Source organism: Streptomyces sp. NPDC037203, assembly GCF_055605065.1.
The window spans coordinates 233,291-289,395 of the sequence record NZ_JBVJUC010000009.1 but is presented as its reverse complement, the minus strand read 5'-3'; the positions used below and the strand labels follow the sequence as shown (position 1 = coordinate 289,395).

Below are 56,105 nucleotides of genomic sequence, written 5' to 3'. Positions count from 1 at the left end.
CTCACCCACACCCCCGTACCCACGCCGTGACCGGCCCGGAGGCCCCCGTGACGCAACCGACTGCCGTTCCCTCTCTGCTCGGCGTCTTCGCACACCCGGACGACGAATCCCTCGTCGCCGGAGGCGTCCTCGCCCAGCACGCCGCCACCAGCGCCCGCACCGCGGTCGTCACCGCCACATGGACATCCGGCAGCCACCGCGCTCCCGAACTCGCAGAGGCGCTGAGCCTCTTGGGTGCCGGAAGCCCGCGGCTGCTCGGCTACGCCGATGCCCGCAACCCCGCCTCGGCACCCGACGGCGCCGTGCGCCTCGTCGACGCGCCCCTCGACGAGGCGGTCGGCCGGCTGGTCGCACACATCCGTGAGGTCCGGCCCGACATCGTGATCGGCCACGACGCGCTGGGGCAACTCACTGGGCACCCGGATCACCGGCGCGCCCACCAGATCACCCTCCTCGCCGTCGAGGCCGCGGGCCTGTCGCACCTGTACCCCGACGCCGGTGAGCCCTGGCAGCCGACCGCCCTGTACGCGGCCACGCACTCGGAATCCGGGATGGGCCGGCTTGGCCCGCTCCTTCAGAGCGTGGGCAAGACGCTCCTTGCGGTGCCGGACTCGTACGTGACCACGAGTGTCGACGTCTCGCCGTGGGCCGCGGTGAAGTGGGCCGCGATCTGCGCCCACCGCAGCGAGGTCGCTCGCCCGCGGCCCCTGCCCGGCTTGCTCGCCCGCCTGCCCGAACCGGAGCGCAATCAGATCATCAGCACCGAGCAGTTCACCCGGCTCTCCCCCGGCCCCGCGCCGGGGGACCCGCACCAGCTCGTCGCCTGACCGGTCCACCGCCCACAGAGTTCCGCCCGCACGATCGGAGACGAGATGACCGCCACGCCCTGCCCTGACGCGCCGCCCAGCACGTCGATGACCGACGCTGAGTACGGGGCCTTACGCGCCTCAACAGCCCTGTGGGCCGGAACATCCGTGTTGATCACCGACCGGCACGGCCGAATCCTGATCCAGCGCGTCGACTACCGCACGACCTGCCTCCTGCCCGGCGGCGCCGTCGACGCGGACGAGTCCCCGGCCCAGTGCGCCGCGCGGGAACTGCAGGAGGAACTCGGCGTCACCACGACCGTCGACCGCGGGCTCGCCGTGGACTGGGTCAGTGCCGACTGCCTGAACGCGCCCGCCAGCATGCGCTTCCCCGGCGAGATTCTGCACGTCTACGACGGTGGGACGTGGGACGACGAGCAGATCGCCGCCATCCGGCTGCCCGACCGAGAGATCACGTCCGTCGAGTTCGTCGAACCCGCCCGGCTACCGGGCCTGATGGCGCCGGGCGACGCCCGCCGGGCCTTGTCCGCCCTACGCGCCCGCATCAACACCGCCGGGCCTGCTCTGCTGGAGAACGGCCTCCCGATCGCCCCCACCATCCTGGACCGGGCCGGCGCCCTTCGCACCGCCCGCGCCCGGCACCACCTGCCCTTCCACGTCGGCCCCGCCGTCCCAGAGCAGCTCTCGGTGGTCCAGGTCTGGGGCTGGCTCCTCGCTCCCGACGGCCGCGTCTTGGTGCTGCTGGAACCGGACACCGGCGCGGCCCTCCTGCCGGGCGGCACCCCCGAACCGCCCGACCGCGGCGACCCGTTCATCACACTGCGCCGGGAGGTATGCGAGGAAGCCGCGGCCGAGTTCGGCGAACCGCTGTTCCTCGGCCACCTCTGCGAACCCGACAACCCGTACGCCCGCCTCCGCTACGCTGCGCCCCTCACCCGTCTCGGCCCGCCGCCCGTCGACCCGGCCACTGGCCGCACCCACATCCGGATCCTGGCCACACCCGAACAGGCCCTGGAACTCTTCGACTGGGGACTCCCGGCAGCCGAGCAGCTCACCGCCGTCCACCAGGCCCGAGCGCGGCTCGGGATCCCCCGTGCCGCGCGGCAGCCCCTCACCGAACTGCCGGACGCCACCGACCTCACCACCTTGTAGCCAGCCCGCCCGTACCGCCCGCCACCAGGGTGTGGACTTGCGGCTGCGTGCCGTCCCGCGCTACCTCGCCCTGATCATGCCCCTGTCCGGCACCCACGGCCGCTCGGCCCGCATGGTCAGGATGGGGTGCGACGCGGGGCTCCGCCCCGGGAGCGGAACGTGGCCCCGGCGTCTTCGAGGAGGCGGTGCACACCGCCGTAGGAACGGCCCGTCTCCTCCGCCAGCGCCCGGATGCTCGCGCCGGCGTCGTACTTCTTCTTCAGGTCCTGGGCGAGCTTGTCGCGGTCCGGGCCGGGCGTGAGCCGGCGAGCCGGAGTCTTGTTCGGCATGATCGGATTCCTCCCTGACATGCGACGGATGCTGCCATGATCGCGCGAGGCGGTGGCGGGGGCTATCGGTTCGTCTGAGGTCCGAACGAGGAGATGACCGCTTACGCGCGCCCGGGGAGGCGTTTGCGCTATCCAGTCCGTTGTCACAACAGTGTCCCCGCACACCAGGCGCCAGCGGTCCGGCTGGGTGCACATGGTGTGGTCGATGCCCGCCGGTTCGGGAAACTGCGCCCCTTTCGAGATGGCGGGTCGGCACACTGGCCCGGTGACTTCCTGGCTGCACCGCTGCTGGTTCGGGCTCTGGGCCCGCCTGCACCGCGATTCCGACGGCACCGAGCCCACCGCGAAATGGACTGCCCGCGCCATCTGGGCCCTGCTGACCGGGGCAACCCTCGTGGTGCTGGGCCACGCAGCCACCTGGGCATCCCGGGCCCTGGGCGCATCCCCCGCCCTGACCGCATGGCTCGGCGTGTGGCTCCTGCTCTCCGTGTGCACCGTCGCGGTGATCGCGATCGGTGCCGGACCAGGCCGCACCCGCCGGCCGGCACTGACCGCGCTCATCCTCGTGGCCGGCGTCGTCCTGCTGGCGGCGTTGTCCTGGCCGTCCTGACACCCGCCCAGTACAACGCTGGCAGACTCACCACTCCAGGAGACCGGCCGACGCTCCTCAGGACAGCGGTGCCCAACTCGGGACTCACCGCGTTCTCCGTGGCGCGTAAGACGGCGGGACCGCCAACCGGACAGCTCGCCATCGGCGCAACCGAAGCGGCGGGTGGCTTCGCACTCGGCGCGCACCGTCTATCACGCGCACGAGGCGGGGAGCCGCGAGGGCTTCACGAAGACTATGGTCGAATGCAGCTGCCGCCGCGTCGGCGCCGGCCCGGCGAGCCGCGATGGTGTCGCACCCCAGTTCCTGCCGCCAGCGCAACGCCACCCCCACCACGCCGAGGGCGGCGACGACCAGCAGGGCGGGAAGCAACGGCAGTAGCCCGATGCTCAAGATCAGCAGCGCCGCCGACACGGACGAGGTGACAATTCGGATCAGGGTGTCCCGGCGTACAACGTGGCCAAGTTCGTGTTCCACAACGAACGGGAGCCCCGCCGCGCCCAGCGGCTCCAGCCAATACGCACCCAGAAAAACGTGTGCCTGACGGCCGCCGTGCACAGTGCGGGCATCGTCCCAGACCCCGAAGACGAGGTTGTCGCTCACGGTGACGGATACCCTGCAGTCGACTTCGTCGGCGAACTCCTCGAGCCGGCGTGTCACCGCGTCCATCTGCCGGGCGACGAACGCTGCCTCCTCATCTTCTGCACCAAGCTGACCGAAGTGATCCCTGACTCGGTGCCACCGCCAGCCCTGGGACATGGCCCCCTCCCAGAGGGCGTACCTCCGGGCGGATACCCGAACCAGAGCCCAGACGGCTCCGGACCCGATGGCGAAGGCGATCACTCCGGTGGGGCTCGCCACGCGCGTCACGTACCGGGCGACCAGTACGCCGCCCGCCACCGTCGTCAGCGCAATCTCGGCGAGCCATGACCGCACCCACATTCCCCCGCTCCCCATGACCATGACCGTGACCCTACCGATCACGTCACCGGCTCATCTCCGGCCTGGAGCCGCTCGCGGCTGGGGGCTGCCGTCACCCGGGTATGGCGGTCAGGCAGAGGGGCGCCGCCTGGTGCCGCCGCCGCTTCCGTTCAGCGGGACCAAGGTTTCCAGATGAGCGCCCTTGACCCAGGATCCCAGTAGGTCGCGGTGCATGGCCACGATGTCCTGGCGCAGGGCCAGGCCCAACGCGTCCCTCGTGAACGCGCGGCAGGTGGTGACGAACAACGCGACGTCGGCTCCGTGTTCGAGACGGGCGGTGCCGACGAATTTCTGCATGTCCTGCGAGGGCACGCTTCGGTGCGGCGCGTATTTTTTGCACTGGACGACGAGTTTCCTGCCGTCGGCCAGGTAGCCGACCACATCCGCGCCCAGATCGCCGCTCTTGCCGCTGACGACGACCTTCGTGCAGCCGTCCCGTCGACACAGCTCCGCGATGTACGTCTCGAACTCCTGCCACGACAAGGCGTCGACCTGAGCCATCGACAACTCGCGTGCCCGGGCCTCCTCCTGCGCCCGCCACGCGCGGTCCTGGCCGACCGCGCGGCGGTGAGCGCGCAGCAGCGTCCATCCGGCACCGCCCACCACGGCCGCGGCGAGCACGGCTACCAGGACGGGCCACACCACAGCCCAGTGCCGGGCCACCCACACCGCAGCGGCCAGCGCCGCCACCGCGCCCCAGCCCTGCAGTTGCCTGCGCGTCCGCTTCCTCAAACGCCGGCGCCGTTGACGTGCCGCCATCACTCCCCCTCTCCCCAGTCCTGTTCACCGCGGTGGTCGCCGGCGGGCGCCGTCCGGCCCGTGCATGTGCGGGGCCTCATCGGCCGGCCTGGGTGACGCCGCTCGCAAGCTGTCCCAGGATGTTCAAGATCCACTGGCCCGCGGGGGTGGGTGCGAGCAGGACGCCCAGCGCCAGGACGATGACGACGGTCAGCTTCTCGTCGAAGCGGCTGCGGGCCTCCGTACGCCGCCGCAGCCGGAAGAACACGATGACTGCGAGCAGCAGCGTCACGTTGATGGTCAGCAACCGTCCCGACCTCCCCCAATACGACCGGCCATCACCAGGCGGGACGGCAGTACGCCGCCCCAGCCTCTTTATGTAGCGGGGCCTTGGTGATGTTGGGGCTGGGTTGCCGACGAATGGCACAAAGCCATCGGACCTGGCCGAATACCGCACGGTGGATCACCGTGGACGGTCGCGGCGACGTAGGCGACGTTCATGGGCCGCCGGAGAGATCGTCGACCCGTGAGACGCCCAGTTCGACCGGCTCAAGAAACAGGTCGACGAGCCGCAAGGAGCGGGTCGCCACCCGAGATGAGCAACTGGCCGAGCTGACCGAGTTCAAGATCCTGGCGATCTCCCGGCTGGCTGCCCAGTACGACGAGATCGAGCGCCTGCGCACGCAGGTCGCCGAGAACTCACCACTGCGAGCCGTACCGAATGTGCGGGACAGCACCTGAAGGCCGCGAGCTGCTACGCAAGGGCGCCGGCGCGAGCGGCGAGGGCGCGGAGTTCGGGTGTGGTGCGGCCTGACAGCAGGAGTCCGGAGATGAGGGACTTCACCGCGGGGCGGGAGTGCGTCTCCTGGGGCGCTTGGTGCTCGGCCGCCAGAAGGGAGCGAACGCATTCGTCCCGGCGTCCGCGTTGGGCCAGGGCGGCTGCTACGTCGGTGTAGTAGCGCGCCCGGCGTTCCACGCTGGGCAGGCTCTGCGGCGGCAGTGCACGGGCGGCGGCCAGGGCCGCGGAGGGGTCGCCGGTGGAGAACTCGGCCGAGATGCGATGGAGCTGAACGGTGGCCGGGCTGAAGCCGCTGCCGTGGTCACGCAGCGCAGTGGTGCCGCCGAGGCCGGCGGCGATGGCGGCGGCCTCGTCCGTCAGCTCCCGCATCCCCTCCCGGTCGCCGCGCCGTGCGGCGCTGTATGCAGCTGACTGGATCAACAAGCCGCGTTCAGCGGCGCCGCTGCGGGACGCGCGAAGGGCTGGGTCGTCGGCGGCGTTGAGCGCGATCGACAGTGCCTGGTCCTCCCAACCGGCGCGGCGGGCGAGGACGGCCAGGTTCCGGGCGGCCTCAGCCACGGCGAGGGGGTGTCCGGCGGCTTCAGCCACCTGGCGTGCGCGGTCGGCAGCCATCCAGCCGAGCTGCTGCTCGTCCAGTTTGACGAGCATGCGGGTTGCGAGGAGGTAGCTCTGCCCAAGGATGTCGAGGTGGTCTCCCTCGTCGGCGGGGCCGAGTGTGTGCCCGACACGGATCAGGCGGGGCAGACGGACGGCGAGACTGGCGTAGTTGCAGGTGTGGAAGTCGGCGTGCACGCGGGCGAGTTCGACGGGCATCTGCTCCGGGGCCGAAAGGTCGTGGTCCTGGCCGATACCGAGCATCGCGTCCCGCAGACGACCGACGAGGCGCTGTCCCACCGGGACGTCCTGGGCTGCTTCTGCCCCCGGTGCCGGGAGCGAGACGCCAGCGGTCGCCGCGGCCGAGAGAGCCAGGAATTTCCGTCGCCGCACTGAGTCGTCACCCTCCTCCCGCTGAGTTCGTCCCAGCCTAGGGCCGGGAAGGCGCGGGTAGGCGAGATCAGGGGCGACAGGGTATCCGTGTTGGGTCTCCACTGGGGGCGAAGTCGCGGTGAGCCCGAACTCCTTGAGCGGAATGTCGAGGACATCAGCGAAACGTCTGAGCACGGCGATGTCCGACAGCGACGAGTGGCCCCGCTCGTACCGGGAGATCTGAGAGGCGGAGTAGCCGGTTCGGTCACCGAGATCAGCGAGCGTCCAGCCCCGAGCCTGGCGCCTGCTGCGAATCAACTCGCCGGGTGTTCTTGGCCGTTCGGATCGATCTCGCGCTGTGCTGAATGGCATCCACGCCCCCGTCGATAGCCGAGGTGGCCCCCGCCCACCGTAGACCGGGCTGCCGGGCAGCAACAGCGGTTTTGCACCAGATGCAAACGGCCTTGCAAGCCACGGCAGCGCCCCTGCCGCTGGCGGACCAGGTGCGGTGCTCTGGAACTTGCCAAGGCCCGCAGGAGGCGGACCGACGTGCTTTCACCGAGGGATGTGAACGCGGATGAGCGTACGCAAGAAGGCAGCCGTCATCGGGCTCGGCCACCAGGCCCTGGAGGACCACCTGCCGGGGCTGGCCGACTCCCAGTTCGCCCAGCTCGCCACGGTGTGCGACACCGACTCCAGCAAGGTCGCCGCCCAGGCCCAGCAGCACAACGTGCCCGGCTTCACCGACGTCCGCTCCCTGCTGGACGAGGTGCGCCCGGACTTTGCCATCGTCGCGGTGCCCCACCACGCCGGCCGTGAGGTCATCGAGGCCTGCGCGGCGGCCGGGGTGCACGTGATGAAGGAGAAGCCGTTCGCGACCAGCCCGGCCGAGGCCGCCGGGCTGGTGGCGCTGTGCGACAAGGCCGGCATCGAGCTGATGGTCACCGTCCAGCGCCGCTTCCACCCCGTCTACACCGCGGCGGTGCAGCTGCTGGAGCAGATCGGGCAGCCGTACCTGGTCGAGGGCCGCTACACCTTCCACTGCGCCGACCCGGCCGCCGGCTGGCGCGGCCGGGCCGCCCTGGCCGGCGGCGGTGCCCTGATGGACATGGGCTACCACGTCATCGACCTGCTCATCTGGTACCTCGGCCTGCCCGACCGGATCCTGGCCGACACCTCCACCGCCGCCCTCCCCGAGGCGGACTACGACGCCGAGGACACCGCGCTGGTCCATCTGGCCTACGACTGGGGCCTGTACGGCTCCCTGCTCATCTCCCGCTCCGCCGGGCCGAAGACCGAACAGATGACGGTGACCGGTCCCCGCGGCGCCGTCGTGATCGAGCGCGGACGGGTGCGGCGCCTCGCCCCGGACGGGCAGCTGATCGAGTCCCTGACCCGTGAGCCGGCCTGGCCCTCCGCCGCGACCGCGCAGATCGACTGCTTCTGCCGCGTACTCGACGGCGAGCGGACCAACCCTTCCGGCCCGAGCACCCACGTGGCGCACGCCGCGTTCCTGGCCGCCGCCTACACCTCCCAGAGCTCTCTCACGCCCGCCGACCCGAAGGAGTACCTGCTGTGACCACCTCGCCCCTCGCTCTCCTCGGCGGCCCGCCCCTCCTCGAACTTCCCGGGCCGCACTTCGCCTGGCCCCCGATCGAGGACCGCGACGTCGAGGCGGTCACCGCCCAGCTGCTGTCCGCGGTGTCCATCCCCGACCGCTCCGGCATCGTCGCCGACCTGGAGGACGCCTTGGCTTCCTTCCTCGGCGTCCGCCACATCGTCACCACGTGCACGGGGACAGCCGCCCTGCACTCGATGTACGCGGCTGCCGGCATCGGCCCGGGTGACGAGGTGATCGTTCCGGCGCTCACATTCCATGCCACGGCCACCCCGCTCTTCCACCTCGGTGCCCGTCCCGTGCTCGCCGACGTCGACACCCGCGGGCAGCTCGACCTCGAGGACGCCGCCCGCCGCATCACGGCGCGGACGAAGGCCGTTGTCGCCGTCCACCTGTGGGGCCTGCCCGAGAACGTGGACGCCCTCGCCGCCTTCAGCACCCGGCACGACCTGATGCTGCTGGAGGACTGCTCCCACGCCCACGGCGCCACCTGGCGTGGCCAGCCGGTCGGCTCCTTCGGCTGCGCCGCGGCCTTCAGCCTGAACGGACCCAAGCCGCTGTCCGCCGGTGAGGGCGGTTTCATCGCGACCGACGACACTGAGCTGTACTACCGCGCGCTGCTGCACGGCCAGTACAACAAGCGGTGCCGCCGCGAAATCCCCCCCGACCACGCCCTCGCTCGGTACGCGGTCACCGGTATGGGGCTCAAGCTCCGCATTCACCCACTGGCAGCCGCACTGGCGCACGCCCAACTTCCCCGCCTGAAGGGCTATCTGGCCGGACGAGAAGCGATCGCCGACCGGATGCGGAGGGCTCTGCGCGGAGTGCCGGGCATCGACGTGCCGCACTCGCCGTCCCATGCCGGTCCGGCCTGGTACGCGCTGCCCCTGCGCTACCGCCCGGATCAGCTCGCCGGCCTGCCCGTCGAACGGTTCCTCGAAGCCGTCCACGCCGAAGGCGCCAGCGAGGTCGACCTTCCCGGCTCGACCCGCGCTCTCGGCGATCACCCGCTGTTCCACACCCCCTCGGCGCTCCTGCCCGGCTACGCTGGCTACCAGGGCCCCGCCGCCGACAGCTTCACCACTGCCCGACGCGTGCACGGCAGCACGGTGAAGCTCCCGGTGTGGCACCGCGACCAAGACCTCCACCTCGCCGACGCGTACACCGCGGCCATCATCAAGGTCGCCGAACACCACAAGGACCTCGTGAAGTGAACGCACCCGTCGACGCCGCCCTCCTGGGCGACCTCATCCACGCCGCCGACGCCGACGGCATCACCAAGCACGTCGTCGGCGCCGTCATCCCCAACGCGGAAGGCAAGGTATTGCTGCTGCACCGCGCCGCCGACGACTACCTGGGCGGCCTGTGGGAGCTGCCCTCCGGCGGCGTCGACGCGGGCGAGACCCTGACCGAAGCTCTCCACCGGGAAGTCGCCGAGGAGACCGGCCTCACGGTCACCGTGATTGAGACCTACCTCGGGCACTTCGACTACCTCTCCAAGAGCGGCAACAAGACCCGACAGTTCAACTTCACCACCCACGCCACCCACGAGAGCGACACGGTCAAGCTCACCGAACACGATGCACACCTGTGGGCCAATCGTACGGAACAGGAGCAGGTCTCCAGCGCCGTACGGACCGTGCTGGCAACCTGGCGAGAGGAAGAGGAAGCCGCGTGAGGGATACAGGTGCCCGCGACGCGGCGTCGGCCCTTGGCCCCCTACGGCCGGTCCGGGCCCGTGTCACCGGGCCGGACAGCGGCATCGACCTCGAGCTGGTGCAGCGGCTCACCTGGCAGGCCCCCAGGGACGCCACCGACACGGCGGCAGCGCTCCAGCTCCTGCGGGTTCGGAACGCAGAGCCCGACGCGTGATCCGCGCCCGGCCCAGGTCGAGCGGCAGGCCGTCGCCGGCGAGCTGGAGAAGCATCTGCGGGAAGTGGAGCCGTTTCCCATCACGGTAGGCAGCATCCTCCCGGCGTGGGCGTCGCGGCGGCCACGCACCGTGGGCACTGATCCGCGGGGTCATCCCGGCCGATCCGCCCAGCCCTCCGAGCGCAGCGCGATCCGTCCGCCCTCCAACGATGCTCGTACAGGTGAACCGCGCCGTGGCCGCCCCAAGTGGCCAGCGCGTCCGGTTCGTGGCGCCATCGACTCGCCGTGCCTGCACAAGAGCAACTTGCCCGGCTCCAGGGCAGGTTGACCGACGTCACGCACACCCCCCTCATGCTCGGCGACCCACCTCACGGTCCGCCGCGAGGACGTTGCGGGCGTTCAGGTCGCCGTGATGCCAGCGGATGACGTTGAGGGACAGTCGATGCGGCCACGCCTGTTCCCAGCAGGCGAGCTGCATAGGGGCCGAGCGCGGGGCGATCCCACTCGGCGGGCTTCTCCGTCACCGGCTGAGGGCGGTGCTCCCGGTCGGCGTTGCCCGGCCGGTGGACCGGGGCCGACACGTGGTGTCAGTGCCCTGTGGTGGAGTTGCCGCGTGGCCTGGCATGTCAACTCGCGGAGGAGTACCGATGGTTGAAAACGAGGAGCATGGCGGCGAACGGTCGGAGGACGGCGATGCGCCCGCCGGCTTAACCCAGCGCACCGCAGTCCCGGACGGAGGACCGGACCCTGACCTGCTGCTGGACTCCCCGGTTCGGGACCGTGGTCCTGCTGGGCCGAAACGATGGGTCTCGCGTGAGGAACTGCGCGGTGGGGTGCTGATCGGCGCAGCGGCGGCCGCCCTCGCAGCGGTGGTCGGGTTCGGGCTCTGGCTGGGAGCCTGGCTGAACGAGCACTGGAGGATCTACGCCGTCGTGCCGCAGGTGGCGTTCATGCTGCTGGCCGTCTGGGGCCTGGCCAGCGACCAGCGCCGCCGGTGGGAGGAACGGCGGGCCCGGGGCGTGCGGATGTCGCTGGAGAAGATCGACGCTCTGCACCACCGCGACTTCGAGTTCGCGGTGCGGGATCTGATGCGCCGCGACGGTTTCGAAGCCGAGCGGGTCGGCGGAGCGCACGATGACGTCTGCGACGTACGCGGTGTCGACGCAGATGGCCGGATCTGGGTCGTTCAGTGCAAGCACAAGCGGGACGGCTGGGAGGGCAAGGCCATCGGGGTGGAGGTCCTACAGCGGCTCGCCGGCACGGCGAAATCGGTCCACGGGGCCCACTTCGCGGTCATCATCACCAATGGCCGGTTCACCCTTTCGGCGGTGGAGCGGAGCGAGACCTACGGGGTCCACTTGATCGATCGGGGCCGGCTGGAGCTGTGGGCCGCCGAGGGCCGGCCCCTGTGGAAGTTCCTGGAAGGGGTCAAGCCCGCCCGGCGCCTGCCGGGACATCGGCGCCGGCAGCGGCCCGAGTCTACCCGGGCCTCCGCGGTGCCGGCCTCGGGCCATCAGGGCCGACCGAGGGCCCGGTAGATTCACCCGGCGCCGCGCCAGTCGTCAGCGCTCAGGGTGCCGCGGGCGTCGATCACCTTCGGGTTCGCGACGCGGGAGGCGAGGTGGGCGGGGTCGATGTTCCGGTAGGCGGGCCACTCGGTCAGGTGCAGCAGCAGGTCGGCGTCCTGTGTGGCGGCGATCGGGTCGTCGGCGAGTCGAGGGCGGGGTGGGGGTTACGCGCGTTGTCGAGGGCCTTGGGGTCGGTGACGGTGACGGCGCCGCCGGGGTCGTGCAGGGCCTGGGCGAGGGCGGGCGAGTCGCGGATGTCGTCGGTCTCGGGCTTAAAGGCGGCCGCCCCAAACGGTGATCCGCTTGCCCCGCACGTCGCCGCCGAGCTCCTGGCGGCCCAGGGTGACGACGCGCTCGCGGCGGCAGGCGTTGACGGCGTCGGCTTCGCGCAGGATCCCGGCGCCAGGCCGGCGTCAAGCTCGTCGGCCGGGCGATGAAGCCCCGCGGGTCCTTGGGCAGGCATCCGCGTCGCCAACCTCTCCGAACAGCACACCTAGGTCGTCCCCGATAAGTCGCGTGCCTGCTGCGGCTGCGGCAACGAATCACAGGGCGGTCCGATCTCGGAACCGGGAATGTACCGTCCCAAGGTCGTTAGCCATTAGCCGCCCACATTGATGCGCTCGACGCCATCCGGAAGGCACTATCAGTTTCATGACGCACCTGCTGCCGATCACGGACCGAGCATGGACCATCGCCACCGTTTCCTACCACAGCCCCGGTGCCCGCGAACTCACACAGTCCCTCCATCGTGAGCAGATGGCGACGTACGGTCGAGCCGACGACCCCGACGCCTCCGAACCTGCCGAATTCGCCTTTCCAGGCGGCTCGTTCCTTGTTGCTGCCCGCACGGACGGCACCCCCTTGGCGTGCGGCGGCTGGCGTACCGCTGCACCCGCCACCGCCGAGCTCAAACGCATGTACGTCTTACCAGCAGCCCGCGGCCGCGGGCTCGGACGGGAGATCCTCAATGCCTTGGAGGATGACGCCCGGAGGCGGGGCATGACCGAGGTAGTCCTTGAAACCGGCGTCAGAAACTTTGCCGCGCTCGCGCTCTACACCAGCTGCGGATACACCCTGATCGACCCCTACGTCCCAGGCCGAGACCCCCAGATCAACCGAGCGCTGAGCAAGGTCCTGGATCCCAATGTGCCGCAGTCGACGGCTAAGGCCCCGCTCAAATAGTCAGTTTGAAGAACCGCTCTGGCCGCGCAGCAACTCTCTCCGCCGCACCCACGTCTCTTCCGCAGTGGTGACCGTCGACACCTCGTCATGGGACATCCAGGAGGTATTGCAAAGGGCTCGGTCTTGGGGTCGGAGCCTTCAACGAGTCCCCATCCAGACGATCCGGTCGCCGAAGCCACCTCGCGCCGCCGCCTTGGCCGCGCGGATCTTCTCCAACTGCTTCACGTCGACCCCGAGGTTGTCGGCGAGCGCGTACACGACCTCCAGCACGTCCGCCAGTTCCTCCGGCGCCGCGTCGTCGTCCGCGTCCAGGAACTCGGCGACCTCCTCAGCGAGCTTGTCCCGCAGCCGAGCGCGATATTCATCCGCGGAGGCTGCGTAGATGACCGGTTCACCTCCGCCGTCGCGGATCATCTGCGGGATCCGGTTCCGCACCAGCTTGCCGGCCCCGCCGTAGCCGTTCACCGACTGCCTCCCATCGCGCCGCAAGACAGCGGATAGATGCCGTCCTTCATGCCGAGGCAGTTTAGAGGAAAGGCTCCACGGCTTGCGACGCGACGCCGGACGACGAATTCTTCTGCGACAGCCCAGGCGAAGCGGAATGCACTCATAAACAACCGCCGGAAAGCTCACTATATGTCCGACATGGGATCATATCGGACTCGCAGTTCCCCCATTTCCTGCGCTTCCTCCCCGAAGTCGTTTGCTTTTCCGTTTGATGCGGTATTGAATGTGGCAAGTACAGCAATCAGGCGACTCGGCCCTGAATCTCTCGTTCTGAATGAAGGAATATTATGGCTCAGAAAGTGCAGGTCCTTCTTGTCGACGACCTCGACGGCGGCGAGGCGGACGAGACGGTGACGTTCGCGCTGGATGGCAAGACGTACGAGATCGATCTCACGACCGCCAATGCGGACAAGCTGCGCGGCCTTCTCGACCCCTATGTGAAGGGCGGTCGGCGTACCGGGGGCCGTGCCTCCGGCGGCCGTGGAAAGGCCCGTGCCGCCGTCGGCGGCAGCCAGGACACCGCGGCGATCCGCGCCTGGGCCAAGGAGAACGGCCTGGAGGTCAACGACCGCGGCCGTGTCCCTGCTTCCGTCCGCGAGGCGTACGAGAAGGCCAACGGCTGACAGAAGGCCGGGAGGGGGTCGGTTGTCCGCACGGGGCAGGAGCCATGGCCGGCCGCGGTATCGCGCTGTCGACTCCGGCATAACGCCAGTTTCTGAACCGGCCGGGGCGCCCTGCCTGCTCGCACGGGACATCGCCTTGCGCGCTGCGCCACTTTCCGGCTCGGTCAATTCCAGGGTCGCGCGAATTCGACACCTTCACCTGACGGCTCCCATCCCGGCGACCGTCAGGAATGGCTCGGCCTGGTCCACAGCGCGGCGCCCGCTCGCGTCTTCCTCCACTGCTGGCTGGTGGTTGCCGCGAGCCCTCATGCGTACCGGCCCTTGAAGGCGTTACGGTCGATCGAACTGAGCCGGTGGGCGCTCCGCCGTGCCGGGTGGACTCTGCTGCTGGGGAGTGCGCGTCGTGATTCCTCTTTCGCTCGAAGCCGTCGCCGCTGCCGTCGATGGTCGGCTGTGTGACGTGCCGGATGCGTCCACTCTGGTGACCGCGCCCGCAGGGGTCGACTCGCGCACGGTGGAGCCCGGAGGTCTGTTCGCTGCGCTGCCGGGTGAGCACACCGACGGGCACGCCTTCGCGGCGGACGCGGTGGAGGCCGGCGCAGTCGCGGTCCTGGCCGCCCGGCCCGTCGGTGTCCCGGCCGTGGTTGTCGAGGACGTGCTGGACGCGCTCGCTGCGCTGGCCCGCACGGTGCTGGCTGCCGTACCCGAGGCGGCGGTGATCGGGCTGACCGGATCGGCGGGCAAGACCACCACGAAGGACCTGCTCGCGCAGGTCCTTCCCGAGCTCGGGCCGACGGTCGCGACGGTGAAGTCGTTCAATGGCGAGATCGGTATGCCGTTGGCGGTGACGCACCTGGAGCAGGGCGTGCGCTACCTCGTCCTGGAGATGGGCGCCCGCGGCATCGGCCACATCACACACCTCACTGGTATCGCCCCGCCGTCGGTCGGCCTGGTCCTCAACGTGGGCACCGCCCATGTCGGCGAGTTCGGCGGGCGCGAGCAGATCGCCCAGGCCAAGGGCGAGCTCGTCGAGGCGCTCCCGGCAGGCGGTCTGGCGGTCCTCAACGCCGACGATCCGCTGGTCGCCGCCATGGCCTCGCGTACCTCCGCCCGGGTGCTGACTTTCGGTGTCGACGCGGACGCCGACGTCCGCGCCCTGGACGTCACGGTCGCCGCCTCGGGCCGGGCCTCCTTCACCCTGACCGCATCCGGCGCCAAAGCGCCGGTCGAGCTGTCCCTTCACGGGGCGCACCAGGTGTCGAACGCCCTCGCCGCGGCCGCGGTCGCGATCGGGCTGGGCGCCGGCGTGGAGAAGACCGCGGCTGCGCTGTCCCGCCCGGTCCTGGTGGCGCCGGGGCGCATGGAGGTCACCGACCGGCCCGACGGAGTGCGGATCATCAACGACGCGTTCAACGCGAACCCCGACTCGATGAGGGCGGCCTTCGCGGCCCTTCAGGCCATGGCGGACAGGCGCCGGGCCATCGCCGTCCTGGGCGAGATGAAGGAACTCGGCTCGGACGGTGGCGAGGAGCACCGCCAGGTCGGCCGTCTCGTCGCCACCGTGGGCATCGATGTGCTGATCGCGGTCGGCGGCGACGACGCCCGGGCCATGGCCGACGTCGCCCAGCGGGAGAACCCTCGTCTGCAGGTCGTGGCCGCCCGCGATCGCGACCACGCTCTCGCCCTGGCCCGCGAGGTGGTCCGGCCCGGAGACGTCGTCCTGGTCAAGGGCTCCCACAGTGTCGGGCTGGAGCACGCAGCGGAGGATCTGGCCCAGCCCGACACCATGACCGACGACCGCTGACCGAGGCCAGCGGGGCGGTCCGCGGCCAGCCCGGCAGTGCGGTGCTGAGAACGCAGCGGGCCACCCCACGCATCCCGTCGGCACCTGACGAAGCCTCTCACCGGGTGGGGGCTGGAACTCCACGCGGCCCGCAGTGTCTCGGCCCCGTCCGGGTTCGCCGCGCGCAGCGGTCAGGGCGCCTCTACTACAACGCCGCTGTCGCCGCGTCGTGTTGAAGGAGTCCATCCCTGATCGAGTGAACCCAAGGGGCCGGGACTCACTCTTGTGCGAACAGGCGTGGCAGATTTCGCGGTGCACGTCGGTGGTTCATCACCGGCGTCCGCCTCATGCCGCCGACGGCGGAGTAGGAGCGAGTCGCGAGAAGCCCGGGTGCCCCATGGGACACCGTCCGGGTCGATCGTCTTCGGGCGTTGGCAGTTGGACCGAACGGGGCGGGGTTGCGTCGAAACTCATCAGGGGTGTCGGCCTGCATCTCGCCGGCACGAGGCTTCGGCTCTCGGGCGCGTGTCACGCTCCCGAGATGCGGGGGCGTCTGCATTCGCCCGGCACGCCCGGGTGGAAGGACGACACCATGGCCGTAAAGCGACCTGATGGCAATTACCCGTACATCGGCACCGATACCTACGCTGAGCGTCTCGCGGAGGCCATCGCGAACACGTGCGAGGACTTGGGGCTGGTGCCTCCTCCCCGGCAGGCGATCATCGAGGGTCTCGCCTGCGCTCTCCCGGACACCGAGATCAAGAAGCTGGTGACGACGCAGCGCGGCAGGAAGGTGCTGAAGTCCACGGCCTACCGGGAAGTCCAGGCCGGAGCCGACAAGGTGCTGCTGCTGATGTGCGACGTGCACGGCGCCGCGGTGGTCCCGTGGGATCTCAACGACCGCACCGTCAGCTGCTGGACGCCGCCGAGCCCGGAGGCCACCCAGCGCGTCAAGGACCTTGTCGCGATCGAGCTTGTGCTGCTCGAGGCGCAGAAGACGGCGAAGAGCGCCGAGAAGGAGCGGGATGTGCGTCGTCGCGCGCCCGGCGACGAGACCTACACCGCTGAGGCGCTCAAGGCAGCCGAGCAGAAGCACGTGGATGCGCTCCGGCACCTCAACAAGTTGGAGAAGGAGCGGCAGGCGCTGCTGACCGCTCTGGGCAACCGCCGGCCGCGGCCGGTGGTCCGGGCGGCCGAGGAGGACGGTGAGCCGAAGGCGGCCCTCACGCTCGCCGAGCAGCCGTACGAGGTAGCCGTCCACGTGCAGAGGTACGCCGCCGACTGTCTGCAGCGCGCAGGGCAGACCCGGGGCTACGACCTGGTCGAGTCCCTCGTGGACGCCGGCCAGCTCTCCAAGGGCATGAACGTCCTCCAGCAGTGGCAGATCACCAACCCCGACGGCACGGTGACGCGGATCTGGCGTATGGCCGCCGTGACCGCCAACAACCGGGCGCTGGCCCGTCTGGACGTCTTCGACGTGCGTCCGGAGCACCTGGTCACGGGCATGCCTCAGTCCCTTGTGTCGCTGCCCAAGGAGAAGAGCGACCCGTCGCTACGGCTGCTGAACCTGCGAGAGGTGTTGAACCGGATCTCCGCCCGGCTCAACGAGGCCGGCACCCAGCCGGAGACGTCTCCGGAGGATCCGGCGATCCGGGCGGCCAAGATCGCCACGGTGCCGACGGAGATCGTCATCGGCTGCACCAAGCCAGCGGCACTGGAGCATGTCCTGCGGGCTCTGAACGTCAACGATCATCTGCGCGGCATCCAGCCCTACAACGAGGACGCCCGCCTGGTCGCCCTGTTCGCCACGCTCGTCGACTCCTACGCGAGTCAGTCTCTCCTGGGACCCGCGCTCGTCGAGGCGTTTCCCCGCGCGCGGGGCGCGGAGCTGCTCGATCTGCTCGGGGTGCGCGATGCCCTGACCGCCAACGGACCGCTCGATCCGCTGGAGCCGCTCGTCCCCGCGGAGGAGGAGGTGTCCCCGGTGGTCCTGCGCGACGTCGCTGTGCGGGCCATCACCGCGCTCGTGTTCCCGGAGGTCCCCCCGGCTCCTGAACAGGCGGCGAACAGGCGCCGGGACACGGGCCGGTTCTGGCCGGTGGTGAAGGGGACGCTGCAGGAGCCGGCGTGGAGCCAGGTCAGCGGGAAGACCGCCGGTGCCCGTACCCGTCTGTGGTCGGCCGCGGTCGCCCAGTTGTTCCTGCACCGCGGCAACATCCTGTCCGCCCTGGGACTGTTCGGTGTCGAGGAGACCAAGGAGGGGTCCAGGCAGGACCCCAGGCCGCTCAAGGAGTTGCTCCTGGGAGCGGAGGCGGGCGATCCGACAGCGTGGGGCGCTCTGGTCCAGCGGATGGCGCCGGCACTCATGCACGCCCCCGAGCCCTTCATCACTCCCGGTCAGGGAAGCGAAGCGGGCCAGGGCCGCAAGGGTGTGCGCCGGACCCCCAGCAGCGCACTCGCGTCCTTGACCCTGGCGTACACCTCGAAGAGCCCGGCCATCAGCCGGCCTCTCCTCCTCGCGTTCGCGGCGTCCGTCCTGAAGCACCCCGACGCCACCGAGCCCCCCGCCGCCGAAGACGGGAGCCCTCTGGTCCGCTACAGCGAGCGCCACCTGACCGCGGACGAACAGAGCCCCATCACGGCAGGGATGGTCACCATCCCCGACCTTGGAGGGCGGCCTACCAGGTACATCGCCGACAAGGAGTGGTTCGACGAGACATTCCCGGTGGAACTCGGCCGGCCGGCACCGGCTCCCACATCCAGCAGCGGTGCGGTCCCTGGGGCGTCGGCCTTGCCCAGCGGCCAGGCTGACAGCGACACTTCCCGCGGAGAGGCTCCGCCCGACCCCCGCGAGCAGCTGGCTGCTTTGCGCCGGGAGCTGCCTGCCCGAGTCGAGCTGGTCGAAGCCAGTTACCAGCGCGCGATCGATTCCGCCCACACCCTGATGACGGACTTCGAGGAGGCACGCCGCCTGCGGGGCCAGCTCGGCGCGGAACGGCTGCCGGCACAGCAGCGGATCGAGTGGATGGAGAAACTGGCCAAGGCCCGGGAGTCCGCGCAGGGCAGCGTGACCACGCTCAGCCAGGTGGAAGCGCTGATCCTGCAGATCTGACCAGTAGCGCTGGCCACGCCCCAGGGGCGGCCCGGGGTGTGGCCGGCACCCCGAGCGGCGACCGCCGTCGCGCGCTGGAACCTGTTAGCCGACGCAGCGCCGCTGTTCCCGCGCTATCGCGCTGAAGATCGCTGTGTTCGCGGCGACCGGCGACGACCATGCCTCGGATGGCGTTTCGCCGAACTCGCCACCCGCTGGGCGCACGCACGCTGGGCAACCCCCGGCTACGGGGATGACCAGGGCGGAACTGGCCCAGGCCGTACGCGACTGGGGCATCAACGACTGACCACGCATGGTGTACTTCGCGCTGCCCTCCGGATTCTCGCAGAAGACCGATCCGGCGGCCGCCGAACCGGCGCCCTGCCGACCAGTATTGGCTCCGACCAGATTCGAAACCACCGCGCGCAGCCCCGATCGAGCGGCGTGGAGCCGCGGGCGACGTCCTGTTGGCGGGATCAGCCGCACACCGCCTGAGGGGGGATCCGTCGCTGGGCACAGGTGGTCTTTGGAGGAGATATCCGCGAAGCGGCCCCCGCGGGGGCCGCTTCGCGGATATCTCCTCCAAAGACCACGGGCCTTGCTGTTGGGGGTGTCCCCCGCCTAGCGAATACACAGAGTGATGGCGGCCAGGAAGACCGTGGGGCAGGTGCCAATTGGCACCTGCCCGTAGCTTCGGGACTATCGGGCCTAGGGGTGCCGGTAAGAACTCTGTCACCAGCCGCAAATGGCGGTGATCTTGTGGGGGTGTCACCCGTGTGGGTGAGTCCGGGGTCGTACAGCTGCGCGGGGTGAAGTCCAGGGAGGACGATCGACGACCGTGGCGCGTACCCCTTTGGACCTGGACGACCTGGTCGAGCACTGGACGCTGTTGAAGGACGAGCAGGGGCTCGTGTCCGGCAAGCGCGGTGCGACGCGACTGGGCTTCGCGGTGTTGCTGAAGTTCTACACGCAGTACGGCCGGTTTCCCCGGGGCCGGTTCGAGCTGCTGGGCGAGGCAGTGGAGTTCGTCGCCCGGCAGGTACAGGTACCGGCATCCGAGCTGGATGCGTACGAGTGGAGCGGCCGGACGGTCGAGTACCACCGTGCGCAGATCCGCGGGCACCTGGGCTTTCGTGAGTGCAGTGTCGCGGACGCGGAGAAGCTGGCGGCCTGGCTCGCCGAGCACGTCGCGTGCAAGGAGCGGCAGCCGGAGCAGGTGCGGGTGGAACTGCTGGCCCGTTGTCGTACGGAGTGCATCGAGCCGCCCACCCCGGGGCGGTGCGACCGGATCGTGGCCGCCGCGCTGCGGAGCGCCGAGGAGACGCTGACGGCCCGGATCTTGGCACGGATCACGGCAGAGAGCATCGAGCGGATCGTGGCCCTGGTCGCCGGCGCCGACCAGGAGGACGACGCCGTGAGGCGCTCGCCGCGCCGCCGGCCGTTGAGGTGGCTGAGGTAGGTGCCGTCTGTTTCCGGGAAGGAACCTTCGAGGAGAGGCCTCTTCCCCCGTAGAAAACAGCACAATCGACTGCTTTCCGGAAGGATTTCCGTGCCTGCTCGCCGCATCATGACGATGCTTGCGTCCACATCCCTGGCTGTGACCGCCCTGCTGGGGTCATCCCCGTCCGCCCAGGCGGACGACCCCGTCTTCTGCGGGATCCCCGTCGGCGGAGCGATCCTCGCCAAGTACAAGGACTACAACTACGACCGGGGATTTCTCGGCTGCCCGAAGACGACCGAGCTGGTCAACCCGGACGGCGTCGGCCGCAGGCAGGAATTCACCGGGGGAACCGTCTACTGGAAGCCCGCTACGGGCGCCCATCCCGTTGGGGGCGCCATCGGCGCGAAGTGGGCGGACAAGAACTGGGAGTCCGGTCCGCTTGGGTACCCCACGTCGGACGAGCTGGCGAACCCCGACGGATTCGGCCGCCGTCAGGAGTTCGAAGGCGGCTCCGTCTACTGGGCGTCCGCCTACGGCGCGCACCCCGTATGGGGGAAGATCGGGAAGCTGTGGGGGGATTACGGCTGGGAGGGCGGGTCGTTCGGATATCCCACCTCGGACGAGAAAACCGACACTGCGTCGAACCAGACGTACCAGAATTTCTCCAACCGGCAGAGCACGCTGTTCTGGAGTTCCGGACACCGGGAGGAGGGATGTTCGGGAGAATGCACGGGCTATCTGACCGAAGCCGCCACGGACTGGTTCAAACAGGTGCGCGTCGAGATCCCCGCCGCTTTCCCGAACGAGGTGGTCATCCGCGCCTATCCGACGGACGCAGGATTCCGCAACGCGGCCAGTGATCTCGGCGGCGCCTGGGACCAGCTGTGGACGATGGTGCCGCCCCCGCAGCAGCTGTCCGTCCAGTCGAAGTACAACTCGGAGTATGAGCAGTTCATCTGCCATGCGAATTTCGTCTTCCCGGATCCGCTCAATTCCTCGGGGTGGAGCACGGGCGACAGCTGGGATGTGGAGTCCTGGCGCGCCGACGTAGGGACCAGCAACGCACTGTCTCCCGTCTTCTTCACGCTGCACAAGTGCAACTGGGATCCGCAGAACCCGAGCTAGACAGCAACGGCCGCCAGCATTCCGTGCTGGCGGCCGTTTTTCTGGCTCGACCCGGCCCGCCTGGACGAGGTCCTCGACGCCGAGTTCTGCCAGGCTTCCTGAGCCCTCACCGCATCGGCGCGTGCACCGATGCCGCCACCGCCATCGCGTACGCCGAGGAATACCTGGAAGGACTCCACAGCGACGACCAGGACGCGGCCGTGCTGGTGTGGCGGTCAGGGGCGTCCGGCCACACCCCTCACCGTGGCAGAAGTGCGGCGACTCCTGGCAGCACTCGCCCCACCCCAGGTTCCGCGCCGAAATGCCTGCGAACGGGCGCTGAACTGGTCACGATGGCGGCGCCGGCACCAGACCGGCGTCCGCAGATGTCACTACCAAAGACGCACTGCCGCTCGTTCGGCTGGTGGTCCAGGTGAATGCCCAGCCGAGCATCCGTCAGCCCACTAGACTCACAAACAGCCGCCTGACCAGCGAAGATAGCGAACCGCGGACTGCGCGCCGCCGAGGCGATGGGCAAGGAGGGCGGCCGCCGCCCCGCCGTGGCGGCCGACAAGTCCGACGCCGTCCGCACCGCCTAACTGGAGGGCCGGTCCATCGCCGCCCTCATGCCCGACCACACAGCTAGCGTTACACCCTGCGCGTCCTCGCCGTACACCGACAACTCCTCGCCCGCTGCCAGCCGCTCGACGGCGGGCAGGGCCTCCTCGCAGTCCCGGCCCAGCGCAAGGCTCGTCGAGGAGAACCGGGTCAACACCATGTCCCACCAGCAGACTGCGGACCTAACGCCGGCGCGGCAGATGTGAACCCCGAGCCCCGCCGCCATCCTCCACGCCTCACCGCCTACCGTGCACGAGCTCGTTAGGCACTGTTTCTCGGATTCCTGCGCGTTGCGGGCATTTGTGGAAGGGCGCTGCCGTGTCGAACCGTGCGAGGGCTCGTTCACCGTCCATGTAGCAATTCCGGGTACTGACCACGAGCACCCTTGCCGTCACGTCCTTGCCGACGGGGTGCGGTGCTGGAAGAAGCAGACGGCCGCGAAAGAGACGCTCGCCGTGATGTGGGAGCGACGGTAATGATGGGCCGGTGCTGAGTGGTGGATGTGGGTTCGCTGACGGGGCGGCCTTCGGCTTCGACCCAGGCGTGTGCTGCGAAGGGCTGGCTGCGCACGCCGGTGCGCCAAGTGGGCCAGGTGCCGTGCATGCGGCACAGCAGCGCGGTGGCCAGGGAGCGTTGCAGGCAGCCTTCGCCGGCGCAGGCCACGCTGAGCGCGACGACCTGGTCGCGGGCGGCTGCGGCTTCAGTGTAGGTGGCCGCCTGGGCTCCCCTTCGTGCAAACTCCATCAGTCGGCGGATCCGGCGCGGCGACAGCTTGGCCAGTGCCCAGGCAAGGGTGATGGCCACCCGTGCGGGAGGCTGCCGCCACACGGCGGGGCGCCGTGGCGGCTCAGGCAGGGCGGTGGCAGCACTCATCGACGCTTCACCCACCGGAACTTGCCTGTGGGCCGGACAGTCTCTTCGGGGCCCCCGGAGTCCTGGGTGTCGGTGGTGGCGATGCCGGCGTCGGTGAGCTGCTGCAGGAAGTGCTTCAGGTCGATGGCGACCCGCTCGAGCAGGTCGGGGCGGCCGCCGACCAGGTTCGCGGCAGCGTGGGCGGGGTCGGCTCCGTCGAGCAGGGCGCGCAGGGCGGTGGCCGCGGGCTGGTTGAGTTCGAAGTAGCGCCCGGTGCTCTCGTCGAGGATCACCATGCCGGTCTCGGTGGCGGTGAGGCTGATGTGCGGTTCCAGGCGCAGGATCATGAGCGGCGCTCCGGGAAGGCCGCGGTTCGCCCCGGCTCGGCGTGGCCGGGATCGGTGGTCGAACGCAGCCAGTGCTCGCAGGCCAGGGTGAATTCGAGGTGGACGCCGATGCGTGGGCCCGGTGCGAGCAGTGTCTGGCGCAGGGCCGCGGCGTCGAGCAGACCGCGGTCGGCCAGCAGGGAGCCATCCACCAACGCGGCCAGCTGCCCACGCTGCGCGCGCAAGGCCTGGTAGGCAGCGGCGGTCCCGGCACCTTTGGTCGCCCGGGAGTGGAAAGGCCCGGGAAGGATGCCGCCCAGGGCGGTCTTCAGCAGCGGCTTGTAGGCGTAGGGGGTGCCGCGTTCCTCCAACCGGACCGCGAGACACGCGTCCAGCACCCGGTCGTCGAGGAACGGCAGCGCGATCCAAGGCGCGGGGTGCTCTTGGCGCAAGTGCCGGTAGAGACGGGCGGCGGTGTGCACCCGGTGCACGCTGGCGTGCTGGCCCCGGTCGCCCGCCAGAGGCTCGGCGGCGCGGGCGGCCTCGTGCAAGGTGTCGGCGACCAGGGCACGGGCGGCAGGACTCGCCCAGGGCGCCAGGGTCAGCGGCTCACCCCAGCCGAGCGGGGGACGCGCGGGCCGCACGTTCCTCAGCCGGGCGGCTTCACCAGCCAGCCACTGCGGATATGTGCACAGGTCGGTGAGCGCGCGCAGGGCCGCGCCCTGGGGCCAGCGGCGGCGGGCGCGGTGCCCGCGCAGGTGGCGCAGGGCCGTCAGCGGGTGGCGCCGGGCCAGGTGGTGCAGGTAGCTCGGCAGCGCCTGGACCACCTCGTCACCCCCGTGGCCGGCCAGCTGCACTGCCACGCCCCGGCGCGTGTAGGTGGCGGCCAGGAACGCCAGGTCGGCGCGTCCGCGTAGCAGCGGGGCCGCGGCATCCGTCGCCGAGGCGACCGCGTCTAGGCCGGCGTACTGCCCCGGCATGCTCGCCTCGGCGACCTCCAGCGCCAGGGCCTCCTGCGGGGCGTGGTCCACGTCTTGGGCCTGCGGGTCGAGCAGGTGCTGCCTGGCGACAGCGGCCCAGTACGGATCGTCGTTGGCGGGGTCCTGATAAGTCACGGTCAGTGTCACCGGCACGGTCCCGCAGTCGCGGGTGAGGAAGGCCAGCGAGGTAGAGTCCAGACCCCCGGACAGATCGCAGCCCACCACACGGCCCGCGGTTGCCTCGCCGCTCACGCGTTCGGCCACGGTCTGCCGCAATGCCTCACGCACTCCCGCGGCCCCCTCGGCCAGCGGCAGGTGAGCGGCAGGCACCTGCCACCACCGGCGCATCCTGGGCGAGTCCTCGCCGCAAACGGTGAGCGCGCAGCCCGCCGGCACGGCCTCCACTCCCGTCCACGGGCTCAGGTCGTCGGCGGGAGCAGGCGGACCGGGGGTGAGCATGGTCAGTGCCAGATACCGCTCGTCCAAGGAGGCGCCGGTCATATGGGCGAGAACGTCGGCCCGGTCGGCGGCCACCGTGATCCCCTGCCAGCGCGTCCAGAACACCCGCCGCAACCCGGAGGCCGTGCCCTGCAGGCGGTACCGACCATGCGCGGAGACCGCCACATGGCAACTGCCCCGCACCAGCTCGGCCACTTTGTTCACGTCGACCAGATCCGCGGTGTCCCGGACCCCGGTCAGGCAACGGCGTACCTTTTCCCTCGGGCCGTCGGCGCCTCCATGTACGGCCGCGGTGCCCGGCGCATGGCCGAGCACCGCCAGCCGGGTGCCGCCCACAGACACGGAGTGCACTTGGTCAGCCGGCATGTTCCCCACCAACCACGGGCGGCCTGAAGCATGTGAGGCCAGCGGCACCTGCCCACCCCCCAACTGCTCCGCGGCGAGCTCACCCGCACCGCAGTCCGGAACAGCAGCGAACCAGTACAACGTCACCCCCAGCGCGAGTAGCCCCTGGAAACCGCCGGCCTGATCAGGACTGCCTCACAGCCACCACCCGGTGGTGAACGCCTCGTTGTAATTGCCGGTCCCGCCCCGTGTGTCCTCGGCGAACGCCCCGACCTCCACCATCAGCGGCGGCTCGTACACCGGACTCTCCCCCCCGAAGACCGCACCCTCGACCTGCCCGTCCACCTTCATCACGTCCTGCATGACACGCCCCTTCAATCACTGGACGTAGCGAACTTGCTTCGCTTCACTACTCTCAGCATGTGGTAACTGATGCCAAACGAACAATCCCGCCACAGTGGGACAAGCTGAACCCACGTCCGAACATCAGCCGTTGAACGGACTTTCGGCAGCCTTCCCGCCCGGCCAGCCGCGAGAAGCAACACCGAACCACCCCGACCGGTCACGACTGGGCACCCAAGACTCCGGTCGGCTTCTGGCCCTGCTCCCGCCGGGCCAGCGCACACAGCAGCGCACTGATCAGTACGCGCCTGCCGGTTCTGTTCCAGGCGCCGGCCGGCAGAGTACCGGTTGTCCAGTCAGACCCAGATGAGTAACAGCTGCCGCTCCGGTGTAGAGGGAGTCCGGGGCACTCCCTGCCCAGGCTGTGCTGCTGTGCTGCTCGAACCGGCGTCTGCTTGACGCCCGGTTGGGTCAGTTGGGTTGGCGCCGCCGCCGCTTCCGTGGAAGCGCGGCATCGCCGGTGCGATGCACAGCATCGGATGCACTCAGTGGCCGGCCTCCCGGCCGCGGTGCGGTCCGGGCTCCTGCGGACGGTGCGCCTGCTGGTCGTCCGGGCGCACCGGGCGCACTGCGTCGGCGTCGGTCTGCTCAGCGGTGTGGCGGTCCGAGCGGACGCGGGAGTCGTCGCTCACCTTGGCGAACGCGTCCTGGAGGCGGCGTAGCCGGTCGGCGGTGAGGTCGAGGGCTTCCACGTCCGTGCGGGATTCCCGCAGGGCCCGCAGCGCGGTCATGTCGATCGCTTCTCCGCGTCCGGCCTTCGGTTCCTGGTCGTCGGGCTCGGGGTCGGCCGGCTCGGGCGGCGAGCAGATGCTCGGGCATCGCCGCCTGCTGGTGGGCGACGATGTCGTACGCCCAGCCCCGCACGGCGGTGGCGGTGGTGGTGCGCAGCTGCTCGCGGACCACCGCGCCGGCGAGGACGGCGCGTTCGTACTGGAGCGGGATGCGGGGGATCTCCCACTCCCCCGCCTCCTGGGCGGGCCGGGGTTCGGCCGGATCGGCCGAGGGTCGCTCGTCCGTGCCGGGTGCGGGAGCCGGAGCCCGGCGGCGGGCGGGGAGGTCGGGCAGGGACCACCGGGCGGTGTAGAGGCGGTAGCCGGCCTCCAGGCCGCGTATGGTCTTCGGCTCGGTGATGTCCAGGCAGTGGGTGGAGATGGCGGCGGCCACGACCTGGTCGTCCAGGCCGGGGTCGCGGCGGCGGCCGCGCAGGACCAGGGCGAGGTGACGGCGGGCTTCGGCGAGCAGGTGCCTGCGGTGGAAGCGGCCGCCGTCGTTCATCACGAACACCGTCGCGGCGACGTCGACGGCCGCCAGGGCCATGTCGACCACGGCGGCAACCCTGGCCCGGATCACCGCCGCTGCAGCGCGGGCGTGCTCGAGGAGGGAGTCGATGACGTCGACGTGCACACCGGAGGTGAGGATCGCGCTCGTCTTCCACCACGCGCGCAGCTGAGCGAGCGGCCGGGTCTTCTGCTTGGGCGGGCGGGTCTTGCGGGCGGCTATGGCGTTGAGTTTGGCGCGGGCCCGCTCGGAGACCACTGGCAGGAATTTCTGCTCGCCGTCGTCGTCGACGGCGGTGACGTACTCGTGCTCCAGCTCGGTCAGGCAGGCGGCGATCCGGTCGCTGCGCCGGGCAGTCCAGCGGATCAGCTCGTGGGGCACCCCGGCGATCTCCATCACCGGCCGGCGCCCCGGTGTGACGATGCGCGGCTCGGTCGCCAGCCCCAGCGCCTGGCAGACCTCCGCTGCCACCAGCTCGTTGGAGAGCGCGGAAGCCGCGACCGTGTTCTCGTGCAGGGCCGTGGTGTGGATCGAGCCCCACTTCCCGTCCAGGCGCTGCCCCTTCACCGACAACAGCAGATGGTCATGGAGCAGCGGTCGCCCGGAGCGGGCCTCGTGGTGGCGGAAGCGGGCGGCGGCCAGACCGCCGGGCGGCCGCACCCGGTAGATGCCGTCCCTGCCGTACCGGATCACCGCGACCTCGTCCTCAATCCACTCCAGCACCCGCTCGATCGCGTACTCGTGCGGGGACCAGGTGGGCCGGCAGCTGTGCGGCCAGGGGCGCGCGCAGCGCGTCAAGGTCGACGTCACCGGCACAGTACGCGACCAGGTCGTCGGCGCGAGCGACCACGACGGCGGCGCAGCCTTCGCGGTAGGCGGCGACGGCGGCCTCGGTCTCGCCGGGCTCGATCCGCAAGCCGCGCGCCTTGACCTGGCGGTCGGCCCGGCCGACGAACTCCATTGCGCTGTCGGCCCGCCACCGGACTTCGTCGCCGGTGCGGTACATCCGGCCTCCGCCGACGCCGCCCCGGGTCGCGAGACGCCCTTGGGCACGCCGGTGGAGCCGGAGGTGTAGATGACGTCGGCGGCATCGGCGGGAGTCACAGGCACTGGCGCGGTGGCGGGGCCAGCGGCGGCGGGGGGCGATCACCTTGACGTCGGCGAGCCGGGTCGGGCGGTCGTCGGCCGCGACGACCAGCCGCGGGCCGCAGTCGCGGATCATGAAGGCGCTCCGCTCGCCGGGTAGCGCGGGTCGAGCGGCACGTAGGCCGCGCCCGCGCTCCAAGCAGCGAGCAGTGCGGTGACGAGGTCGACGCCGCGTTCCAGGCAGACGCCGGCGTAGTCACCGCGGCGTACGCCGCGCTCGCGCAGGGCGGCGACGCGGTCGGCGAGTTGGGCGAAGGGGAGGCCGGCGCAGCGCCAGCAGACGACGCACCGCCGGCGCCCGCAACGCCGCCAACGACTCCTCCCCCCGGACACCGGCCGGGTCCTCCGGCGGCGCCATCGACTGCCCACCCACGCCGTGCCCCATCACTTCCGCTTCCATAGAGCGCGCCTTCGTTCACCTCGTCGGAACAGATGAAGGCCCCCGTACACGAGTCCTCCGAGCAGAGCGGACCGACACGGGTAGGGGCCAAGACGCGCGCAGGCCTGCTCAATCAGCTCCCGGTCCACACGCCTTACGGAGCCGCGCTCGCGGCTCGCGTAGACATGCGACGTGATCTTCGCCCACGTGCGGAAATGGCCGCGCGCCCTCAACTCGTCCGCCCGCGCAAGGTCGTCACACCCGGCTCGCCCAGTGCCCGCGTCAGAGCCTGGCTGGCCGGCCCGGCCTGGCCGTGCGGCAGTGCCCCCGACGGCAGCCCGAGCGCTTCACACAGCGAGGCCCGCAACTGCGGCAGACCGGACGCCACACCGGCCACCGCCCGCCACACCGCACCCGGCCGGGCAGAAGACGCAGCGCCTGCTCGACGGCGACCGTCTTGCCCAGGCCCGTGTCCCCGTACACACAGCACGCCCCGCGGGCCGCGACCGTATGCCCCACCACCTCCGCCACACCGGCCGCCTGCCGTGTGGACACCCGCCGGGCCCCTGGGCACACATACAACCGCACACCGCCGCCCCGCGCGCCCGCAACCGCGGCGCTCTCCGGCACCGGCACGCCGGCGGGCGGCCCGGTCGGCGCCCGAGCGGTGTCACCGAGTGAAAGTGCGTCGGTAGGCGGTGGGGGTGGTGCCAAGGGTCCGCCGGAAGTGCAGACGCAGGTTCGCCGCTGTGCCGAGGCCGCATTCCCGGGCCACCTGCTCCACCGAGTGGTCCGTGGTCTCCAGTAGTTCGCGTGCCTTGCCGAGGCGGGCGCCCAGCAGCCACTGGAGGGGTGTGGTACCGGTTTCCGTGGCGAACCGGCGCATGAAGGTACGCGGTGAGACACCACTGTGCCGGGCAAGGACCCGGAGTGTGAGCGGCTCGTCGAGGTGGTGCAGCGCCCAGCTCCGGGTTTCGGAGAGGGAGGCCTCCCCGGCTTCGGTGACCGGAGCCGGTATGTACTGGGCCTGCCCGCCGTCGCGGTGCGGCGGGGCCACCAGGCTGCGGGCGATCCGGTTGGCCGCGGTCGCCCCCAGGTCGCGGCGCACGAGGTGCAGGCACAGGTCGATGCCACAGCACACGCCGGCCGACGTGAGGACGTCTCCCTCGTCGACGTAGAGCACGTCGCGGTCGACCGTGACGGACGGGAAGTTCCGCTCGAGTTCGCCGGTGTGCAGCCAGTGTGTCGTGGCATGCAGTCCGTCCAGGATGCCGGCCTCGGCCAGCGCGAAGGCGCCGGTGCAGATCGACACCACGCGCCGGCCCCGCTCGCGCGTCTGGACCAGTGCGTCGAGTATTTCCTCCGACGGTCGTACCAGCGGCTCCCTCCCCGGCTCGTACCCCGGCACGATCACGGTGTCGGCGGCGCGCACGTGGTCCATGCCGCCTTCGGTCACGAGGGAGAAGCCGGTGGAGGTCGTCACCGTGGAGCCGAGCCCGCACACGGTCATCTCGTAGGGGGTCTCCGGGCGGGTGTTGAAGATCTGTGCCGGGATCGCCAGGTCGAGCGGAGTGACACCGTCCAACGCCAGGATCGCGACTCGGTGGGGCGTCATGGCAATATTCTATCGATAGCTGTCAGGGTTGCCACTCACCTGGTCAGGGGGGTGCGTGCCAGCCTGGTGGACATGACCGGATCGACTCGCAGCCAGGTGGACCCCAAGACGGTCACCGACCTGATCGCGCTGCCCGACACACCGCTCACCAGCGCTGTCGTACAACTGATCAAGCCGGTGGAATCGCCCTCGGTGTTCAACCACAGCATTCGCACCTACCTGTTCGCCAGGCTCGTGGCCGCGCGCCTCGGACTGACCGCGGGCAGAGACTACGAAGACGACCTGCTGTTCGCGGCCTGCACGATGCACGACCTCGGCGTGGCGCCGGACGGTCCGCACACCCAGCGGTTCGAGGTCGAGGGCGCCGATCGGGCTGCCGCCTTCCTCCGCGCGAACGGACGGTCCGAGGCAGACGCCGACGAGGTCTGGCAGGCCATCGCCCTGCACACCTCCTCGGGCATCGCGGAGCGCCGCGGGACGCTGTGCGTGCTCGTACGCGAAGGCGTCGCGATCGACTTCGGCGGCCCGATGGGCAATACCTACGCCGACGTCCTCAGCGATGAGCAGGCCGACGTCGTCCACGCCGCCTACCCGCGGCTGGAGATGATCCGTTCGCTCACCGACGCGATCGTCGCGCAAGCCGCCAAGAACCCCAGGAACGCCCCGCGTTACGCGATACCCGGTGAATTCCTTCGGGAACGCGAGGCCTACGGCCGGACCCGGATGGAGCACGCCTGCAGCTCCTCCCGGTGGGGGAACTGACCGGCCCCGCCCGGTCCGCCACCCGGTCGACGAAGACGACTCGGAAGTCGGCTCGCAGGCCAGCGCAGAAGTCGGCTCTGAAGCCGCCCCCCACGTCGGCACACCAGTCAGCACCGAAGCCGTCGCACACTCAGCGCAGACACCAGAGAGAAGGACACGCCGCAATGCCCATCCACCACGTAGAGGTCCCCGAGAACTCGCCGGTCTTCGGAGGGACCACCAGCGCCTTCGCGCGCTTCGGCCACGCCCCCGCGGTCCGTTCGCACAGCCACCTGTTCATCTCGGGCCAGATCGGCCGCCGCCCCGACGGCGTCCCGGGGGAGACCGTCGAGGAGCAGACAGAGCTCGCCATCCGGCGCCTTGAGGAGATCCTGCGGCTGGAGAACCTCGACCTCGGCGATCTGGTGGACGTGACCAGCTATCACGTCGACATCCGCGAGAACATGTCCGGCTTCCTCGCGGCCAAGCAGCGCCTCATCAAGGCTCCCCACCCCGCCTGGACGATCATCGGCGTCAGTGGCCTCGCCAGCCCGGAACTCCTCGTCGAGATCCAGGCGACCGCCGCCTACCCCGACGGCGCGGCCCGATAGAGCGCCGCTCCGGGGCTCCGCCCCGGGCCCCGGAGCAGTGCCGTGAGGTGTGTGATGAAGACCACGACGCCACCGAGTGACGTCCCCCTGACCGTCCGGCGTACGGGCGGCGCCGGCCTGGCGCTGTTCGCGTCGAATCGTCTCGTTCCTCGCCGCGTCGAACGCGCCGACGCCGGTCTACGCCCTCTACGCGGCCCGGTGGCATTTCTCCCCGATCACCACCACCGTTGTCTTCGGCGTGTACGCCGTCGCCGTTCTGGCCGCCCTGCTCGTACTCGGCCGGGCGTCCGGCCACCTCGGCAGCAAGCCGGTGCTGCTGACCGCGCTGGCCCTCCAAGCCATCGCCATGATGGTGTTCAGCGAGGCCGGCGGCGGCGGCGCGCTGATCGCCGGGCGAGTGCTGCAAGGCATCGCCACCGGCAGCGCCCTGGGCGCGCTGGGCGCGGCGATGCTGGACATCGACCGCGAGCGCGGCACCCGTGCCAACGCCATCGCCACGGGGCTGGGATCCGGCGTCGGCGCACTGGGGTCGGGTCTGGTCGTCCAGTACCTGCCGGCCCCCGCGCACCTCGTCTACCTCGTATTCATCGGGTCCATGACAGCCAGGCCCTCATCCCGCTCATGCGGGGCATCCCGCCCGTCCGCTCGCGCCGCCACCGACGGCGACGCAAGCCGGACAAGCTCCACGACGACAAGGGCTACGACTACAACCACCTGCGGCGATGGTTACGCAGCCGTGGCATCACGCCCCGAATCGCACGGAAGGGCACGGACTCCGGTCAGCGGCTCAGCCGGCACTGCTGGACCATTCGAACGCACCATGGCCTGGCTCGCCGGATGCCGACGTCTGCACCGCCGCTACGAACGCAAAGCCAGCCACTTCCTGGCCTTCACCAGCATCGCCCGCCCCCTCATCTGCTACCGCAGACTCACCAATTGAGATGACTTGTGAGGGAAGGGATCGTCGGCTGGATAAGTGCCCAGTTCTCCGGCGTCGCCCACATGATCCCGGTGCCGCGCCGTCGCCCACATGATCCCGGTGCCGCGCGGTCCCAGGATCCACTTGTGGGTGCCAGCGGAAAAGAAGTTGCAGCCCATCCGTGCGGCGTCCTCGTCCGCGACGCCGAATCCGTGGACGCCGTCCACCACCAGCAGGATGCGGTCGTCCTCGCCGCGGTTCCGGTTCAGCTCGGCGATGGTGTCGGTGACCCTGGCCATCGGCAGGCGCACGCCGGTGTTGGAGTGCACCCGGGCGACACCGAACACCCGGGTCTCAGGTCGCACGGCGGCACGCAGCCGGTTGAGGGCCTCGTCGGGCGAGAAGTCGAACGACGAGTCGTCGGGTTGGAGGCGAGGTAGAACGGGACGCTCAGGACACGCGCACCGACGCGGCGTGCCGGGCCCGTTCACGCGCGGTCCCCGCGGCCAGACGACGTCCACGGCGATCCCGCGGGCCCGGGCGTAGGCAACCATGTGGGCCGTGGCGTCCTGGCCGCTGGACGGTGTGCCCGCAGCTCGCCCTCGTCGCCGCCGAGGAAAGCGTCGCCGTGGCTCCGGGAGCAGACCCGTCAGGCGCCGCCCGAGCTCGTGCGTCACCCGCCCGAACGCCAGCGGCAGTCCGGCTCCGGCGCGCAGGCTGTGCGCGCAGTCCGGTCCGCACTAGTTCCCAGGTCGCCGGGGTCAGGTCGTCGTGTCCCACTGCCGTGGTCATCCGATCGCTCGCTTCCTCGTCATGCCGTGCGCTCCGCTGGCAGGTGTCCTGTCCACGCCTGTTCCGCGGGCCCGGACTGGCAGGTCAGCTCCGCGCGCAGCAGGCCCAGGCCCATCGGGCCCAGTGTCAACGCGTTGTGGTGGAACCGCCGGAGGTCGAAGGCGGCGCCGTCGCAGCGGCGGTCCGCCTTCCGCGCCTCCAGCCACGCCTTCTCCCCTAGCTTGTAGGCCAGGGCCTGTCCCGGACGTCCCAGGTACCGGGCGATCTCGAAGTCGATGAACCCCAGGGGGCCCAGCCCGCAGTGCTCCGTGAGGAACGCGCGGCCCAGCTGCGGCGTCCATCGCTCCCCCTCGTGGAACCCGGTGCCCGCGGGGATGCGCAGTTGCAGGTGCGCCCCCGAACCCAGCCCGCACCCCAAGCGCTTGATACCGGGCCCCCCACAAGCGTGGGGAGCAGCGACGACCGTCGCCTTCGAGATGCCCCGGCCGTGCGTCGGCTTCAGCGCAATAGCGTCGCCTACTTCAGCGCGATACCACCCGAGTTGCGGTAGGCGATGGTCTTGGTGATCAGGTTTCCGCCGTCGGTCTCGACCGAGGTCTGTTCCTGCTGTCCCGGACCGAACATCAGGCCCGCGACATGGGCGTTCGCCACCTGGTCCATGTGGGCGAAGAGCCAGTCCACCTTGTCGTCCTTGTAATGGTTGAGGGTGTTGTTCTGCGCCATGTTGCCCACGGGGATCTGCCACAGGACGACAGGCTTGCCCACGGACTCAGCCATCGTCTTGTAGAACCGCATCGAGTCGGCGGCCTTCTGCCCGGTCCAGAAGGTGTCACGGCCGCCGTGGGCCGGCTGTGCGTACCAACCCGCGTCGCGGTCCGACACGTCGCTGACCAGGAAGTCGGCGTTCTGCGCCCCGAGACTCGCGTAGTCCTTGACGCATGCCCGGGTGTTGCTCTGCCAGTCCCAGCAGGTGAGGTGGAGCCCCACGGCGGTGTGCGGCGCGTACTTGTGCGCCATGGAGATCAGGCAGCGGGAGAGTCCGGCGGCGCTGTTCTCCTGGGATGCGCAGTCCTTCGGATTCGCGGCCGTGACCTGCGCGGCAACCTTGTGCGGATTGCCCAGCGACCGGACGTACCCCCAGAAGTCGGGTTCGAGGTCGATCATGTCGCGCGACGTGCCGATCTTCTGGAGGAAGAAACGGTAGTCGTTCATGTACCGGGTGAGCAGGTCCACCCGGTCGATAGCCCGGACCTCGCCCGGACCGTCGCCCTGGCCTGCCAGATCCCCGAGATCGCGCAACGAGTACCACGTCCAGAGCATCTTCTGCGGACGCGGGCGGCCTTTGTACGTCGCCTTGGCCACCTCACTGTCCCGCCAGGTCACGTAAGTGCCGGGCGCCGTGGTGCTGCCGTTCCAGCAGCCCCACCAGTTCGACCACCCGTCCTGGCAGCGCGATGCCGAGTAGTAGGCCGACGAGAGCGCGGGCTGGCTGTGCACATAGGCATACCGTGCGTCGAACGGCGCGGCGTTCGCCGAGGCGTCCGACATCGAACCGCCGATGAGTACCGTGCTACTGCCCATGAAGCGTTTCGCCGCGCTGCCGTCCGTCGCGGGGGGTGTGCCGGCGCTTCCCGCGCTCCCGGCCGGGACGAGTTTCCACTGCTGCTCGGCGCCGCCCCGGTCGCGGTCCTGGACGACGTGTTCACCGTCGGTCTTCGAGGCGTTGTGGACCTCGACGGCCTTGCCGCTGAAGCGGTTGATCAGACGTACGTAGCCGTCCGGCGACTTCGCCAGCTTGAACTCCTGGTTGGAGCCCTTCCGGTCGCTCCACTGGACGAGGCCGGAGCCGTTGCTCTTCGACCAGTGGTAGTCGTCCAGAACCTTGCCGGAGTTCCGGTTCTGCAGCCGGTAGTAGCCGTCACCGGCATCGATGAACCGCCACTGCTGGTTGGCTCCGCCGTGACGGTTGCCTTGCACCACCGCCGCCCCGTCGTTCGTGGCGGAGGCACGGCCGTCCAGCGCCTTGCCGCTGTTGTGGTTGACCAGCACGTACCACGCCTTCGGATCAACGGGTTGGGCCGATGCGCTGTTGACCATGACGACGGCGCCGCTCACGACAGCTATGACGACCGCCGCCCAGACACTGCGCTGCGCGATCAGCCGCCGGCCACGATGTGCCGCTTTTCGTCTCGCCGCGACGGTTGAGTCGGTCGACTTGGGTGGGCGAGGGGACATGTCTGTGCTCACTTTCAGGCGTTGCTGCATCTGACCGGACCACCTGGCCGGGCAGCACTGAGTGGTCCGGGCGGCCGGAAAGGTTGCCGCGTTCCCGAAGATCGACAAACTTTTTCGGCTGGCCAGGCGGTAGCGGAACAGACGGGCGCCCGTGACGGCGCCGGCGCCGTCGGTGCAGACGTCCGCGTTCAGGTTTTCCACGTGTCCAGGTGTCCGGGAAGCGGGTTCAGCAGGTCGTACACCGTCTGAACCCACGTACGTCTGCACCGAACGATCACTGCTACGCTTCCGGATCTCCGTCCGGCCACACCCTCCGGATGTTCGCATGTCATTCGCATGACACTCGCAGAGTTTGCACCGAGGAGAGGTCACCCGTGGGCACAGTCGTCGACGACGCAGCCTCCGTGGAGTTCCATGCTTTCTTCGAACGTCACTACGTCGAACTCGCCCGACTGGCAGCCCTGTTGACTGGTGAGGCGGATGCCGCCGACGACCTGGCGGCGGACGCGCTGCTGGCGCTGTGGCACCGCTGGGACCGGGTGCGCGCGGCCGACCATCCGGTGGCGTACGCGCGGGGCGTGGTCGCCAACCTGGCCCGCACCCGCATCCGCGGCGCGGTACGCGAGCGCCGGCGGATCGCGCTGTTCTGGTCGCACCGCGAGGACCGGACCGAGAACCCGGACGTCGCGGGCGTGGTGGACGTCCAGGAGGCGCTGCGCCGGCTGCCGTTCCGCAAACGGGCGTGCGTGGTGCTCCGGCACGCGTTCGACCTCTCGGAGAAGGACACCGCGCTCGCCCTCGGGGTGTCGGTGGGTACGGTTAAGAGCCAGACGTCGAAGGGAATGGCCGAGTTGCAACGGCTGCTCGGCACCCGGCGTCCCGAGCGGAAGGTGCACGCGGTGATGGCCCGGGGCGGCGCCGAGAGCGGAGGAAGGAACCGATGAGGCAGCAGGACGTGCACGACGAGCTGCGCGCCCGGCTGCACGAGGCGGCCGGGGCCCGCGAACCCGACCGCGCGCGCATTCTGGCCCGCGTGGAGCGCGGCATGGCCGAGCCGCCGTCCCGCCCCTTGAGTCACCGGTCCACGCGCCCCCTGCTGCTGGACTGGGTGCGGGTGGTCAGCGCGACCGCGGCGGTCGCCGGGGTGCTCGCCGTCGGCGGGTACGCGGTGGCGTCCGCGGTGAAGAACGCGCCCCCGGAGCAGAAGCGTACGGTCGCCGTCTCCCCCACACCCAGTACCTCGCCGGACGCGACCGCGAGCCGTCCGCCCGTCCGCACCGCCACCCCGGCGCCCGGTGCGGGCACCACCCGGCCGTCCGGTGCGCCGAGTGCCGGCAAGTCCCGGAACGCCCGGGCCTCCGCCCAGCCGCCCGCGGCCCACAGCGAACGGAGCGGCCCGCTGTGGCTGGACGGCTCCGTGGACCCACACAGCAACGCCTTCTGGGCCCAGAGCGATGTCACCCTGAAGACGGCCAGCCAACTCACCGCGCTCACCGTCCAGTTGGAGGTCGCGCAGACCGGGGGCGTGGCCTCCACCGGCGCATGGCGCTCCCTGCCCGAGGCGGACTTCACCCAGACTGTCCAGGAGCGGAACGGATTCCTCGTCTACACCTGGACGCTCAAGGACGGCCGTACGGTCCCGGCGGGCCAGTGGGTCTTCGCCGGCCAGTACAACCACCAGCAGGGCGGCCGCAACGCTGAGAACGACAGCTGCACCGTCACGGCGACGGCCGACGGCCACGCGTACACCGTGGGCGGAGGATTCGCGGCACACACGAGCATCGGCGGGGACTCCTAGGTTCTGTCGTCAAATGTCACGCCCACATCAGGAGTGACGCAAGGGTGACGGCTGCTTGATAGGACTGGACGGTCTTGTCGTAGCGGGTGGCGATGCCTCGCCACTGCTTCAAGCGTTGAAGCACCGTTCCACGACGTTGCGGTGTTTGTACGCCTCGCGGTCGAAGGCCGGCGGGCGGCCTCCGTGGCTGCCGCGCCGTGCCCGGTTGCGGACCTGGTCGGCCCGTTCGGGGATCGTGTGCGCGATGCCGTGGCGGCGGAGCCAGCCGCGGATGGCTGTTGGGCTGTAGCCCTTGGCGCCCAGGACGTGATCGGGCCGGACGCGGGGGCGCCCCGGCCCCGGGCGGGGCACCCGGATCGCTTCCATCACGGTGATGAAACGGGTGCAGTCGTTGGTGTTGCCGCCCGTGACGACGAAGGCGAGTGGGCGGCCCCGGCCGTCGCAGGCCAGGTGGACCTTGCTGGTCAGGCCAGCTCGGGACCGGCCGGGGGCCGGGTCGCGGAGCCCCCTTTTCGAGCCCCGGCCGCGTGCTGGTGAGCGCGGACGATCGTGGAGTCGACCGACACCAGCCACTCGACGTCTCCCGCCGCGTCCGCCTTCGCCTGCGCGGCCCGCAGCATCCGGTCGAACGTCCTGTCCGCCGCCCACCTGCGAAATCGCGTGTGCAGAGTGGCCCACGGACCATAGCGCCCGGGCACATCCCGCCAGGTCGTCCCGGTCCGGAACTTCCACACGATCCCGTTCAGCACCCTGCGGTCGTCCAGCCGCTTCCGCCCCCGCAACGACTCGGGCAACAGCGGCCGGACGAACTCCCACTCGGCGCCCGACAGTTCATGGCGACGTATCACCACACCATGATCCACCAGCAGTGATCATTCGAAGACACTGCCTAGGCCCGCCCGCTCAAGGAGGGCCAGGACGCGATCGCCGGGACCGCCGACCTCGCGAACATCGCCGCTGCGGCCGACGCGGGCTAGGTGGTCCTCGCCTGGGAGATCCACGACGTCGCCACCGCCTGGGGCACCGGCCGCGCCGTCGGTCAACGGGACAGCGAGGCGACGTTGGACAAGCACGAACTCCCGCTGCGGTTCAGTCTGCCCGTGGCCGCCATCGCCGGGCCTCTCCTGCGGCGGCGAGGCCAGCCGCTGCCGCAGCTGCCGCCGCGAGGAGGAGGGTGAGTACCAGCAGCTCACCGCACAGGCTCATGGACAACTGCGCGCCCTGAGGGCCACCACTGATGGGCTGGGCGAGCACGACGTAGGCTCCGACGCCCGCGGTGCCGGCGACGGCGATGGGCACACTGAGCGACCACGCCGCCGTGGTGCGGAAGACACGGCGCCGGCCCGTGAGCGCGGTGACCGGTGCGAGGGCGCGGGCGAAGCGGAGGAACTCGGCGAGGGACGAGAAGACCATGGCCACGGCGATGTACAGGGTGCCGACGGTGCCGAGGAAGGGGATCCACCGGGCCTGGAAGCCGAGCGTGTTGGAGCCGGTGCCTTCTGCCAGCGGCCGGATGACGGAGTCGGTGCTCAAGGTCAGGCGGGCGGCGCGTTTGACGGCCGGGAGGTCGAGGGCCTTGCTGTCGGAGGTGAAGACGACGAGCCAGATGTCATGCGGGTCGAGGCGGGTGGCCGCTGCCGTGCGAACGGTGGCCGGGGTTTCGCCGAAGTCCATGTAGGTGGCGACTTGCAGGCGTTGGTCGAGCTTTTCGAAGGGCACCGTTTCGGGGGTCAGTCCGGTGGGGCAGGGCAGGTGGAGGGCCTTGAGGTCCTCGCAGGGTGCCTGGATGACGCGTCGTGTACTGGAGCCGTCCGGAGCCACGTCCGCATGTCCGAGCGACACCATGTGGACGCCGTCGGGGAGTGCGACCCGAAACTCCGCGGGCGGGCGGGCACGGTCTGCGGCCTGTACGAGCGCCATGCTCCTGCCCTCGGCGGAGCCCACGAACTCGGTGTCGTCCGAGCGGTTGTAGAGCAGCGTGCTGATGAGCTGGGTCTGGCCGATCACCCCGATCGCGATGATCAGCGTCGCGACGAGGCGGACGACGGCACCTGGGCGGGCGGCAAGGGTGCGGGCGGCCATTTTTTTTCGCAAAGGACAGTCAAGATCCGGAAAGGTCGCGGGCTCGATTCAAGCAATGAGCCGTCACACGCGTAACCCCAGAACCGGAACCCTAGCCACCGGCTGTTCGCCCCGACGCTACAAGCCCCCCGACGGCTGACGGAACCCCGGCGCAGAACCCATCGAACTCCCCGGCGGCCACTGCGGAAGGCGCCAAGATGTGGACTTGATCTCGTCCTACGACACACGGCCAGCCCTATGCGGCCGTGGGTGCACCAGGCCTCCGACTTCCCGCGCAAGCTCAGGGTCCTGCAGGCCGGATCGAAGCTCACGGCGATCAGCTTGTCGGCGAGGGGTCCACCGAGTGTGGGCCACTGCCTGATCAACGTGGTGTCCTCCGGCTGAGGCCAGCCGTAGAGCTCGGCCACCTCCACCATCGCGACGGCGAGAGGGACGGGGCGTGGACTTCCCGGCTGCTGCTGAGACTGCCACCATCTGCGGGCGGCGCGGCCCTGATGTCCCTGGGCGGCGCGCTTGGCGTGGCGCAAGGCGATCAGCGCCAGATCGTCCCCACCCGGCTCGGTCCCGTACGGCGTCTGCTCGACCACCGAAGTCCTCGTTCGTCCCGGCACCCACACTCCAGTCTGGCCCCCGTCCCAGGCGCAAACGGCCGATCACGCCACAGTGCCCTGCGCCGCCCCGTTTCCCAGGCTCCGGACCCAGGCGGAGCCGTGAATACGGCCGTCCGCGGCCTGCCCCTTCCGGGTAGCGCGCTCGGCCCGAGCCCGGCGCAGAGCGGCCGCCTCGGTGGCCGCGGCCTGGCGGCTGCGCTCCAGGCGTGCCTGCTCGATTCGGACCGTCACATCGGCCGGCACGACGTCTGGCTCGGAGAAGGCCCGGCGGCTCAGATCCCGCATCGCTGCGGTCTGCCGCTCCACCGCCTCCGCGACGGCCGGGTCCACTCGCGACGGCGGCGCAACCACGCGGTGCGCTTCGAGGGCGCGGCGATAGCCGGGTGAGGCGGTCTCGCGGGCGCTGGCCGGTCCGGCAGGCGGGGCAGCTGGCACCGGATCGGTGCCGGCCGGCTCGGGCACCGATACCGTGCTGGGAGCGCGACGGGGGCAAGATCTGGGAGAACCTGCGCAAGGGGCTGGCCGATGTCGCGGAGGCCTGCGCGCAGGCGTGCATCGACGTCCAGGAGCACGGTGAGAGCGAGGACGCGGGGCTGGCGGCGGTGGTCGCGGTCGTCAGCGCTCTGCTGGGGGCGCTGCTGGAGTGGAAGCGGCCGAGGCGGGAGATTGTCGACGGCATCCGCTGCATCGTCGACAACGGCGCGAAGCGGCGGGCTCTGCCTGCGGATTTCCCCCCGTGGGAGGCGGTTTACGGGTTCTTCTGCAGGTGGAACCGCGCCGGGGTCGTCACCTACATCCGTGACCAGCTCCGACGGAGGATCCGTACCGGCAAGGGCCGCTGCCCCCACCCGGCCACCCTGATCGTCGACTCCCAGTCGGTCAAAGGCGCCTCCACCGTCGGCCGCAACAGCCGCGGCTACGATGCCGCCAAGAAAATCAACGGCCGCAAACGACATATCACCGTGGACACGCTCGGCCTGCCGGTGATGATCACGGTGACGCCCGCCGACATCCAGGACCGCGACGCCGCCCGCGACGTGTTCTGGCGCCTGCGCCTCACCCAGCCACAGATCACTCAGATCCAGGCCGGCCGCGGCTATGCCGGCGACCTCGTCGACTGGGCCCGCGATCGTCTCTGGATCTCCTTGCGCATCGTCTCCCGGCCCAAGGGCACCAAGGGCTTCGTCGTCCTGCCCCGCCGTTGGAAAGTCGAGCGCACGATCGGCTGGTGCATGAACGCCCGCCGCAACGCACGCGACTACGAACGCCTGCCCCAGCACTCCGAAGCCCACCTGAACTGGGCACTCATCACCATGATGACCCGGCGCCTCACCCGCAAGAGCCCCCGAACGAGCCAGTGGGCGAAGAAGCCACGTTGACCTGCGAGAACCGGAGGCATCCGTGCTTCACGGTGAGGTCGGCGAGCAGCCTAGTGCGCCGCCTGCTCGAGTCCACCGGCACGGAGGGCATCCTCGATCTCGCCGAGCTTCGCTGACGACAAGACGCCCACCTGCTCGGTCAGATCTTCCTGGGCCAACGTGACCAGCCAAGTGCACGGGACAAGACCTGGACGTGGCAGCGCCACTCGAAGGACGCCCTCGAGAGGCATCCCCTCGGGCGCCCCCACTGCCACCTCGACGGCCACACCGCTGATCTCGGTCCCCGCAGGAGCGACGACCTGCATCGCTCGGAACCCGGACGCTTCGTCTCCTGACAGCAGCACAACCGGCCGCCGCTCGTCAAAGTCCGCCAACCAGACCTCGCCGCGCTGCACGTGCCCTCCCGACGCAGGTTCGCGGGCGAACCTTGCACGCCCCGGACCGAACACCTCATTGTCGGCCGTAATCCAACCAGTCCAGCGGTCGCAGCGGCCAGCGAACCCGGTGAACCTGCGCGCTCACAGCACTAGGCCAGTGCTCGGCGGAGAGATCATCATGTGGGAATGACTGAGAACCGATCCCCTGTGGCACCGACTGTGGTGCGGCTCGCCCAGTACACGAAGGCGGACCAGGAGGAGATCCTTGGCATCAGCGATGATCCCTTCGGTGTCGCCTGGACCGGTCTGACCTGGCTGCCGAAAGAAGAGCACTTCGGCATCCGGCACGACGGCCGCCTCGTGGCACACGCCGGCCTGCTACGACTGCCTGTTGCGATCGGCGACGCCGAGACAGAGGTGGTGGGCGTCGGCGGGGTGGCCGTCTCACCCGGCAGGCAAGGTCAGGGCCTCGCTCGCCTCGTCGTCACAGCTGCCCTGGAGCACGCCCGAACGATGGGTCCTCAACACGCACTCCTCTTCTGCCGGCCTCCCCTCGTGTCGCTCTACCAGCGCCTCGGATGGCACCCGCTTGACAAGGACGTACTCGTCGAACAACCCGAAGGCCGCCTCGTGACCATGCCGCTGCGGACCATGGTGACGCCCCTGCGCGACGATGCCCGGTGGCCCTCAGGGGCAGTACGGCTGTTCTCACTCCCTATGTGACGGGCCCCCTCTGACAAAAGCCGCGCAGCGCGGCGACGCAGGGTTCACCCACTCTCGGTTACGAAGCCAACCGGGCACACTCCGGCATCCGGACCGCCTGGAACAGTTCGGCCTCGTCAGCTCGAGGAAGGAAAACACCTACTAACCGCGCCCGCAACCACCAGGAGCAGGCCGAGATCGGGGCCCTGCGGGTGCAGGCGGATGCGATGACGGTGGCGGTAATGGAGTTGCAGGGCGCGGCCGCCGCCAACCGGCTGCTGTGGGAGGGGCCGGCCGAGCGCGGCCGGACGTTCCTGCTGGCCGTGCTCGCCTTCGCCGGGGGCGCCGCCCGCGCTCAGGTCGCCAGCGGCAGCGATGTGCAGAGCGGCTGCGCGGGCTTCGGGCGCGCGGTCGAGCTGCTGAGCCGGGAGCGGGTGGCGAGCAAGCAGACCGTGGCCGCCGTGCGCGCGCCGCTCACCCGGGCTGCCACCGCCGCTGCCCCGCTCATGCGCTGGTCCGACCCGACCGTCGTCACCACCACCGAGCAGCTGCTGAACGCCCTGTCCAACGTGGAGGACACCGCGCGCCTGGAGGCCGCCTTGGAGGCGTTCGGCCGGGCCGTCAACGCCGCGACCGCGCCGCAGCTGTCCTGGTGGGCACGCCGCCGTGCCGCGTGGGCGACCCGCCCGACGGCCCTTCCGTAGGATGCAAAACGCCTCGCCCCCGGCAGCTTCAATGCCGGTGTGACTGAGCATTTGATACGGCGAGTTGAGCAGGGCCGCGGTACAGCCCGCATCCCGGCTGCCAGGTCGTGCGTGAGCTGCTCGGTCCTCCCCCCTCGGGCCGCGTCGTCCACTCCAGAGGCAGCAGGGCTGCCTGCGCAGCTGGCGTCTGGCGGATGCGCACGACGTTCCCGGAGTGGAAGTCCTTGCTGAACCCGCTACAAGGCCGCCCACCGCCACTACGCCGCGGCGTTGGCCGCCGACGTCCGTACCGCCGGCGCCAGGGTCCGTTCGGACACCATCGCGTGGCAGGCAGCCGTCGAGGAGTACGTCCGCGACCACGGCCTGGACGCGGTCGTCGAATCCGCCCTCGCCGAGCCCGACGACTTCCGTGCGTCGTCGGCGGCGTACCGCCGCTCCCGGCACCGGATCGAGGTCGTCGCACTCGCGACACCGGAGGCGTGGAGCCAGCTGGGCATCCTCGATCGCTTCCTCACCGAGGCCTCCGGCGGAGCGGGCGGGCGGTTCGTGACCTGGGCGAACCACGACTTCTGTGTGAAGAACATGCTCGCGACGCTCGCGGTCATCGAGGAGGAGCAGCTCGCCGACCGCATCACCGTGATGATGCGCGACGGCACGGTGTTGTACGACAACGAGCTCGTCGACAGCGTGTGGCGGTGCCGGCCCGGCGCCGACAAGGCGGTCGCACGGGGCCGTTCACGCGCGTGGACGGCCCGGGAGACGGCCCTGTTCCATCGAGAGATAGTCCGCGCCGAGGTGCGCGTGATCCGCGAGGTGCCGGGCGAGGACGAGCGCCTGGCCGTCGTACGGGACGCGCGGCGGGCCGCGGCGCTCGCCGAGCCGGTCCGGCGCATCGCCCAGCCCCGACGGGGCGCGCCCGGCGTCGACTACCACCGGCTCTCCGCCAGCGAACACCGGTGGGTCTTCGACGAGTTGATCGTCCCGTCCTATCTGAACGGCATCGTCACCCGGGACGAGCCGCGCGCCGTCTACGTCCTGGGGCAGCCCGGCGCGGGCAAGCTGCTGGCCGCCCGGATGGTCCGACGCGCGATGCGGCCCGGAACGACGCGGCTGGTCGGCGACGACTTCAAGGCCCAGCACCCCGACTACTTCCAGCTGCTGCGTGACGACCCCCGCAGCGCCGGCGCGACGATCCGCGCGGACTACCGGGCCTGGTTCGCCTGGGCCGAGCAGTACGTCCGTGACCGGCGCGGCGACGTCCTGATCGAGGCCGCTCCCGGCAGCGTGGAGGAGTTCCTCACCAGCACGCTGCCCTTCGCGACCAGCGGCTACTCGGTCGAACTCGTCGTCCTGGCCGTGCGGGAAACCGACAGCCGGCTCTCGACCGCACTGCGCTACGCCCGTGCCCTGCAGCGCGGCGGCACCGGCCGGTTCACCAGCCGCTCCGGACACGACACCTGCTTCCACGCGCTCGCCGACGTCGTCGCCGCCGCCGAGCAGCACCCGCAGATCACGGCCATCACGGTAATCCGCCGGGACGGCCAAGCTCTGCTGCGCCACGAAAGTGGCGGCACCGGGCGGGCTTCGTGGGCCCTGGCCGCGGAACGGCTCCGCCCCTACACCGAACAGGAGGCTGAGGCATTCCTCCGCCTCTACCAAGGCCTGCGCCGGGCGCTCCCGCGGCACCGTCGGGAGCTGGACGAGATCGCCGCGCTTGCCCGGCCGCTGATGCCCGCGCGGGTGCAGCCGACTCGCCTCGGCCGGCCGCACCCGTCCGTCTGGCCTCTGCCCGTGCCAAGCAGGGCCGCCGACTGCGTCTCCTCAGCTGACTGCCTGCACAGGTGCGTCTGTGCCGTCGTAAACCTGCCCGTTCACCGCATCCACTCGCCACATGTCCATATCGCTCGGCTGTTGCGGTTCGGTTCCCGGCTGCGCACGCATCGACACGTTGACGAGCCACTCCGGCCGCCACGTACCGCTCCGCTCGTTGGCCTTCAGAGTAAACGCCTTCACCTGGTACTTCGCCTCCACCTCCTGTCGACCTGGACATCCAGCATTCTGGGCATCAGCACGTCGTCCTGCAGCCAGCGCCAACTGGTGATCCATCCGAGCTCGGCCTTCCCACCCACGGCATCTGTACGGTGGGAGGTCGCGTCCTCGGCCCAGGGGTAGCGATTGTTCATGTACGTGCGCGCGATCCGGTACGCCTCCTGCTTCCCGTACGGAGCCTTCGCTCCAGCCACCGGATAGCCCATGACGTTGGAACGGTCGCTGTCTTCCAGGAGCACGTTCAGATGCTTTTTGTCCGGCCACGACAGGCTGCCGTTACTGAAGGCTTCCGGATGACCCTTGTCTCGGCTCAGCAAGGTGAATTCGACGTTGGTACATGATGCTCCGACACAGGGCTGCATGTAGACACGTCCCAGCTTGTACCGGTCTCCGAACGCTTCCGTCACCACTTGTTCGACGGCCTGGCGCGTCGAAGAATCGGCGGCCGACAGGCCGGTGCCGTCCACGTGCGTGAAGGACACCATCGGGCGCGCCACACCCGCGCCCAGGACGAGCAGCACCGCAGAGGCGATCAGCGATCCCTTGGCGGCCGCCCGCCAGTTGAGCGCTCCGCGGCTGGCGAGGAACCCTGCCGCGACCGCGAGGCCGACCAGACCGCCGAGGATGTTCATCTCCGCGTCCGAACTGTCGCACGTACGCCCCAGACCGTTGACCGTGGCCTGAGTGAACTCGATGGCCAGGGGCAGCGCGACGACGCCGACGAGCGCCGGAAGCAACCGGCGAAGGGCCGGAAGGGCGAACAGACCGAGCGGCACCGTCATGAGGAGGTTCCACAGGCCCTGTGTGGCGTGGAACGGCTCGGCGAGGTCGTGGTTGATGACGCACTGGCCGTTGGCGTAGCCGCCGCCCATGAACGTGACGCCCAGCACGCCGGTGAGCGTGCCGGTCAGCCCCGCCCACCACACGCCGTACGGATTACCCAAACGACGTGCAACCAGCCACGCGACGCCGCCCAGGACGAGAGCGGCCAGCATGCATGCGGCCAAGTAGCCGTAATGGCCTTGGAAGATCGCGGAAAACACGAGAAGTCCTCGACAGAATCAGGGCCTTGACGGCGCAGCGGGGGCCCCGCACCGCTGTGCGGGGCCCATCACACCGCGCGCCTCAGCAGTGCGCGGTCGGCGTCTGGTAGGTGCCGCCGCTGTAGTTCAGCACGCCGACGCTGTCGGAGCACATGTAACTTCCCGACTTCTGCCAGTGCTTGGAGACCGTCTGACCGGACGAGATGGTGAAGTAGGAGGAGGAGGTGGCGGAGCCGGACATGCTGGAGCCCAGGCGCACGCTGACGGACGAGCCACCCATCCTGATCAGCGGAAACGTTACGAGGCGGCACGACGTAGTACCGGGCGACATGATCGCTCACGGTCTTGTGAAGCGAAGGCCGTCGGTTCGAATCCGGCAGGAGGCTCCACCGAGGTCCAGACCGAACGGGTCTGGACCTCTTCTTCTGCCCAGGTCTCCCGGGTGCGGCCCGAGCGCCGCCGGACGCCCGCGGGCCCCTGCGGGGGCGGGTTCCGGCCGTGCGTCGACTTTGCTCGGTCTTTGCGAAGCTTTGCCCGTGCTGGACGAAACCCGCCGCGATGCACACCACCCCGCAGCACTCCGGGCCGCTCCGCTCCGCCACGGAAACTCATGTAACGCCGTAAACTGCCACGTGAACAGAGTAAACCGGGCGGCAGCCTCGGCTCCGTTTCGGCAATGCGCGCAGAGTTGCCGAAAGTAAAAGAAATAGCAAACTAGAAGTCGTGTCGAGTTGTTCGGGCCGGAGTCGGGCTTCGGCACGTGATGATCACCGTTGACGTCGGTCTGATGGTGTGAAATAAAGTTACGGCCTAATGAAAGCGGCATCCCCAGGCTCGAGGATGCACCGCTTTGAAGCAGAGGGGGACAGGGAATGTCACGCAGTACACGGGGGACGGTTCTGCTGCCTTGGCAGCGGGACGGCAGGTTCTGCTTGTAGGCGTCCCGGACGCTCCATCTCTCCACATGTGCCGGCGCGAGGCGCGGGCCGCCCGAGTCCTGACCTCTATCAGGCCGACAGTGGATTCTGCACGCTTCACTTCATGACGTGTCCGTGGTGCCCATGACGGGCCCGCGACGCGACCTGCATCCGAACGCTTCGGCGCCCCTTCCTGATGCGCAAAAGACGACTGATCACGCCGCTTTGCGCTGGCCGAAAACAGCCGGGCGGAAAGTGCGACGACGAGCGCCCATCTGATGAAGTTACATTTCCCGGAGGTTAGCGAATTGACGCTGCGAACTCTTGTGGAGCTATGGGAACGGACGGTACGGAAGTACCCGCACAATCCCGCGATCATCTCCGAAGGAACAACCCTTTCCTATGGGGACGTGAACGCCAGGGCGAACCGGCTGGCGCGCGTTTTCATGGAGCACGGAGCGGGCCCGGAAAAGCTGGTCGGGCTGGCGCTGCCACGGTCGCCCGAGATGGTGATCGGCGTACTGGCCACAGCCAAGGCGGGAGCCGCCTTCCTGCCCGTCGACGCCGCCTATCCGGCGGAGCGGACGTCCTACATCATCGAGGACGCGGCGCCCGCGCTCCTCTGCACGACCGATGCGTCGCGCGCGGCCCTCTCCCCGGAACTCACCGTCCCGCGCCTCGTCGTCGACGACCCGCGATTCCTCGACCGGCTGCGCAGGGCCGAGGGGGCGGACGTCGCACAGGAGGAGCGGACGGCCCCGCTGCTCCCGGACCATCTTGCCTACGTCATCTACACATCCGGCTCCACCGGCCGCCCCAAGGGCGTCGCCGTCACCCACACCGGGCTCGCGGCGCTCGCGGCCGCCAAGGTCGCCGGGATGGCCGTGGAGCCGGACAGCCGGGTGCTGCAGTTCGCCTCACCGAGTTTCGACGCGTTCCTGACTGAACTGCTGGCGGCCTTCACCAGCGGCGCGGCCCTGGTCGTGCCGACGGCCGGCACCCTCGCGGCGGGCATCCTCGAAGCGGCTCTGCTGGACCACCGGATCAGTCACGCCGTGCTTCCGCCCACCGCCGCCCTGACGATCGCCCCTGGGCGCTTGCCCGCACTGCGCACCCTGGTGGTCGCGGGCGAAGCCTGTCCGCCGGAACTCGTCGAGCGCTGGGCCCCGCGGGTGCGGCTGCTCAACGCGTACGGACCGACGGAGGGCACCGTCTGCGCCACGATGACCGGCCCCCTCTCGGCCGGCGACGAGGTGACCATCGGCCGCCCCCTGCCAGGGCTGGATGCGCACGTTCTGGACGACGAGCTGCGCCAGGCACCGGTCGGCGAGATCGGGGAACTGTTCATCGCGGGCCCCGGGCTGGCGCGCGGTTACCTCAACCGCCCCGCCATGACCGCAGAGCGCTTCGTCGCGAACCCGTTCGGGGCGCCGGGCGCGCGCATGTTCCGCACGGGTGACCTGGCCTCGCGGCGCTCCGACGGGCAGCTCCTCTTCCACGGCCGGGCGGACGACCAGGTCAAGCTCCGCGGCTTCCGGATCGAACTCGGTGAGGTGGAGGCCGCACTCGGCCGGCACCCGCAGGTGGCCCAAGCCGTGGCCGTGCTGCGCACCGACGACGGGGCCCCGCAGCTCGCCGTCTACGCGGTGCCCGTCGAGGGCGCCGCGCCCACCCCCGCCGAACTGCGCGAACACATGCTGCGCAGCCTGCCCGACTTCATGGTCCCGGCCGTCTACTCGACGCTCGCCGCCCTGCCGCTCAGCCCGAACGGCAAGGTGGACCGCGCGGCCCTGCCCGCGCCGGGCGTCCTGCCGCGGACCGGGCACCGGGAGCCGAGCACCCCGGCCGAGAAGGCCCTCTGCGAGATCTTCTGCGAGCTGTTCGAAAGCGCGTCGATCGGTGTCGACAGCAGCTTCTTCGAGCTCGGCGGTACGAGCATCCTCGCCATCTTCTTCATCCAGCGGGCCCAGGAGGCCGGGCTGGACTTCTCGCCGCGCGACGTCATCGACAACCCGACCATCGAAGCACTCGCCGCGATAGCGGCGGCAAGGAGTGACGGATGACCAGCCGCCCCATGGTCAGTCCCGAGGACATCGACCGGATCGACCTCGCCTCACCGCATCTGTACGCCGAGAACGAACTGGACGAGGTCTGGCGCCATCTGCGGACCAACCGGCCGGTCTACTGGCAGCCCCCGCGAGAGGACCGCCCCGGCTTCTGGGTGATCTCCCGCTATGCCGACGTCAACAGCGTCTACCAGGACAAGGCCCACTTCACCACCGAGAACGGCAACGCGCTGGCCACCTTGCTCACCGGAGGCGACTCCGCGTCCGGCACCATGCTGGCGGTCACCGACGGCGTGCGCCACCATCAGATCCGCAACGTGCTGAACAAGGGCTTCTCGCGCCGGACCCTGAACCTCATCGAACACTCGCTCCAGCAGAGCGTGGACAGGCTGTTGCTGGACGCCCTGGCGAAGGGCGAGTGCGACGCCGCCAACGACGTCTCGGCGAACGTGCCGCTCGGCGCCATCTGCGACCTGCTCGAAATCCCCGAATCCGACCGCAGGTTCCTGCTCGGCCAGACCGCGCACGCCTGGAGTTCCGACGACGCCGACGCGCGGCCGGAGGACAACTGGATCGCGAAGAACGAGATCCTCCTCTACTTCAGCAAGCTGTGCCGGGAACGCGTGGGCAGCGACAACGACGACATGGTCAGCCTGCTGGCCAACTGCCGTATCGACGGCGAGCCCCTCAACTCCGTGGAGAAGATGGCTAATTGCTACGGCCTCATGATCGGCGGCGACGAGACCGGGCGGCACGCCATCACCGGCGCGGTCCTCGCGCTCATCCAGCACCCCGACCAGTGGCGCGCCCTGAAGAACGGGGACGTCGACCTCGACACCGCGACCGAGGAGGTACTGCGCTGGACCGTGCCGTCGCTGCACGGCGGCCGTACCGCCACCGGCGACGTCGTCGTCAACGGCGAGCAGATCAAGGCCGGTGACGTGGTGAGCGTCTGGATCTACTCCGCCAACCGGGACGAGGCGGTCTTCGACCGACCCGACGAGTTCGACCTCGCCCGTACCCCCAACAAGCACTTCACCTTCGCCTACGGCACCCACTACTGCCTGGGACATCACCTCGGGCGCATGGAGGTCCGCGCGGTGCTCGACGGGCTGCGCCGGCTGGTCGGCGGCCTGGAGCAGGTCGGGGAGGAGAAGTGGATCTACTCCAGCATCCTGCACGGCATGAGTTCGCTGCCGGTGCGCCTCAGCGCCTGAGCGTCCGTACCGAAGACCGTCCGCACCATGTCAGGAGGGACAGCGAAACCATGAGCGCGTTCGAGGACGAACAGCGCAGCTATCTGGTGCTGCGCAACGATGCCGGACATCAGTCGCTGTGGCCGTCCGGGACAGACGTTCCAAGCGGCTGGCAGACCGTCCACGGTCCGGTCGGCCGGGCCGATTGCCTCAGGTACCTGGAGACGGGCGAACCGAGCACCGGGCGATGACCGCACCGCGTACGGTACCGCCGACCGGCCGGGCCGAGGCGGGCCGCGTAGCGGTCGTCACGGGTGCGGGCCGCGGAATCGGGGCCGCCGTCGCGGCGCGGCTCGCCGCGGCGGGGACCTCGGTCGTCGTGGTCGACAGGACCGAGGACGACGCCGCCCGGACGGTGGCGGCGCTCCGGGCCGCCGGTGGCACGGCGCTCGGCCTGGGCTGCGACGTGGCGGACACCGGCCAGGTGAGCGCGGCGGTGCGGGAGGTCGTCCGGGTCTTCGGCCGGCTGGACGTCCTCGTCAACTGCGCGGGCATCACCCGGGACCGGCTCCTGCTGACCATGGAGGACGACGAATGGGACGCGGTCCTGGACGTCAACCTCGGCGGGACCCTGCTGTGGTGCCTGACCGCCGTGGAGCAGATGCGGCGGCAGCGGGGCGGACACATCGTCAACTTCGCTTCGGTCGCCGCCGACGGGAACCCCGGCCAGTCCAACTACGCGGCGGCCAAGGCCGCGGTCACGGGACTCACCCACGACCTGGCCGCCGAACTGGGCCCGAGCGGCATCACCGTCAACGCCGTCGCCCCGGGCTTCGTCGCCACCCCCATGGTGGACGCCCTGGCCGAGCGGCTCGGGGTCGACCGCGGCGAGTTCCTGGACCAGGCCGCCGCCCGGTCCGCGCTCGGCCGGGTCGGCTCCGTCGAGGACATCGCCGGGGTCGTGGCCTTTCTCACCGGCCCGGACTCCGGCTTCCTGACCGGACAGACCGTGTACGTCGACGGGGGGCAGCCATGAACGAGGAGCCGGTACGTGCCGGGAGAGTGGCCCTCCTGGCGGGGGCGGCCGAAGGCGCGGGGCTGGCCACCGCTGTGCGCCTCGCGGCGTCCGGCATGGATATCGCGCTGGTGGACCCCGGCCGCCGGGCCCCGGCCGAGGAGGCGCTGCGGCGGATCGCTGCCACCGGCCGGCGATGCGTCACGGTGTCGGCGGACCCGTCCGACACCGCCGCGTTCTCAGCCGCCCTCGCACATGTCCGATCCGTGCTCGGCAGGCCGAGCGTCCTGCTGACCTGCGTCGGCGGCACGGAGGACGCCGGAAAGGACCACGGCGGCGCGCCGGAGAGGTACGCAGCGGCCCGGCGTGCCCTGCGGACCCTCTTCGTCACCAACCGGGCCGTCGCCCGGGAGATGCTGCGCGGCGGCGGCCGGATCCTCAACGTCGTCCGCCCCTCGTCACCAGAGCGGGGAGGCGGGCGCGGGGACCGGACCGTGGTCGCCGGGACGGCCGGTTTCACCGCCTCCCTCGCACCGGAACTGGCCCCCTTGGGCATCACCGTCCATTTCGCCGCACCGGCCGGATTCCGGCCCGGCGCCCGCCCGCCGATCGGCGCTCCACCGCCGACGGACACCGGGAGCTACCCGGACAACATCGCCCAGTACGCCCTCTGCCTGCTCGACGGTCCGTCGGCGGCTCTCTCCGGGCAGGGCGCCTATCTCAGCGGAAGCCCGATGGCTCGGTGGCCCGCGCCGACCACCCCCACCAGCCGAGGAACGGTAGCCACATCATGACAAGCACCAAGAGCACCGAAGACGCGCACTACGCGCTCCGCATCCTCGACCGGCTCGACGGCGGCGAACGCCCGGTCGTCCACTGGGGCGAGACCGTGATCTCCGGGTCCGAACTGCGCGCGGCCGTCCTGCGCATCGTCGGCGCCTTGACCGCACTCGACGTCCGCCCAAGTGCCGCCGTCGCCCTCCTGACCGAGGTGAACAGCCCCTGGCTGCTGGCGGCCCGGTACGCCGTGCACCTCATGGGCGGCACGGTGGTCGCCGTGTCCGGGGCCAACCACGGAACCACCACGCATCAGTTGGACACGCGAAGCCGTGTCCGCATGGCACGCGAGTGCGGTGCGCGCGTGCTGGTCCACGACGAGTCGCAGCGCGAGGAAGCCGCGCGCATGCGGGCCCTGCTGCCCGACGGCACCGGCCTGTGCGAGCTCGGCGCACCGCTCTCCGGCCCGGTGACCGCCGACGGGCGCCCCGTCGAAGGGCCGCCGCCGGGCTTCTCCGCACGCGTTCCCGCGCACGCCCTGGTGCTCTACACCAGCGGAAGCACGGGTCGGCCCAAGGGCGTGGTCAAGCCCTTCGCGGCCTGGAACAGGGTGGTGCTGGCCGAGTCGTCGACCCTCGACCACGACAAGGTCTTCCTCGCGATGAGCGCGGTCACGCACACCGGCGGACTGCTGGTGGACACGGCCGTCGCCGCCGGGGGAAGCGTGGTGCTGCGCACCGGGTTCGACCCTGGTGCGCTCCTTGAGGACATCGAGGAGTACCGCGTCACGGACACGCTCATGGGCGTCCCCCAGTTCTACGAGCTGGTCAACCACCCCGGTGTCGGCACCGCCGATCTCTCCTCGCTGCGGCGCCTGCTGTACGTGGGATGCCCGGCCTCCCCGGAACGGGTCCGGGAAGCCGTCAAGCTCTTTCCCGGAGTGCTCCACCATTCCTACGGGACGACCGAGACCGGGCAGATCTCCATGCTGACCCCGGCCGACCACGACATACCCGAGCGGCTGTCCAGCGTGGGACGCCCGCGGCCCGGTGTCGAGGTGGTCGTCCAGGACCCCATAACCGGCCGGGAACTGCCCCGGGGAGAGACCGGTGAGGTGGTCGTCCGCAGCCCGCTCGTCATGACGGGCTATGCCGCCGATCCGGAGCTGACCGCCCAGGTGCTGCGTGACGGGTGGGTCCACACCGGGGACTTCGGCCGCCTGGACGAAGACGGCCTGCTGCGGCTGAGCGGCCGTATGAACGACGTCGTCAAGGTGCATGACACGAAGGTCCACCCCAGCGAGGTCGAGAAGGTCCTCGTGGGCCACCGGGGCGTGATCGACGCGTACGTGTACCCCCATCGGAGCTCCGACCTGATCGAGGAGCTGCACGCGGCCGTGGTCCTGCGGTCCGACGACCCCCCGGCCTTCGAGGCGCTGCGCGCCCACGTGGCCGAGGCGATGACACCGACGCACGCGCCGGTCCGCTTCGTGCGCTGGCGGCGGTTCCCGGTCAACGGCAGCGGCAAGGTGGACCGCCGTCTGGTCCGCGAGCGCGGCCTTGCCACGGCCCCCGGGGATGCGGCGGTGCTCGCGGCGGACTGACGGCCGGAGCGCGCACCAGCCCATCTGACATCCGCACACACTCTCCGCCCGGAAGGGCCCTGCCCTGCTCTCTCCTGACGGAGCGTTCTTCGCATGCCATCGTAAGGATGAGGCCATTGTCAGCCGATACCGGAAACCACGAGAGCATCACCGCCAACTACGAGAGCCTGATACGCAAGATACGCGGCTCCGCGACCGGACCGGACAAAGTCGTCCGCTACTTCTGTCTGTTGTGCGGCCAGGAGCAGTCCGAGTCGCCGAGCACCCGCTGCACCGCCTGCAACGGCGCCCTGGACGCCTTCTACGACCTGGACCAGGCGGCCGTGCCGGCGACGCGCCAGGGGCCGGACCCCCTGCAGCACTACTTCTCGCTGCTGCCGCTGCGCGACCGCGCCTCGGGCCGCTGGGGCGGAGAGGGCAACACTCCGTGCTTCGAGGTGCCGGAACTCGCCGCGGCCATCGGCGTCGGCCGGCTGTTCGTCAAGGACGAGTCGGCCAACCCGACCCGGTCGACCAAGGACCGGGTCGCGTCCCTGTGCCTGTCCCGCTTCGCGGAACTGGGCATTCACGAACTCGTGCTGTCCTCGACCGGCAACACCTCCACCGCCTACGCACGGGCGGCCGCGCTGTTCCCCGGCTTCCGGCTGCACATCTTCGTCGGCCGTGCCTTCGTCAGCCGGCTCAACTACCCGGACCACCCCAATGTGACCACGCATGTCGTGGAAGGTGAGTTCGTCATGGCCGGCAAGGTCGCCCAGCGGTTCGCGCGCGAGCAGGGCCACTTCTGGGAGGGCGGCTTCTTCAACTTGGCCCGCAGGGAAGGGCTCAAGCTGGCGTACCTGGAGGCCTTCGACCAGATGCCGGTCGAGCCGGACTTCGTGTTCCAGGCCGTCAGCAGCGGCATGGGCCTGCTCGGCGCCCTCAAAGGCGCGGTCGAGTACCGGGAACTGGGACGCCTCGGCAAGCTCCCGGCCTTCATGGCGGTGCAGCAGGCGTCCTGCGCCCCCATGGCCCATGCCTTCGGGGAGGACGCGGAACGGATCGAGCCCCGCCATGTGATCAGGAACCCGCAGGGCCTGGCCTACGCGATCCTGCGCGGTGACCCGACCGCGACCTATCCGTACATCAGGGATCTGTGCCGAGGCAGCGGCGGGCGGATCCTCGCGGCCGAGGAGGACCGGATCAGGCGGGCACGCCGGCTGCTCCTCGAAATGGCGGGTGTGCGCGGCTGCTTCGCCAGTGCCACAGCGCTCGCCGGTGTCATGCGGGCGGCCGAGGACGGCACCCTGACCCCGGACTCGGTGGCCCTCGTGAATCTGACCGGCGGCGACCGTCCGGTCGCGCAGGTGCCCGCCTCCACCACTACCTGGACCGAGGAAGGTGCTCTCATATGAAGCGATCCCGTGTGGTGATCGTGGGCGGCGGACTGCTCGGCGCGGGCGTGGCGAACGCGCTGGCCGCGCGATCGGTCCCTGTGACCTTGCTGGAGGCGGCGACGCCCGGGTCGGGCGCCAGCGCCTCGACCTTCGCCTGGGCGAACGCCCAGAAGAAAAGGCCCGACGCGTACTTCCGGCTCAACGCCGACGGCCTCGCCGCCTACCACCGCCTGGCGGAACACGCCGCCGGACGGCGCTGGTTCCACGGGGTGGGAAACGTGGAGATCGCCACGGACGCGGCATCGTCCGCCGCCCTGGACGCCGTCGTCGCCGATCTGGCCGCGCGCGGCTACCGGGCCGAGCGGATCACGGCCCGGCAGGCCGCGGAGCTGGACCCGGTGATCGATCCCGGGCGCGCGCTGGACGCGGCATGGTTCCCCGCCGAGGGCTGGGTGGACACCGAACGCATGATCGCCGACCTGCTCGACCAGGCCGGGGCGGCCGGGGCCGAGATCCGCGCGCACTGCCCGGTGGTCCGGTTCGAGCCCTCGGGCGCGCGCACCAAGGTCGTGCTCGCCAACGGCGAAGAGGTCCTGGCCGATCAGGTGGTGTGCGCCGCAGGCGCGGCCACCCAGCGGCTCCTCGCGGCCTCCTCGATCACCGTCCCCCTGATCGAGGAGGAGGACCGGCGGACGCGCGCCCCCGGCGACGAGCGCTATCTCGCGGTGGGCGGCCTTGCCGACACCGCCGCGCTGCGGGTACCGCTGCGCCGGATCCTGCACACTCCCGACATGGGTCTTCGGCCCACCGCCACCGGTCGTGCGGTCCTCGGCGGCGACGGCGCGGGCTCCCGCGTGCCCCGGAGCGATCAGGGCGTCTTCGGTCTCGGACCGATGCTCATCGACCGGGCCCGCAAGGTGTTTCCGGCGTTCGCGGACGTTCCCGTCGAGCGGGTACGGGTGGGGGTCAGGCCGCTGCCTGCGGACGGGCTCACCGTGGCGGGCTTCACCGAACGCCTGCCCGGCCTCTATGTGCTGGTCACGCACAGCGGGGTCACGCTCGCGCCGCACCTCGCCGAGCTGGTGGCGGGCGAACTCGTCGACGATCGCGAGGCGCCGGAGCTGGCCGCGTTCCGGCCCGCGCGTTTCGGATGAGCCACGATCACCTCCTGACCGGCGCCCGCACCCCGGGGAGCTGACGTGCCGGGCACCCGGCGGCCGGGCGCCCGGTGCCCGCGAGCCGCGCGCCCGGCGTCAGCGGGGAGCCCTCCGGGGGAGGTCAAGGCGGGCGGCTATGCCGTCCAGGAGGCAGTCCAGGCCGAAGGTGAAGCGGGCGTCCTCGTCCTCGTGGGGTGAGGTCTGGCGTACGTAGCGCTGGTAGAGCGGGTAGTCACCGGCTTCGAGGAGGAACGACAGCCGGGCCAGGTTCGCCTCCCGGGCCTCCCCGCCGCTGGTCCAGCCCTCCGGGGCGCGCAGCCGGGCGCGGGTGATCTCGTCGTGGGTGCGCGCGCGTGCGTACGCGGTG

54 protein-coding genes and 6 pseudogenes (2 of these 60 running past the window's edge) are annotated in these 56,105 nt (G+C 70.4%); 34 read left to right on the top strand and 26 right to left on the bottom strand.

The annotated features are described in order from the left end of the window. From ACZ7EC_RS24670 to ACZ7EC_RS24660, 3 genes are all read left to right on the top strand, one after another. Positions 1–30 carry the 3' portion of a hypothetical protein gene (locus ACZ7EC_RS24670; protein WP_471065735.1) on the top strand. The gene continues 405 nt to the left of window position 1, outside the view, so only the last 30 of its 435 coding nucleotides appear in the window; its start codon lies beyond the left edge, outside the window; its stop codon occupies positions 28–30. A gap of 17 nt (positions 31–47) precedes the next feature. After that, a complete protein-coding gene (locus ACZ7EC_RS24665; protein WP_471065734.1) occupies positions 48–827 on the top strand; it encodes a PIG-L deacetylase family protein in 780 nt (259 codons plus the stop codon). Positions 828–974: 147 nt separating this feature from the next. After that, positions 975–1,979: an NUDIX hydrolase gene (locus ACZ7EC_RS24660; RefSeq protein WP_471065733.1), complete on the top strand. Its 1,005-nt coding sequence runs from the start codon at positions 975–977 to the stop codon at positions 1,977–1,979. A 116-nt stretch (positions 1,980–2,095) separates the two neighbouring features. Here the strand turns inward: ACZ7EC_RS24660 and ACZ7EC_RS24655 are convergent, their stop codons facing one another. After that, entirely contained in the window at positions 2,096–2,308 is a 213-nt protein-coding gene (locus ACZ7EC_RS24655; RefSeq protein WP_471065732.1) for a helix-turn-helix domain-containing protein, read from the bottom strand. 265 nt (positions 2,309–2,573) lie between these two features. Here ACZ7EC_RS24655 and ACZ7EC_RS24650 point away from each other — a divergent pair, with 265 nt between their 5' ends. Continuing rightward, complete coding sequence (locus tag ACZ7EC_RS24650; protein ID WP_471065731.1) at positions 2,574–2,918, top strand: hypothetical protein; 345 nt, start codon at positions 2,574–2,576, stop codon at positions 2,916–2,918. A gap of 84 nt (positions 2,919–3,002) precedes the next feature. Here the strand turns inward: ACZ7EC_RS24650 and ACZ7EC_RS24645 are convergent, their stop codons facing one another. From ACZ7EC_RS24645 to ACZ7EC_RS24635, 3 genes are all read right to left on the bottom strand, one after another. Continuing rightward, complete coding sequence (locus ACZ7EC_RS24645) at positions 3,003–3,878, bottom strand: M48 family metalloprotease (protein ID WP_471065729.1); 876 nt, start codon at positions 3,876–3,878, stop codon at positions 3,003–3,005. An 87-nt stretch (positions 3,879–3,965) separates the two neighbouring features. Beyond that, positions 3,966–4,655, bottom strand: a complete 690-nt coding sequence (locus ACZ7EC_RS24640) for a restriction endonuclease (protein WP_471065727.1) — start codon at positions 4,653–4,655, stop codon at positions 3,966–3,968. A gap of 76 nt (positions 4,656–4,731) precedes the next feature. After that, on the bottom strand, positions 4,732–4,941 hold the full coding sequence (locus tag ACZ7EC_RS24635) for a hypothetical protein (protein WP_471065726.1): 210 nt from the start codon (positions 4,939–4,941) through the stop codon (positions 4,732–4,734). Between the two features lie 161 nt (positions 4,942–5,102). Here ACZ7EC_RS24635 and ACZ7EC_RS24630 point away from each other — a divergent pair, with 161 nt between their 5' ends. After that, positions 5,103–5,375 carry a hypothetical protein gene (locus ACZ7EC_RS24630; RefSeq protein ID WP_471065725.1) on the top strand — a complete coding sequence of 91 codons (273 nt, stop codon included), beginning with the start codon at positions 5,103–5,105 and terminating at the stop codon, positions 5,373–5,375. Positions 5,376–5,388: 13 nt separating this feature from the next. Here the strand turns inward: ACZ7EC_RS24630 and ACZ7EC_RS24625 are convergent, their stop codons facing one another. After that, positions 5,389–6,327: an XRE family transcriptional regulator gene (locus ACZ7EC_RS24625; RefSeq protein ID WP_471065776.1), complete on the bottom strand. Its 939-nt coding sequence runs from the start codon at positions 6,325–6,327 to the stop codon at positions 5,389–5,391. A 231-nt stretch (positions 6,328–6,558) separates the two neighbouring features. Next, positions 6,559–6,771, bottom strand: a pseudogene (locus ACZ7EC_RS24620) (helix-turn-helix domain-containing protein); the annotation flags it as partial. Between the two features lie 205 nt (positions 6,772–6,976). Here ACZ7EC_RS24620 and ACZ7EC_RS24615 point away from each other — a divergent pair. The 5 genes from ACZ7EC_RS24615 to ACZ7EC_RS24595 all read left to right on the top strand — a co-directional run bounded on the left by ACZ7EC_RS24615 (position 6,977) and on the right by ACZ7EC_RS24595 (position 11,427). Then, positions 6,977–7,978 carry a Gfo/Idh/MocA family protein gene (locus tag ACZ7EC_RS24615; RefSeq protein WP_471065723.1) on the top strand — a complete coding sequence of 334 codons (1,002 nt, stop codon included), beginning with the start codon at positions 6,977–6,979 and terminating at the stop codon, positions 7,976–7,978. Next, positions 7,975–9,231, top strand: coding sequence for a DegT/DnrJ/EryC1/StrS family aminotransferase (locus ACZ7EC_RS24610; protein ID WP_471065721.1), 1,257 nt, complete (start codon positions 7,975–7,977; stop codon positions 9,229–9,231). The genes ACZ7EC_RS24615 and ACZ7EC_RS24610 overlap by 4 nt, the downstream gene beginning before the upstream one ends. Further along, on the top strand, positions 9,228–9,695 hold the full coding sequence (locus tag ACZ7EC_RS24605; RefSeq protein ID WP_471065719.1) for an NUDIX domain-containing protein: 468 nt from the start codon (positions 9,228–9,230) through the stop codon (positions 9,693–9,695). The genes ACZ7EC_RS24610 and ACZ7EC_RS24605 overlap by 4 nt, the downstream gene beginning before the upstream one ends. Next, the gene (locus ACZ7EC_RS24600) at positions 9,692–9,889 is read left to right on the top strand and encodes a hypothetical protein (protein WP_471065717.1); all 198 of its coding nucleotides are present in this window, start codon (positions 9,692–9,694) and stop codon (positions 9,887–9,889) included. Before ACZ7EC_RS24605 ends, ACZ7EC_RS24600 begins: the two co-directional genes overlap by 4 nt. 647 nt (positions 9,890–10,536) lie before the next feature. Then, complete coding sequence (locus ACZ7EC_RS24595) at positions 10,537–11,427, top strand: restriction endonuclease (protein WP_471065715.1); 891 nt, start codon at positions 10,537–10,539, stop codon at positions 11,425–11,427. Between the two features lie 2 nt (positions 11,428–11,429). Here the strand turns inward: ACZ7EC_RS24595 and ACZ7EC_RS24590 are convergent, their stop codons facing one another. Further along, entirely contained in the window at positions 11,430–11,552 is a 123-nt protein-coding gene (locus tag ACZ7EC_RS24590; protein WP_471065774.1) for a hypothetical protein, read from the bottom strand. Positions 11,553–12,108: 556 nt separating this feature from the next. On the opposite strand from ACZ7EC_RS24590, the gene ACZ7EC_RS24585 reads away from it, so the two are divergent. Next, entirely contained in the window at positions 12,109–12,639 is a 531-nt protein-coding gene (locus ACZ7EC_RS24585) for a GNAT family N-acetyltransferase (RefSeq protein WP_471065713.1), read from the top strand. A gap of 138 nt (positions 12,640–12,777) precedes the next feature. Here the strand turns inward: ACZ7EC_RS24585 and ACZ7EC_RS24580 are convergent, their stop codons facing one another. Continuing rightward, the gene (locus tag ACZ7EC_RS24580; RefSeq protein ID WP_471065711.1) at positions 12,778–13,104 is read right to left on the bottom strand and encodes a nucleoside triphosphate pyrophosphohydrolase; all 327 of its coding nucleotides are present in this window, start codon (positions 13,102–13,104) and stop codon (positions 12,778–12,780) included. A 329-nt stretch (positions 13,105–13,433) separates the two neighbouring features. On the opposite strand from ACZ7EC_RS24580, the gene ACZ7EC_RS24575 reads away from it, so the two are divergent. The 5 genes from ACZ7EC_RS24575 (at position 13,434) to ACZ7EC_RS24555 (ending at position 21,209) form a co-directional block, all read left to right on the top strand. Next, entirely contained in the window at positions 13,434–13,769 is a 336-nt protein-coding gene (locus tag ACZ7EC_RS24575) for a histone-like nucleoid-structuring protein Lsr2 (RefSeq protein WP_471065709.1), read from the top strand. A gap of 403 nt (positions 13,770–14,172) precedes the next feature. Continuing rightward, entirely contained in the window at positions 14,173–15,573 is a 1,401-nt protein-coding gene (locus ACZ7EC_RS24570; protein ID WP_471065707.1) for a UDP-N-acetylmuramoyl-tripeptide--D-alanyl-D-alanine ligase, read from the top strand. A gap of 520 nt (positions 15,574–16,093) precedes the next feature. Further along, the gene (locus ACZ7EC_RS24565) at positions 16,094–18,664 is read left to right on the top strand and encodes a hypothetical protein (protein ID WP_471065706.1); all 2,571 of its coding nucleotides are present in this window, start codon (positions 16,094–16,096) and stop codon (positions 18,662–18,664) included. Between the two features lie 817 nt (positions 18,665–19,481). After that, entirely contained in the window at positions 19,482–20,102 is a 621-nt protein-coding gene (locus ACZ7EC_RS24560) for a DUF4158 domain-containing protein (protein WP_471065704.1), read from the top strand. Positions 20,103–20,240: 138 nt separating this feature from the next. Beyond that, positions 20,241–21,209: a hypothetical protein gene (locus ACZ7EC_RS24555; protein WP_471065702.1), complete on the top strand. Its 969-nt coding sequence runs from the start codon at positions 20,241–20,243 to the stop codon at positions 21,207–21,209. Between the two features lie 574 nt (positions 21,210–21,783). Here ACZ7EC_RS24555 and ACZ7EC_RS24550 read toward each other — a convergent pair. From ACZ7EC_RS24550 to ACZ7EC_RS24510, 9 genes are all read right to left on the bottom strand, one after another. Continuing rightward, entirely contained in the window at positions 21,784–21,966 is a 183-nt protein-coding gene (locus ACZ7EC_RS24550; protein WP_471065700.1) for a hypothetical protein, read from the bottom strand. Positions 21,967–22,148: 182 nt separating this feature from the next. Then, positions 22,149–22,610 (bottom strand): lasso peptide biosynthesis B2 protein, encoded by a 462-nt coding sequence (locus ACZ7EC_RS24545; RefSeq protein WP_471065698.1) that lies wholly within the window; start codon positions 22,608–22,610, stop codon positions 22,149–22,151. A 65-nt stretch (positions 22,611–22,675) separates the two neighbouring features. After that, complete coding sequence (locus tag ACZ7EC_RS24540) at positions 22,676–23,005, bottom strand: lasso peptide biosynthesis PqqD family chaperone (RefSeq protein ID WP_471065696.1); 330 nt, start codon at positions 23,003–23,005, stop codon at positions 22,676–22,678. Continuing rightward, entirely contained in the window at positions 23,002–24,789 is a 1,788-nt protein-coding gene (locus ACZ7EC_RS24535) for an asparagine synthase-related protein (RefSeq protein ID WP_471065695.1), read from the bottom strand. The genes ACZ7EC_RS24540 and ACZ7EC_RS24535 overlap by 4 nt, the downstream gene beginning before the upstream one ends. 174 nt (positions 24,790–24,963) lie before the next feature. After that, positions 24,964–25,131 carry a lasso RiPP family leader peptide-containing protein gene (locus ACZ7EC_RS24530; protein ID WP_471065693.1) on the bottom strand — a complete coding sequence of 56 codons (168 nt, stop codon included), beginning with the start codon at positions 25,129–25,131 and terminating at the stop codon, positions 24,964–24,966. A 627-nt stretch (positions 25,132–25,758) separates the two neighbouring features. Then, positions 25,759–27,171: a MobF family relaxase gene (gene mobF, locus ACZ7EC_RS24525; RefSeq protein ID WP_471065692.1), complete on the bottom strand. Its 1,413-nt coding sequence runs from the start codon at positions 27,169–27,171 to the stop codon at positions 25,759–25,761. Continuing rightward, positions 27,155–27,454 (bottom strand): hypothetical protein, encoded by a 300-nt coding sequence (locus tag ACZ7EC_RS24520; protein ID WP_471065691.1) that lies wholly within the window; start codon positions 27,452–27,454, stop codon positions 27,155–27,157. The genes mobF and ACZ7EC_RS24520 overlap by 17 nt, the downstream gene beginning before the upstream one ends. A 212-nt stretch (positions 27,455–27,666) precedes the next feature. Continuing rightward, complete coding sequence (locus ACZ7EC_RS24515; RefSeq protein ID WP_471065689.1) at positions 27,667–27,927, bottom strand: AMP-binding protein; 261 nt, start codon at positions 27,925–27,927, stop codon at positions 27,667–27,669. Between the two features lie 716 nt (positions 27,928–28,643). Continuing rightward, positions 28,644–29,588, bottom strand: a complete 945-nt coding sequence (locus ACZ7EC_RS24510; protein WP_471065688.1) for a GlxA family transcriptional regulator — start codon at positions 29,586–29,588, stop codon at positions 28,644–28,646. Between the two features lie 72 nt (positions 29,589–29,660). Between ACZ7EC_RS24510 and ACZ7EC_RS24505 the strand changes: the two genes are divergently transcribed. From ACZ7EC_RS24505 to ACZ7EC_RS24490, 4 genes and pseudogenes are all read left to right on the top strand, one after another. Then, on the top strand, positions 29,661–30,350 hold the full coding sequence (locus tag ACZ7EC_RS24505) for an HD domain-containing protein (RefSeq protein ID WP_471065686.1): 690 nt from the start codon (positions 29,661–29,663) through the stop codon (positions 30,348–30,350). A gap of 164 nt (positions 30,351–30,514) precedes the next feature. Then, positions 30,515–30,940, top strand: coding sequence for a RidA family protein (locus tag ACZ7EC_RS24500; protein ID WP_471065684.1), 426 nt, complete (start codon positions 30,515–30,517; stop codon positions 30,938–30,940). 136 nt (positions 30,941–31,076) lie between these two features. Next, a pseudogene (locus ACZ7EC_RS24495) lies at positions 31,077–31,466 on the top strand (MFS transporter); the annotation flags it as partial. Between the two features lie 68 nt (positions 31,467–31,534). Further along, positions 31,535–31,880: pseudogene (locus tag ACZ7EC_RS24490) on the top strand (transposase); the annotation flags it as partial. Here the strand turns inward: ACZ7EC_RS24490 and ACZ7EC_RS24485 are convergent. The 3 genes from ACZ7EC_RS24485 to ACZ7EC_RS24475 form a co-directional block, all read right to left on the bottom strand. Next, the gene (locus ACZ7EC_RS24485) at positions 31,859–32,413 is read right to left on the bottom strand and encodes an aminotransferase class V-fold PLP-dependent enzyme (RefSeq protein ID WP_471065682.1); all 555 of its coding nucleotides are present in this window, start codon (positions 32,411–32,413) and stop codon (positions 31,859–31,861) included. The pseudogene ACZ7EC_RS24490 and the gene ACZ7EC_RS24485 overlap by 22 nt on opposite strands. A 257-nt stretch (positions 32,414–32,670) precedes the next feature. Next, entirely contained in the window at positions 32,671–33,069 is a 399-nt protein-coding gene (locus ACZ7EC_RS24480; protein ID WP_471065680.1) for a DUF885 family protein, read from the bottom strand. A 98-nt stretch (positions 33,070–33,167) separates the two neighbouring features. Continuing rightward, complete coding sequence (locus tag ACZ7EC_RS24475) at positions 33,168–35,087, bottom strand: RICIN domain-containing protein (protein WP_471065679.1); 1,920 nt, start codon at positions 35,085–35,087, stop codon at positions 33,168–33,170. Between the two features lie 173 nt (positions 35,088–35,260). Here ACZ7EC_RS24475 and ACZ7EC_RS24470 point away from each other — a divergent pair, with 173 nt between their 5' ends. Together ACZ7EC_RS24470 and ACZ7EC_RS24465 are read left to right on the top strand one after the other, a co-directional pair. Further along, positions 35,261–35,830 (top strand): SigE family RNA polymerase sigma factor, encoded by a 570-nt coding sequence (locus ACZ7EC_RS24470; protein ID WP_471065677.1) that lies wholly within the window; start codon positions 35,261–35,263, stop codon positions 35,828–35,830. Continuing rightward, entirely contained in the window at positions 35,827–36,684 is an 858-nt protein-coding gene (locus ACZ7EC_RS24465) for a hypothetical protein (protein ID WP_471065676.1), read from the top strand. Before ACZ7EC_RS24470 ends, ACZ7EC_RS24465 begins: the two co-directional genes overlap by 4 nt. A gap of 16 nt (positions 36,685–36,700) precedes the next feature. On the opposite strand, the pseudogene ACZ7EC_RS24460 reads toward ACZ7EC_RS24465, so the two are convergent. Continuing rightward, positions 36,701–37,532: pseudogene (locus ACZ7EC_RS24460) on the bottom strand (IS5 family transposase). Positions 37,533–37,773: 241 nt separating this feature from the next. Continuing rightward, positions 37,774–38,766: a hypothetical protein gene (locus ACZ7EC_RS24455; protein WP_471065674.1), complete on the bottom strand. Its 993-nt coding sequence runs from the start codon at positions 38,764–38,766 to the stop codon at positions 37,774–37,776. A 1,204-nt stretch (positions 38,767–39,970) separates the two neighbouring features. Between ACZ7EC_RS24455 and ACZ7EC_RS24450 the strand changes: the two are divergent. Continuing rightward, a pseudogene (locus tag ACZ7EC_RS24450) lies at positions 39,971–40,753 on the top strand (IS5 family transposase); the annotation flags it as partial. A 53-nt stretch (positions 40,754–40,806) separates the two neighbouring features. Here the strand turns inward: ACZ7EC_RS24450 and ACZ7EC_RS24445 are convergent. Continuing rightward, positions 40,807–41,151 carry a type II toxin-antitoxin system PemK/MazF family toxin gene (locus ACZ7EC_RS24445; protein ID WP_471065673.1) on the bottom strand — a complete coding sequence of 115 codons (345 nt, stop codon included), beginning with the start codon at positions 41,149–41,151 and terminating at the stop codon, positions 40,807–40,809. Positions 41,152–41,319: 168 nt separating this feature from the next. On the opposite strand from ACZ7EC_RS24445, the gene ACZ7EC_RS24440 reads away from it, so the two are divergent. The 3 genes and pseudogenes from ACZ7EC_RS24440 to ACZ7EC_RS24430 all read left to right on the top strand — a co-directional run. Next, positions 41,320–41,856 carry a GNAT family N-acetyltransferase gene (locus ACZ7EC_RS24440; protein ID WP_471065672.1) on the top strand — a complete coding sequence of 179 codons (537 nt, stop codon included), beginning with the start codon at positions 41,320–41,322 and terminating at the stop codon, positions 41,854–41,856. A gap of 206 nt (positions 41,857–42,062) precedes the next feature. Further along, the gene (locus ACZ7EC_RS24435) at positions 42,063–42,539 is read left to right on the top strand and encodes a hypothetical protein (RefSeq protein WP_471065670.1); all 477 of its coding nucleotides are present in this window, start codon (positions 42,063–42,065) and stop codon (positions 42,537–42,539) included. A 246-nt stretch (positions 42,540–42,785) separates the two neighbouring features. Further along, positions 42,786–44,081 (top strand): annotated as a pseudogene (locus ACZ7EC_RS24430) (zeta toxin family protein); the annotation flags it as partial. Between the two features lie 467 nt (positions 44,082–44,548). On the opposite strand, the gene ACZ7EC_RS24425 reads toward ACZ7EC_RS24430, so the two are convergent. Together ACZ7EC_RS24425 and ACZ7EC_RS24420 are read right to left on the bottom strand one after the other, a co-directional pair. Further along, positions 44,549–45,631: a VanZ family protein gene (locus tag ACZ7EC_RS24425; protein ID WP_471065669.1), complete on the bottom strand. Its 1,083-nt coding sequence runs from the start codon at positions 45,629–45,631 to the stop codon at positions 44,549–44,551. A gap of 82 nt (positions 45,632–45,713) precedes the next feature. Continuing rightward, entirely contained in the window at positions 45,714–45,911 is a 198-nt protein-coding gene (locus tag ACZ7EC_RS24420; RefSeq protein WP_471065667.1) for a hypothetical protein, read from the bottom strand. Positions 45,912–46,826: 915 nt separating this feature from the next. Here ACZ7EC_RS24420 and ACZ7EC_RS24415 point away from each other — a divergent pair. The 8 genes from ACZ7EC_RS24415 to ACZ7EC_RS24380 all read left to right on the top strand — a co-directional run bounded on the left by ACZ7EC_RS24415 (position 46,827) and on the right by ACZ7EC_RS24380 (position 55,735). Next, the gene (locus tag ACZ7EC_RS24415; protein ID WP_471065665.1) at positions 46,827–48,611 is read left to right on the top strand and encodes an amino acid adenylation domain-containing protein; all 1,785 of its coding nucleotides are present in this window, start codon (positions 46,827–46,829) and stop codon (positions 48,609–48,611) included. Next, the gene (locus ACZ7EC_RS24410; protein ID WP_471065663.1) at positions 48,608–49,831 is read left to right on the top strand and encodes a cytochrome P450; all 1,224 of its coding nucleotides are present in this window, start codon (positions 48,608–48,610) and stop codon (positions 49,829–49,831) included. The genes ACZ7EC_RS24415 and ACZ7EC_RS24410 overlap by 4 nt, the downstream gene beginning before the upstream one ends. A gap of 50 nt (positions 49,832–49,881) precedes the next feature. Then, entirely contained in the window at positions 49,882–50,061 is a 180-nt protein-coding gene (locus ACZ7EC_RS24405; protein ID WP_421676062.1) for an MbtH family protein, read from the top strand. Further along, a complete protein-coding gene (locus ACZ7EC_RS24400) occupies positions 50,058–50,846 on the top strand; it encodes a glucose 1-dehydrogenase (RefSeq protein ID WP_471065661.1) in 789 nt (262 codons plus the stop codon). The genes ACZ7EC_RS24405 and ACZ7EC_RS24400 overlap by 4 nt, the downstream gene beginning before the upstream one ends. Continuing rightward, positions 50,843–51,619: an SDR family NAD(P)-dependent oxidoreductase gene (locus ACZ7EC_RS24395; protein ID WP_471065660.1), complete on the top strand. Its 777-nt coding sequence runs from the start codon at positions 50,843–50,845 to the stop codon at positions 51,617–51,619. Before ACZ7EC_RS24400 ends, ACZ7EC_RS24395 begins: the two co-directional genes overlap by 4 nt. Continuing rightward, a complete protein-coding gene (locus ACZ7EC_RS24390; protein WP_471065658.1) occupies positions 51,616–53,205 on the top strand; it encodes a class I adenylate-forming enzyme family protein in 1,590 nt (529 codons plus the stop codon). Before ACZ7EC_RS24395 ends, ACZ7EC_RS24390 begins: the two co-directional genes overlap by 4 nt. 116 nt (positions 53,206–53,321) lie before the next feature. Then, positions 53,322–54,599, top strand: a complete 1,278-nt coding sequence (locus ACZ7EC_RS24385; RefSeq protein WP_471065656.1) for a threonine synthase — start codon at positions 53,322–53,324, stop codon at positions 54,597–54,599. Beyond that, positions 54,596–55,735 carry an NAD(P)/FAD-dependent oxidoreductase gene (locus tag ACZ7EC_RS24380; RefSeq protein ID WP_471065653.1) on the top strand — a complete coding sequence of 380 codons (1,140 nt, stop codon included), beginning with the start codon at positions 54,596–54,598 and terminating at the stop codon, positions 55,733–55,735. The genes ACZ7EC_RS24385 and ACZ7EC_RS24380 overlap by 4 nt, the downstream gene beginning before the upstream one ends. A 99-nt stretch (positions 55,736–55,834) precedes the next feature. Here the strand turns inward: ACZ7EC_RS24380 and ACZ7EC_RS24375 are convergent, their stop codons facing one another. Then, positions 55,835–56,105, bottom strand: the 3' portion of a protein-coding gene (locus ACZ7EC_RS24375; RefSeq protein WP_471065652.1) for a TetR/AcrR family transcriptional regulator. 518 nt of this gene lie beyond the right edge of the window; only the last 271 of its 789 coding nucleotides appear in the window; its start codon lies beyond the right edge, outside the window; the stop codon is at positions 55,835–55,837.

Bases quoted from the DNA above. Each gene is read 5' to 3' on its own strand.
- ACZ7EC_RS24505 (WP_471065686.1), top strand. From the start codon at position 29,661: ATGACCGGATCGACTCGCAGCCAGGTGGACCCCAAGACGGTCACCGAC.
- ACZ7EC_RS24575 (WP_471065709.1), top strand. From the start codon at position 13,434: ATGGCTCAGAAAGTGCAGGTCCTTCTTGTCGACGACCTCGACGGCGGC.
- ACZ7EC_RS24535 (WP_471065695.1), bottom strand. From the start codon at position 24,789: ATGCCGGCTGACCAAGTGCACTCCGTGTCTGTGGGCGGCACCCGGCTG.
- ACZ7EC_RS24550 (WP_471065700.1), bottom strand. From the start codon at position 21,966: ATGGTGTTGACCCGGTTCTCCTCGACGAGCCTTGCGCTGGGCCGGGAC.
- ACZ7EC_RS24640 (WP_471065727.1), bottom strand. From the start codon at position 4,655: ATGGCGGCACGTCAACGGCGCCGGCGTTTGAGGAAGCGGACGCGCAGG.
- ACZ7EC_RS24645 (WP_471065729.1), bottom strand. From the start codon at position 3,878: ATGGTCATGGGGAGCGGGGGAATGTGGGTGCGGTCATGGCTCGCCGAG.
- ACZ7EC_RS24455 (WP_471065674.1), bottom strand. From the start codon at position 38,766: ATGGCCGCCCGCACCCTTGCCGCCCGCCCAGGTGCCGTCGTCCGCCTC.
- ACZ7EC_RS24440 (WP_471065672.1), top strand. From the start codon at position 41,320: ATGACTGAGAACCGATCCCCTGTGGCACCGACTGTGGTGCGGCTCGCC.
- ACZ7EC_RS24500 (WP_471065684.1), top strand. From the start codon at position 30,515: ATGCCCATCCACCACGTAGAGGTCCCCGAGAACTCGCCGGTCTTCGGA.
- ACZ7EC_RS24395 (WP_471065660.1), top strand. From the start codon at position 50,843: ATGAACGAGGAGCCGGTACGTGCCGGGAGAGTGGCCCTCCTGGCGGGG.
- ACZ7EC_RS24465 (WP_471065676.1), top strand. From the start codon at position 35,827: ATGAGGCAGCAGGACGTGCACGACGAGCTGCGCGCCCGGCTGCACGAG.
- ACZ7EC_RS24485 (WP_471065682.1), bottom strand. From the start codon at position 32,413: ATGGTTGCCTACGCCCGGGCCCGCGGGATCGCCGTGGACGTCGTCTGG.
- ACZ7EC_RS24415 (WP_471065665.1), top strand. From the start codon at position 46,827: ATGAAGTTACATTTCCCGGAGGTTAGCGAATTGACGCTGCGAACTCTT.
- ACZ7EC_RS24540 (WP_471065696.1), bottom strand. From the start codon at position 23,005: ATGATCCTGCGCCTGGAACCGCACATCAGCCTCACCGCCACCGAGACC.
- ACZ7EC_RS24400 (WP_471065661.1), top strand. From the start codon at position 50,058: ATGACCGCACCGCGTACGGTACCGCCGACCGGCCGGGCCGAGGCGGGC.
- ACZ7EC_RS24595 (WP_471065715.1), top strand. From the start codon at position 10,537: ATGGTTGAAAACGAGGAGCATGGCGGCGAACGGTCGGAGGACGGCGAT.
- ACZ7EC_RS24520 (WP_471065691.1), bottom strand. From the start codon at position 27,454: ATGTACCGCACCGGCGACGAAGTCCGGTGGCGGGCCGACAGCGCAATG.
- ACZ7EC_RS24390 (WP_471065658.1), top strand. From the start codon at position 51,616: ATGACAAGCACCAAGAGCACCGAAGACGCGCACTACGCGCTCCGCATC.
- ACZ7EC_RS24435 (WP_471065670.1), top strand. From the start codon at position 42,063: ATGACGGTGGCGGTAATGGAGTTGCAGGGCGCGGCCGCCGCCAACCGG.
- ACZ7EC_RS24655 (WP_471065732.1), bottom strand. From the start codon at position 2,308: ATGCCGAACAAGACTCCGGCTCGCCGGCTCACGCCCGGCCCGGACCGC.
- ACZ7EC_RS24565 (WP_471065706.1), top strand. From the start codon at position 16,094: ATGCGGGGGCGTCTGCATTCGCCCGGCACGCCCGGGTGGAAGGACGAC.
- ACZ7EC_RS24380 (WP_471065653.1), top strand. From the start codon at position 54,596: ATGAAGCGATCCCGTGTGGTGATCGTGGGCGGCGGACTGCTCGGCGCG.
- ACZ7EC_RS24510 (WP_471065688.1), bottom strand. From the start codon at position 29,588: ATGACGCCCCACCGAGTCGCGATCCTGGCGTTGGACGGTGTCACTCCG.
- ACZ7EC_RS24585 (WP_471065713.1), top strand. From the start codon at position 12,109: ATGACGCACCTGCTGCCGATCACGGACCGAGCATGGACCATCGCCACC.
- ACZ7EC_RS24530 (WP_471065693.1), bottom strand. From the start codon at position 25,131: ATGCAGGACGTGATGAAGGTGGACGGGCAGGTCGAGGGTGCGGTCTTC.
- ACZ7EC_RS24405 (WP_421676062.1), top strand. From the start codon at position 49,882: ATGAGCGCGTTCGAGGACGAACAGCGCAGCTATCTGGTGCTGCGCAAC.
- ACZ7EC_RS24420 (WP_471065667.1), bottom strand. From the start codon at position 45,911: ATGGGTGGCTCGTCCGTCAGCGTGCGCCTGGGCTCCAGCATGTCCGGC.
- ACZ7EC_RS24615 (WP_471065723.1), top strand. From the start codon at position 6,977: ATGAGCGTACGCAAGAAGGCAGCCGTCATCGGGCTCGGCCACCAGGCC.
- ACZ7EC_RS24410 (WP_471065663.1), top strand. From the start codon at position 48,608: ATGACCAGCCGCCCCATGGTCAGTCCCGAGGACATCGACCGGATCGAC.